Here is a 57,024-nt window from a genome sequence, read left to right on the forward strand (position 1 = left end):
TGCACCACGAGCTGAGCTACCCGCTCCAGGTGCCCGGTCTGCTGCTGCTGGCGTGCCTGACCGCACCCGAGGACGGCGGGGCGACGGCGGTGGCCGACGCCGCCGAGGTCCTCGACGCCCTGCCCGCCGAGCTGACGGAACGCTTCGAGCGGGAGGGCTGGCTGCTGACCCGCACCTACAACGACGAGATAGGGGCCTCCCTGGCGGAGTCCTTCGGCACCGACGACCGGGACGCGATCGAGCGCTACTGCCGCGCGAACGCCATCGACGTCCGCTGGCAGGACGACGGCTCCCTGCACACCGAGCAGCGCCGCTGCGCCGTCGTACGGCACCCCCTCACCGGCCGGCGGTGCTGGTTCAACCAGATCGCCTTCCTCAACGAGTGGACGCTCGCCCCGGAGGTGCGCGAGTACCTGGTGGACGAGTACGGCGCCGACGCGCTGCCGTTCAACACCCGGTACGGCGACGGCAGTCCGATCCCGGAGGACGTCGTCCAGCGGATCAACACCGTCTACGAGGAGCACACCCGGCGCGAACCCTGGCAGGCCGGTGACCTGATGCTGGTGGACAACATCGGCACCGCGCACAGCAGGGAGCCCTTCACCGGGGAGCGGCGGATCCTGGTCGGCCTGGCCGAGCCGCGGCGCCTGGCCGACTCCTGCCCGGCGGGGGAGGCGAGCGGGCGATGACCGATCTGCTGTCGACCAGCCCCGAGCCGGCCACGCCCCACCCCGCCTCGCCGCCCACCTTCGCGGTGATCTCCGGCAAGCAGGTGCGGCAGGCGCTCGGCGGGCGGGAGAAGGAACTGGTGGAGCTGGTCGAGGCCACCTACCGGCTGCACGGCGCCGGGGACTCGGTCAACCCGCCCTCGTACTTCCTGCGCTTCCCCGACCGGCCGTCCTCGCGGATCATCGCGCTGCCCGCCTCCCTCGGCGGCACCACGCGGGTGGACGGCCTGAAGTGGATCTCGAGTTTCCCGGACAACGTGCGCGCCGGCCTCCCCCGGGCCTCCGCCGTGCTGATCCTCAACGACCACGAGACCGGCTACCCCTTCGCCTGCCTGGAGAGTTCCGTCATCAGCGCGACCAGGACGGCGGCCTCCGCCGCGCTGGCCGCCGACTGGCTCAGCCGCACCCGGACCCGCCCCCGCCGGGTCGGGTTCTTCGGCACGGGCCTGATCGCCCGGTACATCCACACCTTCCTCGCCGGCACGGGCTGGACCTTCGACACGATCGGCCTGCACGACCTGTCCGCCGAGAGCACCGACGGCTTCCGCGGCTATCTGCGCCAGGCCGGTGCCCCCGGGCAGGTCACCGTGCACGACAGCGCCGAGGACCTGATCCGCTCCAGCGACCTGGTGGTCTTCGCCACCATCGCCGGCCGGCCGCACGTCACGGCCCCGGGCTGGTTCGAGCACAACCCCCTCGTGCTGCACGTGTCGCTGCGCGACCTCGCCCCCGAGATCCTGCTGGGCGCGGCCAACTTCGTGGACGACGTCGACCACTGCCTCCAGGCGGACACCTCCCCGCACCTGGTCGAGCAGCGCACCGGGAACCGTGACTTCCTCAACGGCACCCTCTGCGACGTGATGCTCGGCCGGGCCGCCCCGCCCCCCGACCAACCAGTGGTCTTCTCCCCCTTCGGCCTCGGCGTCCTCGACCTGGCCGTCGGCAAGTACATCTACGACCAAGTGGCCCGGGCGGGAGAACTCCGCCTCATCGACGACTTCTTCCACGACCTGCGCCGGTACGGCTGAGGCCGTTGCCCCCGGCCCTGGCACCAGGAGGCTGCCGTGCCCGTCATCTCCGCCCCCCACGCCTTCAACGAGGGAAGTCTCTTCGTCGATCTGGAACCGGTCTTCGGACAGCGCCTCTACCTCAAGTGCGAGGGCTTCAACTTCGCCGGCTCCATCAAGTTGAAGGCCGCGAACGAGATGGTCGAGAGCGCCGAACGGGACGGCAGCCTGACGCCGGACTCCATCCTCGTGGAGTCCTCGTCCGGCAATCTCGGCGTCGCGCTCAGCATGATCGCGGCCAGCAAGGGCTACCGGTTCCTGTGCGTGACGGACTCCCGGTGCAACCTGTCGACCAAGCTGCTGATGGAAGCCCTGGGCAGCCATGTGCACGTGGTGACGGACCTGGACGCCAACGGGGGTTTCCTCGGCACGCGGCTGGAGTACGTCCGCGCGCTGTGCGCGTCCGACGACCGGTACGTGTGGCTGAGCCAGTACACCAACGCGGGGAACTGGCGGGCCCACTTCCGTACGACCGCTCCGGAGATCGCCGGCCAGTTCCCGCGCCTGGACGTGCTGTTCGTCGGGACCGGAACCGCCGGCACGCTGATGGGCTGCGCCCGCTACTTCCGCGAGTGGCGGCGGCCGGTGCGGATCGTCGCCGTGGACAGCGTGGGCTCGGTCGCCTTCGGCGGCACGCCCGGCCGCCGGATGATTCCCGGCCTGGGCATGAGCATGCGTCCGCCGCTGCTCGACGAGTCGTACGTGGACGAGGTGGTCCGGGTGGAGGAGGCGGACACCATCCGCACCTGTCACCGCATGGCCCGACACGGCTTCCTGTTCGGCGGCTCCACGGGCACGGTGGTCAGTGCCGCGACGGACTGGCTGTCCCGGCACGGCACCAGCGGCCTCACCGCGGTGGCCATCGCCCCCGACCTCGGCGAGCGCTACCTCGACACCATCTACCAGACCAACTGGCTGCAGGACCTCTACGGCGAGAACCTGCTGGACGCGGCCGAGGCGGACAGCCCGTGGCAGGAGGACTCCGCGTCCCGCGGCCAGGGACACCGCGGCAGTCCGTGACGGCACCGGCCAGGCTCACCCCACCGGTTCCGGGGTGCGGGCCGGCCACGGGATGCGGAACGCGGTCGCCGTGACGACCAGGGCCGAGGCCGCCACCGTGGCCATGCCCGCGGTCAGATCGGCCGCACCGGCCACGAAGCCGATCAGGGCGGGGCCGGCCAGCAGGCCCGTGGTGCCCGTGGCCGCGACCAGCGCCAGCGCGTCCGGGCCACGGCCGGCCGCCGCCACGTACACGCACGGGGTGACGGCCGCCGCGCCGAGGCCGACGCAGGCGAAGCCGAGCAGCGTGGGGACCACTCCCCCGGTGAGGAGGGCGAGGGCCAGGCCGACGGCGGCCACCGCGCTGCCGGCGCGCACCACCCGCCCGTCGCCCCAGCGGGTGCGCCAGCGGTCCGCGCACAGCCGGGCCAGCAGCATCATCACGGAGACGACCGCGATGCCGAGCGGGGCGACGGTCGCGGACGCCCTGACCACGTCCTTCAGATAGAGCGTCGACCAGTCGTTCATGGCGCCCTCGGTGATCGTGCCGAAGACCATCGCACAGCCCAGCAGGAGGGTCGCTGCGGACGGCGGGCCGCGCCGGGCGCGCCGTCTCGGACCGCCCTCGCGGGCGGGGTCCGCCTCCTCGTGCGGGAGCAGGCCGGGGCGGGCGCCGGTGAGCAGGAGCAGCAACAGGGCGCCGGCGGCGGCGAAGTGGGCGGGCACGGACCCGGTCAGGGTGGTGACGCCCGAGGCCAGCAGGGCGGCGGCGAGCAGCCCGCCGCTGAAGGTGGCGTGCAGTTGCGCCATGGCCGTACGCCCGTGGAGGCTCTCCAGCGCGGCCCCCTGCGCGTTCATGGCGACGTTGAGGCAGCCGACGGCGATGCCGTCGGCGCACACCGCGAGCAGCGCCAGAGGGTAGTCGGGTACGACGGACAGCGCGGCCAGGACGGCGATCAGGGCGGCGGCGGAGGCGAGGGACAGCAGCCGGGAGCCGAGGCGCCGCATCAGGGCGGCGACCAGCGGGAAGGAGGCCGCCGCTCCGGCCCCGCAGGCCATCAGCAGCAGGCCCACCTCGCCGGCGCCCAGGTCCAGCCGGGCCTTCAGGGCGGGCAGCCGGGAGACCCAGGTGCCGTACTGGAAGCCGAGGAAGCAGAACAGCGCGGCGATCGACCACTTGGCGCGCCGGAAGGAGGGTGCGGTCATCAGCTCGCCCTCCGCGGGGCGGCGACCGGCGCCGACATGTACACCGCGCCGCTGCCGTAGCCGGCCGGCACCCGCGCGTCGGGGTGGGGGCGGTAGCCGTTGGCCCGCCAGAACGGCTCCCGGCCGGCGAGGGCGACCAGCGACAGGGTCGCGAAACCGCGGGCGCGGGCCGCGTCCCTGAGGTGCCGGGCCAGGCGGGTGCCCAGGCCCCGGCGCCGCAGGGGCGCGCTGACGACCAGGTCGTGCAGGTGGAGGTTGGCGGCGTGGTCGGTGGCCGGGTGGGCGGCCTGGTCCGGGCGGCCCGGGTCGGGGCAGTGGAACCGCCGGTAGGGCAGGGCGAGGACGTAGCCCGCGATGCGGCCGTCGAGGTCCAGGACGAAGCTGGTGCCCGCCGAGGCACGGGAGCGCAGGCCCGCCTCCCCCTCGGTCAGCGGGGTGTCCGCGTACGCCCCGGCCTCCAGGGCCGCGACCTGGGGCCAGTCGGCCTCGGTGATGCCCCGTATGAGGCCTGTCATGTCAGTGCAGTCCTTCCGGGCGTCCTTCCCCGCCACGCGTGCACACGCACGGCAGCGGGTGGATGCCGTTGAATCCCTGGGTCGTGTAACTGGCGGCGTAGGCACCGGCGGAGAGGATCCGCACCGGGTCGCCGGAGCGGACGGACCGGGGCACCCGCACCGGGTACCGGCCGCCGCCGTAGGCGTCGTCGCTGTCGCAGGTGGGGCCGGCGACGACCGCGGGGACGTGCTCCTCCGTCTCCCTGCCGGGGAAGGCCAGCGGGTGGGTCACCTGGTCCATCTCGTACAGGCCGTTGAACTTGCCCACGCTCAGGTACAGCCAGCGGGCCCGCCCGCCGCCCGGCTGCGCGCGTTCGGTCAGCCGGACCACGCGGGCGCGGATCACCCCGTGGTCGGCGACCAGGTGGCGCCCCGGTTCCAGCACGAAGTCCAGCGGCGCCGCGGCCTGTGCGCTCAGGCGTTCCATGCCCTCGCGGAGCACGGTGAAGATCTTGTCGAGGGGGGGTTCCAGGGGGGTGCCGTGCCGGTCCTGGTAACCGAGCGCGGGCAGCCCGCCGCCGAGGTTCACGTGGTCGATGACGATCCCCCGCCCGGCCAGCGCCGTCAGCGTCCCGGCGAGCGTGTCGAGGGCCTGATGCCAGGCCTCGCCGGTCATCTGCTGCGAGCCGACGTGCACGGACAGGCCCGCCGGGACGAGGCCGGCCGCGCGGGCCGTGTCCAGCACCCGGACGGCGTCGTCCGGCGCGCAGCCGAACTTGCGGTTCAGGCCCCACAGGGCGCCCTCCCCGCTGGTGGCGAGGCGGCAGAACACCCGGGCGCGTGGCGCGTGCGCGGCGATGGCGGTGACGTCCTCGACGCTGTCGGTGGCGAAGGTGCGGACACCCAGGCGGTGGGCCTCGGCGATGTCGTGGTCCGACTTGACGGTGTTGCCGTAGTGGATGTGGTCGGGGTGCGCACCGGCCCGCAGGGCCTGCGCGATCTCGGCGGGGCTCGCCGCGTCGAAGCCGGCGCCGCGCTCGGCCAGGCAGCGCAGGACCCCGTCCACGGGGCAGGCCTTGAGGGCGAAGCGGATGCGGGTTCCGGGCAGCTCGCCGAGGAGGGTGTCGTACTGGTGCCCTATGCCGGTGAGGTCGTAGACGATGCGGTCGGTGCTCCGCCCCTCCGGGGCGCTCATGGCCGGACCGCCTCGACGAGTGCCGGCCAGGACTCGGTCAGGTGGGCGAAGTCCTCGATGTCCTTCTCCGCCTGGTCCAGCAACCCGGCTCTTTCGGAGGCGAGTCGCTCCGCGAACCGCGCGTACCGGCCGCCGAGTTTGCGGTACGCCGTGTCGACCCGGTCCAGACGCCAGACGTTCTCCGCGCGGTCCAGGCCCGTGCTCTCCCGGAGGAACTCCACGATCCGTTCGGGCCGGACCCGTTGCCGGGGGTCCAGCAGCCCGTCGCCCTCGGCGGCCATCCGGTCGTAGACGTGGTGGAAGTACGTCATCGACAGCAGGAACTTCACGAACCGCCGCTGGTAGGCCGGGAAGCCGGTGTCGGTGCGGCGTTCGGGGGTGTGGAAGTTCTCGATGTGGCGGTTGTGGAGGATGCCGGGCAGGCCCGCGTCGTGGACGAGGTGGAGGAGGAAGTAGTCGCTGCCGATGGTGTCGGTGGCGGGCGGGAGCGGGATCCGTTCGTACACGGCGCGGTCGAAGGCGATGTTGCACATGTCGACGCGCATGGGGTCGACCACGGTGAGGGTCGAGTGGTCCCCGGTGAAGGGGGCGGTGCCCGCGCCGGTGAAGGACTCCTCGGCCAGGGCCCGCTTGCGGTCCTCGGGCCAGTCGACGGGGGCCCAGAGGCCGACCACGTCGTGGTAGACGGTCTCGTCCAGACGCCGTATCTCCCCGATGTCCACGGAGAGTTCGCCGATGAAGGAGGCTCCGGCGAGCGAGACCGGGCGGTGGGCCAGTGCGGGGGCGAGGTCGGTGTGGGTGACGGCGGCCGAGGCCTCGGCGGCGGGGCGGCCCAGCCAGGGCAGCTCGTGGTGGACGGGGAACACCGGGCGCCCGGCGTGGACTTGGTAGGTGCTGTCGGAGTCGCGGCGGTGCACCGAGTCGCAGCCGAGGGCGGCGGCCAGCAGGAAGGCGCGGTTGGTGCAGGCGCCGTAGGAGACGGCGGGCGGGAGCAGGAGGTGCAGCAGGCGCTCGGGGTCGGGCGGCCCTGCCTTCCGCAGGGCCCCGCGCAGGACGTCCCGCTGGGCGTGCTCGTCGAGATGGTGGACGGTCACGCCGGGGTGTAACGGCAGGGCGGCGACCGTGCGGGTGTGTCCGGCGCGGGTGGCGGCGTCGGCGGAGTCCAGGATCAGCAACTGGACGTCGACGCCGAAGTGCCGGGCGGCGTAGGCGGCTTCGGCGTGCAGGGCGGTGATGGTGGCGGAGCAGGCCCGGTTGGTGGGCAGGGTGAGGCAGACGCGGTTCACCGGGCACCGTCCGCGGCGGCCCAGGAGTCGAGGCCGAGCAGCCTGCGCCCCAGGTCGTCCAGTTCGGCGGGGCCGTAGCGGAGGGCTTCGGGCGTGCGGGCGTCGCCGAGGAGGGTGGCGTTCCAGTCGGGGGTGGCGAGGGTGCGCCAGGAGTGCACACGGGAGTCGCGCAGGGCCGTGTGCTCCTCCAGCGCGGGCATCATCGACAGGTACTGGACGGCTCGGACAGCGTTGTCGGAGAGGTTGGGTGCCACGCCGTGGGCGAGGAGTCCGTTGAAGATCAGCAGGTCGCCGGCCTGGAGGTCGGGGCGGATCACCGGGAACTCGGCGCGGTCGGCGGCGGGCCGGACCGGGTCGCGGCCGGGCGGCTGGGCGAGGCGCCACTGCTCGAAGCGGCGGAAGAGCTCGGGCGCGCACTGGAAGCCGCCGAGTGCGGGGCGGGTGTCGGTGAGCGCGATGATGCCCTGGACGCGCTGCGGCAGCACGGCGAGGGTGGTGTCGACGTCCCAGTGCAGCTCGATGTCGAAGCCCTCGTCGGTGGGTTCGATCAGGGAGCGGGAGCGGGTGCGGACGTTCGGCGGGTTGAGGTTGAGGCGGTCCAGGGTGACCCACAGTTCGGGGCTGTCCCAGACGTCCACGAAGGCGTCATAGACGCGCTGTGTCTGCCGGCTGTCCCACAGCAGCTGGTGGTGGTAGGCCTCGACGAAGCCGTAGATGTACAGGTGGCGGTCGAGTTCGGAGCGGAACTCCGGCTCCTCGTACCAGGTGTCGGGACGGTCGGGGTCGAGCCCCTGGAACTCCCAGGCGAAGTCCAGCAGGGCCTTGGCCTCGCCGGGGGTGACGGCCTCGCGTACGACGACGTAGCCGTACGTCTGCCAGAAGGCGAAGTCCGCTTCGGAGAGGACCCGGAGCGGCTGGGTCTTCACGAGGTCGCGCAGGGGGGTCGGGGCGAGGTAGGTCTCGCCGTCGGCGCTGAAGTAGGGGCGGCCGGTCGCCGCGCGGTGCAGGTGGGGGTGGGGCGTGTGCATGCGATTCCTCGGGAACTGGAACACGGGGTGCGGTTGAGATCCGGGAGAAGAGCACGGTCGAGCGGGCCGCCCGCGAGCGCGGGCGGCCGGTGAACCCCGTGGGGTCAGCCCGCGGCGACGGCCTCGGCCGCCGCCACCCCGCACACGCGGGCGGCGCCGTAGGTGGCGATGTGCAGGGCGCCGCGCGGCGGGGCCTGCGGCAGGCCCATCTCGACCACGACGGTGTCGGGCCGGGCGGCGAGCAGGGCGGTGAGCGCGGAGCGCATCCAGTCGTGCCGGTGCTCGTCGCGGACCACGGCGACGATCCGGCGTTGGCCGGCCGCGGCGAGCACGGCGTCGCCGGCGCCCTCGCCGGTGAAGGAGCCCGAGGCGCTGCCGGGCAGCAGCCGCTCCAGCTCGGCGGCGACGCCCCAGGGGGTCTGGTCGCCGACGGCGATGTTCGGGGCGGGGTTGAACTGGGCGACGTAGACGGGCCCGGTGACCGGTGCGGCGGCGTCCGCGCGGGTCACGGTCAGCGCGCGGCGGGCCGCGACCAGGCCGATCTCCGGGTCGGCCGGGGTCCGCTCCGCGTCTCCGCGGGCCGCGACGGTCCACGCGGCCAGGTCACGCACCCGGGCCGCCGCGTCGGCGAGCCGTTCCTCGGGAAGTTCCCCGGAGCGTACGGCGGCCACGAGCGCGTCGCGCAGCTTCAGCACGGTGCCCTCGTCGCACAGCCCGCCGCCCACGCAGATGGCGTCGGCGCCGGCCGCGATCGCGAGGACCACGCCGTGCTCCAGACCGTAGGTGCCGGAGATCGCGCGCATCTCCATGCCGTCGGTGACGATCAGGCCCTGGTAGCCGAGTTCGCCGCGCAGCAGCTCGGTGAGGACGCGCCGGGACAGGGTGCCGGGGCGGTCGGGGTCGAGGGCCGGGACGAGGATGTGCGCGCTCATGATCGCCCGGGTGCCGGCGGCGATCGCCGCGCGGAACGGGGGCAGTTCGCGCTGGTACAGGGTGTCGGCGTCGACGTCGATACGGGGTACGGCGTGGTGGGAGTCGACGTTGGTGTCGCCGTGGCCGGGGAAGTGCTTGGTGCAGGCGGCGACGCCGGTGGACTGCAGTCCCTCGACCCAGGCGGCGGTGTGCCGGGCCACCAGGTCGGGGCTCGCGCCGAAGGAGCGGACGCCGATGACGGGGTTGTCCGGGTTGGCGTTGACGTCGGCGGAGGGCGCCCAGTCGAAGGTGACGCCGCAGTTGGCCAGGCGCCGGCCCAGTTCGCGGGAGACGGCCCGGGTGAGACCGGGGTCGTCGACGGCGCCGAGGGCGTGGTTGCCGGGGAAGGAGGAGCCGGTGCGCACGTCGAGGCGGGTGACGTCGCCGCTCTCCTCGTCGATGGCGACCAGCAGGTCCTCGCGCTCGGCGCGCAGTTGCGCGGTGAGCGCGGTGACCTGGTCCTCGCTGACGACGTTGCGGCCGAACAGGGCGACGGAGGCGAGGCCCTCGCCGAGGCGGCGGCGCACCCAGTCGGGCGCGGTGGTGCCGTCGAACCCCGGTTGCAGCACCGCGAGGGCGTCCCGGGCCAGGGTGTCGCCCGCGGCCGGGCCGCTGCCGGAGGCGGTGGTGGCGATGGTGGTCATCGGGGCGTCATCCCTTCACGGCGCCGTCGGTCAGACCGCTGACAGCCTTGCGTTGCAGGAAGATGAAGAGGATCAGGATGGGCAGCGCGAACAGGGACGAGGCGGCCATGGTGGCGCCCCAGTCGTCGCCGAAGGCGGTCTGGAACTGGGACAGCCACAGCGGCAGGGTCTGCTTCTCGACGTCCTTGTTGAGGATCAGGACGAGCGGGAACTCGTTCCACGCGGTGATGAAGCCGAACAGCGAGGTCGCCATCAGGCCGGGCGCGAGCAGCGGGAAGATCACCTTGACGAAGGCCTGGACGCGGGTGCACCCGTCGACCATCGCCGACTCCTCCAGCTCCTTGGGCACGGCGGCGACGTAGCCGCGCAGGGTCAGGATGGTCAGCGGGAGCACCATCATCGTGTAGAAGACGGTGAGCGGGACCAGGCTGTCCAGCATGTCGTTGTCGCGGACGATCATGTAGATGGCGATGATCATGACCTCCCAGGGGGCCATCTGCGCCAGCATGAACGTCACGATGAGTCCGCGCCGCCCCTTGAACCGCATCCGCGCGAGGGCGAAGGCCGCGAGCAGGGCGATGACGAGGGAGAAGAGGACCGACAGGGTCGTGACGGTGACGGAGTTGAGGACCAGGGTCCAGAAGTGGTCCGCGTCGACGGCCTTCTTGAAGTGCGCGAGGGTGGCGTCGGTGGGGAACCACACCGGGTCGTCGGCGATGATGTCGCCGGTCGGCTTGAAGGCCGTGGCGAACATCCAGTAGACGGGGAACACGAAGCCGACGAAGAGGACGACGGCGGTCGCGTTGGGCCAGATACGGCCGAAGAGCGAGCGCTTCACAGCTCGTCCTCCTCTTGCTTGAGCACCATGCGCAGGTAGTACGAGGTGATGGCGAGCAGGACCAGGATGGTCAGGAAGGAGATCGCCGCGCCGACCCCGAAGTGCTGGTTGCCGACGCCCTCGACGTAGGCGTAGATGGGCAGGGTCTCGGTGAGGTGGTCGGGGCCGCCCTCGTTCATCGCGAAGATCTGCGCGAACGCCTTGAACACCCAGATGACTTCGAGGAACGTCGTGGCGTACAGGAACGGCCGCAGGAACGGCAGGGTCACCGAGGTGAAGCCCTTCCAGGCGCCGGCGCCGTCCAGGGAGGCGGCCTCGTACAGCTCCCGGGGGATCGTGGTGGTGGCCGCGTAGAGGTTGATCGCCACGAAGGGTATGGACTGCCAGACGATCAGCAGGGTGACCACGGCGAAGGTGGAGAACTGGGTCTCCAGCCAGTTGTGGTCGGCCATCGAGTGCCAGCCGAGCTTGTCCAGCACCCAGTTGACGACGCCGAAGCGCTGGGCGAACAGCCACTGGTAGACGGTGGTGGCCGCGATGACCGGCATGGCCCAGGCGAGGACCAGCCCCACCAGGAGCAGCAGCCGCATCTTCTTGCCGAGGCGGGCCAGCAGCAGCCCGGTCAGCGTGCCGATCGTCATGATCAGTACGACGTTGGCGGCGGTGAAGAGGACGGAGCGCTCGACGACGTGCCAGAAGTCCCCGCCGCTGAGCACCTCCTGGTAGTTGTCGAAGCCGTTCCACTCGGTGAGGTGCTGGATGAGCTGGCGCGGGTTGAGGTTCTGGAACGACAGCATGCCGTTCTTGACCAGGGGCCAGCCGAGCAGCACCACGGTGGCCAGCAGCGCGGGCAGCAGGAGCAGGTAGGGGGTGGCGGCGCGGCGCCGGGACGGGGTGCCGGGGTCACGGCTGTCACCGCGCGGCGGGGCCGGCACCCGGGCCTTGCGGACAGCGGGCTCCCCGGCCGTGTCCGTGCCTTCGGTCTGCACTGACATGAGTTGCCATCTCTTCCGTGGCCGTACGGACGACACAGGTGAGCCGGGGGCGCGAGCGTGGCGCCCCCGGCGCGGTCATCAGTTCTGCTGGGCCAGGCGCTTGTTGATCTCGTCCTCGACCTGCTGGGCGGCGTCCGCCGGGGACTTGCCGTTCAGCACGGCCGTCATGTACGACTTGATCGGGTTGGGGGTGTTCTCCACCGCGCCCCACTCGGGGATCAGCGGGGTGGTGCCGCCGACCGCCGCACCCGGGGCGATGGCCTCGGCGACGACGTTGCCCTTGAGGTTGGTCTCCAGGGACTTCTTGTTCGGGATGACACCGTTGAGCTTGGCGAGTTCGCCCTCGTACTGGTCGGACAGGGCGATCTTGAGGAACTCCTTGGCCAGGGCCTGCTTCTTGCTGCCCTGGGCGACGGCGAGGTTGGAGCCGCCGAGGAAGACGCTCTCGGGCTTGGCCGCGGTCTCGCCGGGGATGGGGAAGTAACCGAGGTCCTTCTCGATGGCCTTGTTGGCGGTGACGGCGGTGCCGGCCTCCCAGCCCATGCCGATGAACGCGCCGGTCTTGCCCTTGGCGAAGACCTCGGCCTGCTGCGGGGTGGCCTCGTCCTTGTCCTTGGGGGCCTTGGAGTAGGAGGCGTACTTCTTGTAGATCTCCATGGCCTTGGCGACCTTGGCGTCACCGAGGTTGGAGACGTACTTGTCGCCCTGCTTCTTCACCAGGTCGGCGCCCTGCCCGATGGTCAGGCCGTCGAAGAAGTACCAGTTCTGGCCGGGCAGGTAGAGCGGCTCGGCGTCGGTCTTCCTGCCGATGGTCTCCAGGTCCTTGAAGAACTCGTCCCGGGTCTTCGGGGTGTCCTTGATACCGGCCTTGGCCCAGATCTTCTTGTTGTAGATGACCACGCGGCTGGTGAAGTACCAGGGCGCGGCGTACTGCTTGCCGTCGTAGACGGACGACTGCGAGACCGACGGCGTCCAGTCGGCGCCGATCTCCTCCTTCAGGTCGCCCAGGTCGGCGAGGCCGCCGGTGGCCGCGTAGGCCGGGGTCTGGGTGTTGCCGACCTCCAGCACGTCCGGCGGGGTCGACTCGGAGAGAGCGGTGGTGATCTTCTGCTGGATCCCGTCCCACTTCTGCGTCTCGAACTTCAGCTTCGCGCCGGTCTTCTTCTCGAAGGCGGCCGTGACGTCCTTGACCCACTGGTCCGGCGTGGAGCCGTCCATCGCCCAGACCGTCAGGGTCTGGCCCTTGAAGCTGTCCGGCCCCGCGTTCTTGCCGCTGTCGTCGTCGTCCCCGCCGCACGCCGACACGGAGACCATCATGCCCGCGATCACGATCGCGGCCGCAAGCTTGCGCTTCACGCCACCCTCCTCAGGGATGCCACTAACCCCCCACGCCCTCGGCGGTGACCTGCGTACGACGCTGTTGCACGTAGGGCTCGGGACCTGGCCACTAATGGTGTAGACCAGTACGGTGGAGCTTGGCCTAGACCTTTTGGAGTGTCAAGGGTGGTTCGGGAAGCCGGTCGCGGCCGTTACGAGAAAGTCACCGGAGTGCGTCCGTCCGCATTCCGTCCCTTTCGCCCGGACCGTTCAGTTGGACTAGACCATACGGGAGTTGGTCGCTATAACGGGAGCCCATCGACACAGCCGGGAAGGCAGGCATGACCACCGACGTCAGCAGCGCCCAGCCGCACAGGGGGACGCCCGGCCGCACCGCGCGCGTGCCGAAGTACTACCGGATCAAACAGCAGCTGCTCAGCATGGCCGAGGCGCTGCAGCCCGGTTCGGCCATGCCCGCGGAACGTCTGCTCGCCGTCCGGTTCGACACCTCGCGGACCACCGTCCGGCAGGCACTCCAGGAACTCGTCGGCGAGGGCCGGCTCGACCGGATCCAGGGCAAGGGCACCTTCGTCGCCCAGCCCAAGCTGTACCGCACCCTCCAGCTCACCTCGCACACCGAGGACATGCGCGCCCAGGGGCTCACCCCGGCCTCGCAGGTGCTGGACATCGGGGAGGTGCCCGCGGACGAGAAGCTGGCGGGCCTGCTCGGCATCGGGATCGGCGAGAAGGTGCTGCGCATCGAGCGGCTGCGGCTGGCCAGCGGCGACCCCATGGCGATCGAGACGACCCACCTGTCCGTGCGGCGCTTCCCCGGCCTGCGCCGCTCCCTCGCCGTCCACCCCTCGCTCTACACCGCGCTCGCCGAGGTGTACGGCGTCCATCTCGCCGAGGCCGACGAGACCATCGAGACCTCGCTGTCGACCCCGCGCGAGGCCCAGTTGCTCGCCACCGACGTGGGCCTGCCGATGCTGCTGCTGTCCCGGCACTCACGGGACGCGCAGGGCTCCCCGGTGGAGTGGGTCCGCTCGGTGTACCGGGGTTCCCGCTACAAGTTCGTGGCCGCCCTGCGCCGTCCGGGCGGCACGGTGGTCCGGCGGAGAGCGGCCCCGCCGGACCGGGACGGGCTCGGCGTCACCCCTGCGTGAGCGTGATGTCCTGGTTGCTCACCGCGTGGAAGGCGGGCAGCAGGATGATGCCCGAGGGGCGCAGCTCGGTGAGGGTGGCCTCCACGTGCGCCGCCCCCGCCCTCACCGTCTCCCCCGAGACCTTGCCGGAGTTCTCCCAGCGGTGCTCGGCGCCGTCGCAGCGGGCGGTGCCGCCGCCGATGCCGTGCTTGAGACGGGCGTCGCCCTGGCTGAGCGAGGAGCTGACGAACACCGGTCCGCTGCCGGCGGTGCAGCGGTAGGTGCCGGAGAGCGTCACCGTGCCGTCCGGCGCGATCCGGCCGACCGGGTCGACGGTGACCAGCTCGGTGGGGTCGGCGCAGGCCGGGGCGACGGCGGCGCACAGCAGGGCCGCGGCGCCGAGGGCCGAGGCGACGACGGGGTGCAGGGACATGGGGGTACCTCCCGGTTCCAGGGGTGCGAGGGTTTCCACTGGTACCGGGCGGCCGGGGCGGCGGGCGTGACCGTCACCCCATCGGTGGCGCGTCATGAAACCGAACGGGCCAGGTCACGCGGGCTGCGGCGGCGGGAGACGGCGGAGGGTCACGGCAGTACGGCGAACCCGTCCAGCTCCACCAGCGCCCGCTCGTCCCACAGCCGTACGACCTCCACGACGGCCATCGCCGGGTAGTCGCGGCCCGCCGACTCCCGCCAGATCCGGCCCAGTCGCGGTGCGTGGGCGCGGTACGCGGCGACGTCGGTGGCGTAGACGGTGACCCGGGCGAGGTCCGCGGGGGTGCCGCCGGCCGCGCGCAGGGCGGCGAGGAGGTTGCCGAGGGCCTTCTCGAACTGCTCGGGCAGGGTCTCGCCGGTGATCTTGCCGTCGGTGTCGAGGGCGGTCTGGCCCGCGAGGAACACCACACGGGAGCCGGCCGCGACGACGGCGTGCGAGAAGCCCGTGGGCGGGGACAGCTCGGGCGGGTTGACGCGCTCGGTCGTCACCGGTCCTCCTTCCGGGCGGCGGCGTACAGCTCCTTGGCGATGATGCTCCGCTGGACCTCGCTGGCGCCCTCGTAGATGCGCGGTGCGCGCACCTCGCGGTAGAGGTGTTCGAGGAGGTGGCCGCGGCGCAGGGCGCGGGCCCCGTGCAGCTGGACGGCGGTGTCGACGACGTACTGCGCGGTCTCGGTGGCCAGCAGCTTGGCCATCGCGGCGCGCCGGGGGACGTCGGCGGCTCCCGCGTCGTGGGCCGCGGCCGCCGCGTACACCATGAGCCGGGCCGCCTCGGTGCGCAGGGCCATCTCGGCGACCTGGTGGGACACCGCCTGAAGGTCCATCAGGTGGCCGTGGAAGGCCTCGCGGCCGCGGGTGTGGCCGACGGTGGCGTCCAGCGCGGCCTGCGCCATGCCGACCGCGAAGGCGCCGACGCTGGGGCGGAAGAGGTTGAGGGTGCCCATGGCGACGGCGAAGCCGCGGCCGGGCTCGCCGAGGAGGTCGGCGGGGCCGACGGGCACGGCGTCGAAGTCGAGGGTGCCGATGGGGTGCGGGGAGATCATCTCCAGCGGGCTGCCGGTGAGTCCGGGCCGGTCGGCGGGGACCAGGAAGGCGGTCACGCCGCGGGCGCCGGCGCCGGGGGTGGTGCGGGCGAAGACGGTGTAGAAGTCGGCCTCGGGGGCGTTGGAGATCCAGCACTTGGCGCCGGTGAGCCGCCAGCCGTCGCCGTCGGGCTCGGCGGCGAGGGACAGCGCCGCCGCGTCCGACCCGGCGCCGGGCTCGCTCAGCGCGAAGGCGGCGACCGCGCTGCCGTCGGCGACCCGGGGCAGCCAGCGCCCGCGCTGTGCCGGGGTGCCGTGGGCGTGCACCGGATGGGCGCCCAGACCCTGCAGGGCGAGGGCGGTCTCGGCCTCGGTGCAGGCCTGGGCGAGGGACTCCCGCATCAGGCACAGGTCCAGCGCGCCGGAGCCGAACAGCCGGGCGAGCAGGCCCAGTCGGCCGAGTTCGGCGAGGAGAGGCCGGTTGACGCGGCCGGGTTCGCCGCGGTCGGCGAGCGGGCGCAGGCGTGCGGCGGCCAGCTCGCGCAGCTCGGCACACCAGGCGGTCTGCTCCGGTCCGAGTGAGAATGCGGACACAGCCGGTCCTCCCTCCGGGGCACCTCCGGGACGGGTCCCCCTGCCTTCCCTGTCCACCCCGACGTTATCGCGCACAGTTGACTGCCGTCACCAACACGATACGCTGGGGGTGCCCCCTCTGGGGGAGCGCGAGCCCACCAGGAAGCCCGTTCGGACGTCCGTCCCGGACGTCCCGGACCTCTGTCACGGCAAGGGGGCGGACCGCCATGCACCTCTCGGCCCACGTGGACACGTTCGCGCGCGACCATCTCCCCCCGCCCCACGAGTGGCCCGAGCTGCGGTTCGACCTGCCGGAGCTGCGGTACCCCGATCGGCTGAACTGCGCCGCCGAGCTCCTCGACCACGCCGACCCGGCCCGCCCGGCGTTCCGCACCCCGGACGGCCCCGCCTGGACGTACGGGGAACTGCGCGCCCGGGTCGACCGGATCGCGCACGTGCTCACCGGCTCCCTGGGCGTGGTCCCGGGCAACCGGGTGCTGCTGCGCGGCACCACCACCCCCTGGCTCGCCGCGTGCTGGCTGGCGGTGCTGAAGGCGGGAGCGGTCGCGGTCACCGTGCTCGCCCAGCAGCGCCCGCACGAGCTGGCGACGCTGTGCGAGATCGCCCGGGTGGGGCACGCGCTGTGCGACATCCGGGCGGTGGACGACCTGGCGAAGGCCGCGATACCCGGGCTGCGCATCACCACGTACGGCGGTGACACACCCGACGACCTGCTGCGCCGCCCGGCCCCCGCCGGCCCCTACCCGGCGGTGGACACCGCGTCCGACGACGTCGCCCTGATCGCGTTCACCTCCGGCACCACGGGCCGCCCGAAAGGGTGCATGCACTTCCACCGGGATGTGCTCGCAACGGCCGACACCTTCTCACGGCATGTGTTGCGCCCCCATGAGGACGATGTGTTCACCGGCAGTCCCCCGCTCGGCTTCACCTTCGGCCTGGGCGGGCTGGTGATCTTCCCGCTGCGGGCCGGGGCCAGCACGCTCCTCCTCGAACACGCGGGCCCCCGGCAGCTGCTCCCCGCCATCGCCGAGCACCGCGTCTCGGTCCTCTTCACCGCGCCCACCGCCTACCGCGCCATGCTGGACGACCTGGACGGACACGACGTCTCGTCCCTCAGACGCTGCGTGTCGGCCGGCGAGAACCTGCCCGCGGCCACCTGGCGGGCCTGGCACGACCGCACCGGCCTCGGCATCATCAACGGCATCGGCGCGACCGAACTGCTGCACATCTTCATCTCCGCGTCCGCCGCGCACATACGCCCAGGCAGCACGGGCCTGCCGGTGCCGGGCTGGCAGGCCCGGATCCAGGACGCCGACGGCAAGCCGGTGCCCGACGGCGAACCCGGCCTGCTCGCCGTGCGCGGCCCGGTCGGCTGCCGCTACCTCGCCGACCCGCGGCAGCGGGAGTACGTCCGGGGCGGCTGGAACATCACCGGCGACACCTACGTCCGCGACGCCGACGGGTACTTCCGCTATGTGGCCCGCGCCGACGACATGATCATCTCCGCCGGGTACAACATCGCAGGCCCGGAGGTGGAGGAGGCGCTGCTGCGCCACCCGGACGTGGCCGAGACGGCGGTCGTCGGCCGCCCCGACGAGGTCCGCGGCCAGATCGCGGTGGCCTACACGGTGCTGCGCGCCGGGGCCCGGCCCGACCCGGAGGCGCTGCGCGCGTACCTCACCCGTGAGCTGGCCCCGTACAAGTGCCCGCGCTCGTTCGTCTTCCTCGACGCGCTGCCCCGCACCGCCACCGGCAAGCTTCAGCGGTTCCGGCTGCGCACCGAAGGTGACCAGCAGTGATGCCGACGACCTAAAATGATCAACGTGTCCGAGCAGCACGCCCCCAGGTCCCTCATCGTCACGCTCTACGGGGCGTACGGCCGCTTCATGCCCGGCCCGGTGCCCGTCGCCGAACTGATCCGGCTGCTGGCCGCGGTCGGGGTGGACGCGCCCTCCGTGCGTTCCTCGGTGTCCCGGCTCAAACGGCGCGGGCTGCTGCTGCCGGCCCGCACGGAGTCGGGCGCCGCCGGGTACGAACTCTCGGCCGAGGCCCGCCAGTTGTTGGACGACGGCGACCGGCGCATCTACGCGGGCACGCCGGTGGCCGACGAGGGCTGGGTGCTCGCGGTGTTCTCGGTCCCCGAGTCGGAGCGGCAGAAGCGGCACGTGCTGCGCTCCCGGCTGGCCGGTCTGGGCTTCGGCACGGCGGCCCCGGGGGTGTGGATCGCCCCGGCCCGGCTGCACGAGGAGACGGAGCACACCCTGCGCCGGCTACGCCTCGACCCGTACGTCGACTTCTTCCGCGGCGAGCACCTGGGCTTCGCGGCCACGGCCGAGGCGGTGGCCCGCTGGTGGGACCTGGCCGCGATCGCCAAGGAGCACGAGCGCTTCCTGGACGTGCACGCGCCGGTCCTGCGCGCCTGGGAGCGGCGCGCCGACACCCCGCCCGAGGAGGCCTACCACGACTACCTCCTCGCCCTCGACTCCTGGCGCCACCTCCCCTACACCGACCCCGGCCTGCCCACCCGCCTCCTGCCCGCCGGCTGGCCCGGTGTCCGCTCGGCGGAGGTCTTCCGGGGGCTGCACGAACGGCTGCGGGACGCGGGCGCCCGGTTCGCCGGGCCGTGACACCCCCGGCCACCGGTCCCACGGGTCTCAGCCGCCGAGGGCGAGCCGGGGCTTGGGGGCGTCGGTGCGGCCGGTCCGCGGGGGCCGGCTGCCGGCCCGGTAGGGGGCGGGCCAGGTGACGCCCGGGCCCTCGTAGCCCTGCTCGGCCGCCGCGTGCAGGGTCCAGTGCGGGTCGTACAGGTGCGGCCGGGCCAGCGCGCACAGGTCCGTACGGCCCGCGAGGATCAGGGAGTTGACGTCGTCCCAGGAGGAGATCGCGCCGACCGCGATCACCGGGACGCGGACCTCGTGCCGGATCCGGTCGGCGAACGGCGTCTGGTACGACCGCCCGAACTCCGGTCGCTCCTCGGCGACCACCTGGCCGGTGGAGACGTCGATGGCGTCGGCGCCGTGCGCGGCGAAGGCGCGGGCGATCCCGACGGCGTCCTCGGCGCTCGTCCCGCCCTCCGCCCAGTCGGTGGCCGAGATCCGCACGGTCATCGGCCGCTCGGCCGGCCAGACCACGCGTACGGCGTCGAAGACCTCCAGCGGGAAACGCAGGCGCCGCTCCAGCGAGCCGCCGTAGGCGTCGGTGCGCCGGTTGGTGAGCGGGGAGAGGAATCCGGAGAGCAGGTAGCCGTGGGCGCAGTGCAGTTCGAGCAGGTCGAAGCCGGCCCGGGCGGCCCGCCAGGCGGCGGCCGCGAACTGCTCGCGGATGTCGGTGAGCTGGGCACGGGAGAGTTCGCGCGGGGTCTGGCCGCCCGGCCTGTACGGCAGCGGGGAGGCGGCGACGAGGGGCCAGTTTCCGGCGGGCAGGGGTTCGTCCATGCCCTCCCACATCAGCCTGGTGGAACCCTTGCGGCCGGAGTGCCCGAGCTGGACGCCGATGGCGGTGCCCGGGGCCTGGCGGTGCACGAAGTCGGTGACGCGCCGCCACGCCTCGGCCTGGCGGCCGGTGTAGAGGCCGGCGCAGCCGGGGGTGATCCGGCCCTGCTCGCTGACGCAGACCATCTCGGTCATCACCAGGCCCGCACCGCCGAGGGCGCGGGCGCCCAGGTGGACGAGGTGGAAGTCGCCGGGGACACCGTCGGTGGCGGAGTACATGTCCATCGGCGACACCACGACCCGGTTGCGCAGGGTCAGTCCGCGCAGCCGGAACGGCGTGAACATGGGAGGCGTGCCGGGCGGGCAGCCGAACTCGCGCTCCACGGCCTCGGTGAAGCGGGGGTCGCGCAGCCGCAGGTTGTCGTGGGTGACGCGGCGGCTGCGGGTGAGCAGGTTGAAGGCGAACTGCCGGGGCGGCTGGCGCAGGTACAGCCGGAGGTTCTCGAACCACTCCAGGCTGGCCCGGGCGGCCCGCTGGGTGGAGGCGACGACGGGTCTGCGTTCCTCCTCGTAGGCCGCGAGCGCGCCGGGTACGTCCGGCTGTTCGCGCAGGCAGGCGGCGAGGGCGAGGGCGTCCTCCACGGCGAGCTTGGTGCCGGAGCCGATGGAGAAGTGGGCGGTGTGGGCGGCGTCGCCGAGGAGGACGGTGTTGCCGTGCGCCCAGCGGTCGTTCACCACCGTGCGGAAGGTGGTCCAGGCGGAGTTGTTGGAGCGCAGGGGGCGTCCGCGGAGGGTCTCCGCGAAGACCTTGGCGCAGCGTTCGACGGACTCCTGCGGAGGGAGTTCGTCGTGCCCGGCCGCCTGCCAGACCTCCTCGCGCATCTCGATGATGACCGTGGAGGCGCCGACCGCATACGGGTAGCCGTGCAGCTGCACCACGCCGTGTTCGGTCTCGGCGATCTCGAAGCGGAAGGCGTCGAAGGCGAAGTCGGCGGCGAGCCAGATGTAGCGGCAGTGGTGTTCGGTCACATGGGGGCGGAACACATGGGAGTACGTCTCACGGGTGGTGCTGTGCACACCGTCGGCGGCGATGACGAGGTCGTACTCGGCGGCGAGGACGTCCGGGTGGGGGGCCTCGGTACGGAAGAGGAGCCGCACGCCGAGTGCGCGGCAGCGTTCGTGCAGGATGGCCAGGAGCCGGTGCCGGCCCAGTGCGGCGAAACCGTGGCCGCCGGAGCGGTGGCGTATGCCCCGGTGTGCGATGTCGATGTCGTCCCAGCGGACGAAGTCCTGCCGGAGCGCCTCGTAGACGACGGGGTCGGCGTGTTCGATACCGCCGAGGGTCTCGTCGGAGAGGACCACGCCGAAGCCGAAGGTCTCGTCGGGGGCGTTGCGTTCCCAGACGGTGACGTCACGGGCGGGGTCGAGCCTTTTGAGCAGGGCCGCGGCGTAGAGCCCGCCGGGGCCGCCGCCGACGATCGCCACGCGCATGGCCCCTCACCTTCCCTGCCACTTCGGCGGGCGCTTCTCCGTGAAGGCCGCGTGGAACTCCGCGTAGTCCTCGCCGTTCATCAGCAACGCCTGCGTCGAGGCGTCGAGCTCGACCGCGGCCGCCAGCGGCATGTCCAGTTCGGCCGTGAGCAGCGCCTTCGTCTGGGCGTGGGCCAGGGCGGGGCCGTCGGCCAGGCGGCGGGCCAGGCCGGCGGCCGCCTCGTCCGCGCGGCCCTCGTCCACCAGCTCGCTGATCAGGCCGATGCGCTCGGCCTCGGGGGCCCGGACCGGGTCGCCGAGCATGAGCAGGCGGGTGGCGTGTCCGAGGCCGACGACCCGGGGCAGCAGGTAGGCCGCGCCCATGTCACCGCCGGACAGGCCGACCCGGGTGAAGAGGAAGGCGAAGCGGGCCGAGGGGTCCGCGATCCGGAAGTCGGCCGCGAGGGCGAGGACGGCCCCGGCGCCCGCGGCCACCCCGTGCACCGCGGCGACCACCGGGAACGGGCACTCCCGGATCGCCCGGACGACCTGGCCCGTCATCCGGTTGAAGTCGAGCAGCCGGGCGGTGTCCATGGCCAGCGTGGCACCGATGATCTCGTCCACGTCGCCGCCGGAGCAGAAGCCGCGGCCCTCGCCGGCCAGCACCAGGGCGCGTACCGCGCGTTCCCGGGACAGTTCGGCGAGCAGGTCCCGCAGGTCGGCGTAGGCACCGAAGGTGAGGGCGTTGAGTTTGTCGGGCCGGGCGAGGGTGACCGTGGCCACCCCGTCGGCGATCCGGACCCGCAGGTGCTCCCAGTCGGCGGTGCGGGCGGCGGAACCGGTGAAGGGACTCATGACGTGCGGCCTCCTTGCGCGGCGGTGCCGTACGTTGCGCTGTCCCATGAAGTTATCACTTGTTTGTGACTGTCGTCACGGGGGCGCGACAGATGGGCCGGGACCGGCAGGGTTCCCGTCACCTCGGTCACCGGTTGTCGACAGCGCGGTAACAGTGAGGGCGCGCAGGCGAGGCGGGGCGCCCGGCCGGGTAGGCCGCCGGTACCGGGACGGGGGTCCCGGGCGAAGCCCGCCGCCGGTCCGCGGTGGCCGGGCCCGTACCATTTCCTACAGTCGAAAGCAGGACAGCCTGCTCCATGAACGGACTCGCCTTGCACGAACGCCCAGCCGCATCGGCCTCCTGGCGCATCGCGCTGCCGCACACCACCGCGGCGGTGCCCGTGGCGCGTGCCCTGGTGCGCACGGCCCTCACCGAGGTGGAGCACCCGGCCGACTGCGACACGGCGGAGCTGCTGACCGCCGAGCTGGTGGCCAACGCGGTGGAGCACACCGCCGGGCGCGGCCCGATCGAGCTGGTGGTGGAGCTGGCGCCGCACGGCTGCCAGGTCGAGGTGCACGACCCGGACCCGGCGCCGCCCGGCCATCTGACCCGGCCGGTGATCGAGGAGCCCGACGTCTGGCAGGAGGGCGGGCGCGGGCTGCTGCTGATCCGCGCCCTCAGCTCCTCCTGCGGTCACCGCCCCACCCCGTCGGGCAAGGCGGTGTGGTTCACACTGCCTGCGGTTCCCGCTCAGCGCCGGCCGGTGTGACCTCGTCCGGCGCGGCCGTGGCGAGCGTGGAGTGCCGGCGGCCGTAGGCGACGTAGACCAGCAGGCCCACCGCGAGGAACACGGCGAACTGCAGCCAGGTACGCCAGCCGGTCTCGTACATCAGGTACAGGCAGAAGGCGACGCCGAGCAGCGGGGCCACGGGGTAGAGCGGCACCCGGAAGCTGCGGTCGAGGCCCGGTTCGCGGCGGCGCAGGGCGATCACCGCGATGTTGACGACGGCCATGATGGCGAGCGTGCCGATGGTGCACAGGTTCATCACGGCGTCGAGGGAGGCGAAGGCCGCCGGGACCGCGAAGACGACCGCCACGATCAGCGTGCCGGCGACCGGCGTGGACGTCCGCGGGGAGACCTTCTCGAAGACGCGCGGGATCAGGCCGTCCCGGGACATCGACATCAGGATGCGGGTCTGGCCGTACATGACCGCGAGGACGACCGAGGCGATGGCGACGACCGCGCCGAAGGCGATGACACCGCCGCCGACGGCCGAGCCGGTGACCTCGTTGACGACGTAGGACAGGGCGGCGGGGCGGCCGGCGACCTGGTCGCCGCCGATGGCGCCGATCGCGGCGAGCGCGACCGCGCAGTACAGCAGGGTGACCAGGCCCATGCAGACGAGGATGGCGACCGGGATGTCCCGGCGCGGGTTCTTCGCCTCCTCGCCGGCGGTGGTGATCGCGTCGAAGCCGATGTAGGAGAAGAACGCGGCGGTGGTGCCCGCGCCGATGCCGCCGAGGCCGGCCGGGGAGAACGGGGTGAGGTTGCCGTCCTTGAAGGCGCTGTAGCCGATGGCGCAGAAGGCGAGCAGGATCGCCAGCTTCACGGCGGCCATGGCGGCCGTGGCCCGGGCACTCTCCCGCACCCCGCGCACCAGCAGCACCGAGGCCAGGGCGATGACGATCACGGCCGGAAGGTTGACGATGCCGCCGTCGCCGGGACCGGCGGAGAGCGCGGCCGGGAGCTGGAGGCCGGTGAGGCTGTGCAGCAGCTCGTTGACGTACTGGCTCCAGCCGACCGCGACGGCCGAGATGGAGACGCCGTACTCCAGCAGCAGGCACCAGCCGACGAGGAAGGCGGTGGACTCGCCGAGGCCGGCGTAGGCGAAGGAGTACGAGGAACCGGAGACCGGGATCGCGCCGCCCAGCTCGGCGAAGGAGAGGGCGGTGAAGACGCAGGTGATCGCGGCGAGGACAAAGGAGACGACGACGGCCGGGCCGGCCTGGGCGACGGAGTCGGAGAGGCCGACGAAGATGCCGGTGCCGACGATGGCGCCGACGCCGAAGCAGATGAGCTGGAAGAGGCCCATGGTGCGCTTCAGGCCGTGTCCCTCGCGGTCGGCTCCGGATTCGGCGACGAGCAGGTGCGGGGACTTGATACGGGGAGCGGGCATGCGGGTGGTGCTCGTTTCTGGTGGTGCGGGCGCCGGTCGTAGCGGCGCGGCGACGGTCGCGGAAGGGGTGGTTCCGGGCCGCCGGTCAGGATAAGGCCTGGTGAGGCGGGTCAGGCAAGGCTTTCCCGGGCGAGTGTGGCCACCAGCACCGCCTTGATGGTGTGCAGGCGGTTCTCGGCCTCGTCGAAGACGACGGAGTGCGCGGACTCGAAGACCTCGTCCGTCACCTCCAGCGACGTGAGGCCGTGGGTGGCGTGGATCTGTCGGCCCACCGTGGTGCCGAGGTCGTGGAAGGCCGGCAGGCAGTGCAGGAATCTCACGTCGGGGTTGCCGGTGGCGCGGAGTACGTCCATGGTCACGGCGTAGGGGGCCAGGGCCGTGATCCGCTCGTCCCACACCTCCGTCGGCTCGCCCATGGAGACCCAGACGTCGGTGGCGACGAAGTCGGCTCCGGCGACGCCCTCGGCGACGTCGTCGGTGAGCGTGACGCGGGCGCCGCTGGAGGCCGCGAGCGCCTGGGCGCGGTCGACGATCTCCGGGGCCGGCCAGTAGGTCTTCGGGGCGACTATCCGGACGTCCATGCCGAGCAGGGCGCCGGTGACCAGGTAGGAGTTGCCCATGTTGAAGCGGGCGTCGCCCAGGTAGGCGAAGGAGATCTTCCGCAGCGGCTTGGTGCTGTGCTCGGTCATGGTGAGCACGTCGGCGAGCATCTGGGTGGGGTGCCAGTCGTCGGTGAGGCCGTTGTAGACGGGCACGCCGGCGTGCGCGGCCAGCTCCTCGACCTTGGCCTGGCTGTCGCCGCGGTATTCGATCGCGTCGAACATCCGGCCGAGCACCCGGGCGGTGTCCCTGATCGACTCCTTGTGCCCGATCTGTGAGCCGACGGGGTCGAGGTAGGTGGTGTGGGCGCCCTGGTCGGCCGCGGCGACCTCGAACGCGCAGCGGGTGCGCGTCGAGGTCTTCTCGAAGATCAGGGCGATGTTCCTGCCCCGCAGGTACCGTGTCTCGGCCCCGGCCTTCTTGGCGGCCTTCAGCTCGGCGGCCAGCTCGACCAGGCCGCGGAACTCCTCCTCGGTGAAGTCCAGCTCCTTGAGGAAGTGGCGGCCGGCGAGGGCGGTCGGGACTGTCGCCATGGCGGGACGCTCCAGGGGTACGGCTACGGGGGACGATGGAAGTCTATACGATCCTTCACATTTCTATACGGCGTCTCGCTGGACGGGACAGCTCATGCACCGGGGTCCGCCCCGGCCCCGGCCCAGCTCGCTGCCGGGGATCTCTATCACCTCGATGCCCTCCTTGCGCAGATGCGTGTTGGTGGTGGAGTTGCGCTCGTAGGCCACGACGACTCCGGGTTCGACCGCGAGCACGTTGCAGCCGTCGTCCCACTGCTCGCGCTCGGCCGCGTGCACGTCCTGCGTGGCGGTCAGCACCCGGATCTCCCCGAGGCCGAGCGCGGCGGCGATCGCACGGTGCATGTGCTCCGGCGGGTGGTCGGTGACCTTCAGCTCGCGTTCGCCGACCCCCGGCTCGATGGTGTACGAGCGGAGCATGCCGAGGCCCGCGTACTGGGTGAAGGTGTCGCCGTCGACCATCGTCATCACCGTGTCGAGATGCATGAAGGCACGCCGCTTGGGCATGTCGAGCGCGACGATGGTGCGCGCCGACCCGGCCGCGAACAGCTTGTGCGCCAGCATCTCCACCGCCTGCGGGGTGGTGCGCTCGCTCATGCCGATCAGCACGGCGCCGTTGCCGATCACCAGGACGTCACCGCCCTCGATGGTGGAGGGGAAGTCGGCCTGCCCCCGGGACCACACGTGGAACGTTTCGTCACGGAACAGCGGGTGGTGCCGGTAGATCGCCTCGAAGTGGACGGTCTCGCGCTGCCGGGCGGGCCGGCGCATGGCGTTGATGGAGACGCCGTCGTAGATCCACGCCGAGGTGTCCCGGGTGAACAGGTGGTTGGGCAACGGGGGGAGCAGGAAGTCGTCCAGCTCCATGACGTGGAAGCGGACCGAGGTCGGTTCCGCGTGCTCCGCCAGGAACTCCCGCTTGGTCATGCCGCCGACCAGGGCCTCGGCCAGCTCCCCCGGGGTCATCCGGTCGAAGGTGGCGCGCAGGTGGTCGGTGGCGAGGGGACCGTACTCCTTCTCGTCGAAGACACGGTCCAGGACGAGGGTGCGGGCCTGCGGGAGCGCCAGGGTCTCGGCGAGCAGGTCCCCGAAGAGGTGGACCTCGACCCCGCGGTCGCGCAGTACGTCGGCGAACCCGTCGTGCTCGGCGCGCGCCCGGCGCACCCAGAGCACGTCGTCGAAGAGCAAGGCGTCCTTGTTGCTGGGGGTGAGCCTTTTGAGCTCAAGATCCGGCCGGTGCAGGATGACGCGGCGCAGCCGCCCGGCCTCGGAGTCGACATGGAATCCCATGTCTCCATCCTGACCACCGGGGCCGCGCTTCACCCGCCGCTCGGTGGTTTCCGCGCCACGGTTTCTCGTGCTCCTACGGCGGCCACCCGGGACGCGGGCGGGCCGGAAGCGCTCCGGAAGCGGGCGGAGGCTGTCGGCGGAAGCGCCCGCCGGGCTTTGCTGGGGGCGTGAACAGATCAGCCGATGCCGGTCGGCGGGAGCACCGGTCCCCGCTCGTCCACCCGCCGCAGGAAGTCCTCGACCGCCGACAGGTCGGTCCGCTCCAGCTCGTCGGCGCGGATGACGACGCGCAGCTCGGGACAGACGGCGGGATCATCGCCGAGGCTGCGGGTGAAGGTCTCCACGATCAGCAGCAGCAGCTGGGTGCGGTCGAGTTCGACCAGGCGGGACAGGCCGGCGCCGATCAGCGGTGTCGCCACCGGTTTGAACAGGCCGTACCGGGCGACCGCCGGCCACAGTCGCTCCAGGCTCAGCCGCAGCTCGGCCGGGGCGGAGCGGGCCCGCAGGTCGTTGCCCAGCCGGGAGTAGGCGAGGGCGAAGACCCGGCGCTTGCCGACCGGGACCGCCACCGCCGTACCGATGGGATAGCGCGTACGACGGCCGCGCCGCTTGGCCCGGACGCTCTCCGTGGCCAGCGGGGTGACGTCCTTCAGCCCCCGGCGCAGGGCGGCGTCCAGCAGCCGGTGCCGGCCCTCGAAGAGACGGTCGACGAGCTGTCCCTGCACGCTCTCGCGGCTGATCACGACATCGTCGGTGAAGGTGTCGAAGGTGTCGGAGAAGCCCACGACCAGGTTGGCGTCCTCCTGGTCGAACAGGTCGCCGCGCAGCACGACGACGTCCACCCGCAGCCCGCGCAGGGTGTGGCGCAGCAGCTCGTCGCCGTGCCGCTCGCGCAGCCGGACGTTCAGCCGGGCCAGGGTGGCGGCGGCCTCGGGGTCGTCGGGCCGTTCCCGGACCGTCTCCTCGGCCACCGGCAGGGCGAGGTCGTAGCGGCCCAGCGCGGTGTGGCCGGCGACCAGTTCGCGCAGCGCGGTCTCCCTGAGCCGGTTCAGCCGCCGCACGGTGGCGTCCGCGAACTCCTCGTCCTGCGCCTCGGCCAGCGGCCGGCCGCGCCAGAGCCCCAGGGCGTCCGTGAGCAGCCGGACGGCCGAGGCCGGTGCCGCGTGCAGCGCGTCGCCCACCAGACGGGTGAACTCGGCGCTGTCCAGTTCCTCGTCGGACAGGTCCAGCCGGTAGGTGCTCTCCGCGCCGCGCGCGGTCGGCAGCTGTCCGGTGCGGACGATCCGGGTGCCGTGGCCCGGCCCGGCCCGGTCGAAGGCGCGCCGCAGCTCCAGGATCCGCTTCTGCACCTCGTTGCGGTTGCGCAGGTCCTGGTGGGGCAGTTCCACGGTCTGCTGCCAGACGTCCCGGTACAGCCGGCGCGCGGTCACGGTCTCGCCCCCGGCGGCGACCAGCCGGACCAGCAGACGTGCCGTGAGCGGGGTGAGGTGTACCGGAGTGCCGTTCACGGCCAGCCGGACCGGACCCAGGACGCTCACGCGGACGCGCGGTGGCCGGGTATGCACGCGCCTCGCCCCCTCCGCCGCGTGACGTCCCGTCATCTGTGCGGTCAGCGTACCAAGGCACCCTGGAGGGAAGCATGCGGTTGACCGGCCCCCGTCCGCCGTCCCGTTCCGCCCGGCGCCGGCTCCCGCGGTCGTGGCGCGGGCGGCGGGTGTTCACGGGCAGTGTGCTGGCCGCCTTCGGCGGGGTCTCGGCCGTCGTGCAGTTCGCCGGCCAGCTGTTCCCGGACGTCGTCTCCCGGCCCGGGCCGGTGCTGGCCGCCTCGGTGGCCCTGTGCCTGGCGTGGGGGGTGGTCCGGGCACGTCCGCAGGCCGCCGTGCGGCAGGAGTTCGGGCGTCCCGGGATGACGGTGGTGGTCGAGGAGGGCGACCTGTTCGACCAGCCCGGGCATCTGGTGGTGGGGTTCACCGACACCTTCGACACCCTCGTGGACGGTGGTGTCGTCATCAACGACGGCAGTGTGCAGGGGCAGTTGCTGGCCCGCCGGTACGCGGGGGACGCCGGCCGGCTGGACGCGGAGCTGGCCGCCGCGCTGGCGGGGGTGGCCCCGGTGGCGTGGGAGAGCCCGCGGGACAAGCCGCGGGGCAAGCGGGCGCGGTATCCGATCGGCACGGTCGCCGTCCTCGGCACCCGGCCCGACCTGGTCTTCGGCGTCGCCTACAGCAGGATGGGCAACGACTGCGTCGCCTCGTCCGGCGTCGAGGACCTGTGGCTGGGCCTCGGCCGGCTGTGGGACGCGGTCCGCCGGCACGGCCAGCTGGAGAGCCTGACCATGCCGCTGACCGGCGCGGGGCTCGCCCGGCTGCACGACCTGGACGAGGACAGCCTGCTGCGGCTGATCCTGCTGTCGTTCGTCGTGCACTCCTGGGAGCGGCGGGTCTGCCGCGAGCTGCGGGTGGTGATCCGCCCCGGTGAGCTGGGGCGGATCGACCTGCCGGAGACCGGCGCGTTCCTGGCCGGCCTGGCGGCGGGCGCCCGGCGCCACACCTGACGGCGCCGGCGGTGCACCGCTGGGCGGTACGGGCCCCTCCCCCGGCCGTGGACGACCACCGGGCCCGTACCGCGGTCCAGCGGGGCGGTTCAGCGGGCCGGGGGGATGCCCCGTCCGCTGCGGCCGTACGCCGACAGATGGCGGTACGGCCAGGTCTGGAGCCAGTCGGAGCGGGTGTCGTCCACGGTGCAGCCCGCCAGCCTCAGCCGCTGGGCGATCTTGCGCAGGGCGGCCTCCGAGCCGTCGAACCTGATGACGTTGCGGCCCGCGATGTCGGCGATCGGGCGCAGCGAGCCGACCTCGACCATCAGCGTGCGCTCCGGATAGGCCATCAGCACCATGCCCAGCTCGATCAGCACGTTCGGCCGGGGCTGCCCGGTGGGCTCGGTCTCGTACGGCGGCTCGGTCGCGCCCCGCAGTTCCGGGTGCAGCTCGGCGAGGTCGTCCGGGGTGAGCAGCACGAGGGCCGCCTGGGCCTGCTCGGGGGCCTCGGCGACGACCTCGCCGAGGAAGGGCGCCGTCTTGCCGGTGGCCCGGACCAGGTCCTCCCACTCCAGCGGACGCAGGTCGAGCAGGCGCAGCAGGTCGAACATCTTCACCCGCACCTCCTCGTCCCGCCCGTGGACGACGAAGACGTTGCGGCGGCGGTCCGGGGAGGGCCGGGAGGGGTCCTGGTCCTGGTGGGTGCGGCCGGCGGGGGCGGGCGCGGGAGGGGTGCCGTGGAAGTACTGCGTGCCCGAGTTGGTGGTGTTGCCGTTGCCGGTGACGAAGCTGTTGCGGCTGCCGAAGTCGTTCCGGCTGCCGTAGTCGCTGCTGTTGCCGCCCGTGGGTGTGTGCGTCATGCGGATCCCGTCCCCTTGGCGCCCTCGGAGCCGCCGAAGTGGTTCTGCGTACCCGAGTTGGTGGTGTTGTTGCTGCCGTTCACGAAGCTGTTGTTGTGCCCGTAGTTGTTGAGGATGTTCATCTGGCGGGCCTCGTGCTCCGTGAGGTCCACGTTGTGCTCGTACAGGAAGTCCCGCACGATCTGCAGCAGTTGGCGCTCCACGATCTGGGTGTACTTGATCGTGTCCGTCTCCTGGAAGAAGTGGTGGAAGGTGGCGCTGGTCGCCATCTCCCGCACGCTGGTGACGGCACCGCGGTTCAGCATGGCGTCCGCGTAGCGGCCGAGGCCGAACTCGCTGCTGTCGGCGGGCTGCGGCACCCGGATCCGGTTCCTGCGCCAGGGCAGCAGCTCGGACAGCTGGGTGCCGGCCTTGCCGCGCAGGGGCCGCATCGCGGACCCGGACGCGCCCCTCAGGGTGTGCCAGGCGAGCTTGAGCAGCAGCCCGCCGTCCAGGGCGGCCGGCAGCCGGTCCACGAGCCGGAAGCTCTTCTTGATCGGCCCCAGCACGTACGAGTAGAACTCGGTGTGCAGCGTGTTGCCCTTGAGGTCGAAGCCCACGAACGCCGTGGTGACCAGCTCCTGGTCCCAGGACCCGACCCGGATGCACAGGTACGCCCGTCCCGCGTCGTAGGCGTCGTCCCTGGGGCCGTCGAGCTGGTCCAGGGTGGGCTCCGTCACCCCGCGGAGCGTCGTGACGGCCGTGGTGAAGGTGCTCTCCTCGACGGCGAGCCCGTCGATGCCCTCCCCCGGCCGGGTCCGGTCGCGCAACCGGGCGGCCATGTGGCCGGCGACGTAGTCGGTCATCTCCTCGACGGTGAAGGGGATGACCTCCTTCCGCGTCGGCTCCAGGCCGTTCGCGCCGGGGGCCGTGTGCGCGCCCGGCGCACGCTGTCCGTCGAACACGGTGAGCGGCGCACCGAGCAGCAGTTCGGCGTTGGCCCAGCGGCGCACCTGCCCGCCCGCGCCCACGAAGGGCTTGTAGCCGCCGTAGCGGACCAGGGTGCCGTCGGAGGCCTGCTCGCGCTTGATCTTGCTCACGAGGTCGGGCGTCAGCTGGGGGTGCTCGGGGTACGCGCCGTCGAACCCGCTCCTCCCGCCCGGGCCGCCGGTGCCCGGCCGGAGCCGGCCGACCAGCAGCTGGAGGGTGACGAGGCGCCGGAAGTACGCGGTGGCCCACAGCAGCCACAGCAGCACGAGCACCGCCGTGAACCCGTTCAGGAAGCCGACGGCCATGAGCACCCAGGTGAGGACGGCGCCCGCCGCGAGGACGGCCAGCCGTACGCGCTGCAGCCGGCGCGCCGCCAGGGCGTGCGCGAGCACGGGGACCGCGTCGTACCCGTACGACGGCGCGACCACCCGGTACCGGCGGGTCAGCAGCTCACGGATGACGGCGGCGCGGTACACCGGGTCGAAGTAGGTGCCGGCGCACAGCAGCCGGGTGGCGTCGCTCGTGGCGTTCGGCGGAGCGGTGACGGTGACGGTGTCGGTCGACATGGTGGGTGCTCCGCTCTGCTCAGTCGGCCGAGGCCATCGAGGCCCGGGTGATGGTTCCGTCGACCACGGTGTACTGACCGCTGTACGACTTCTGCGTGCCGTCGGTCTGCCGGGCGAGGAGGTTCACCGAGACCGTGTCGCCGTCGACCGAGGTGATGGTGACGTCGTCCCGCTCGGTGGTGGTGAAGCCCGCCACGAACGAGCCGTAGGACGCGTCGATGTTCTTGCCGCCCAGTTCCCAGGCCTTGTCGTAGTCGCGCCGGTTGATCGCGTCGAAGAACGCGGTCACCGTGTCGGCGGGACCGGCCGTGCCGTACGTCGTCTCCGCGGTGGTCTCGGTGCCGTACGACGGGTACGCGTCCGTGGTCTCCGTGCCGTACGACGGGTACGTGTCCGACGTCTCCGTGCCGTAGGACGGGTAGGTGTCCGACGTCTCCGTGCCGTACGACGGGTACTCCTGCGGCGTCTGGGTCGAGTACGTGCCGTACCCCGGCGAGCCGCCGTCGCCGTCGTCCGAGGACAGGTGGGACACGACGGCTATGAGAAGGATCAGCAGAAGGGGGACGCCGGCGATGAGCAGGGCGTGCGTGCGCTCCTGTCCGCCGGCGGGTAACAGACTCGGCGGCTCGTAGGTGCCGTTCATGGTTCCTCGCAACTCCCGGCGGAGCGCCGGGGTCTCGCTTGTACCGTCGGTATGACGACAGTCACTCTGCCCGACATCCGTCGGCCGGGCGCTGGTTTCGCGCTTCCGATGCGCTTCCGATCCCGCCGGGGCCCCGGCCGTGCCCGCCGGGCGGTTCAGATCGCGGTGCAGGGCACGGGCCAGCGCCGGATGCGCGGGGGCAGCGCCACCGCCCAGCCGCCGCAGTCCAGCACCAGCCGCTCGGCCGTGAGCAGCGCGAACGCCTCCCGTCCGACCGGGTCCAGCGCGGCCACACGGGTCGGCTCCAGGAGGCGGAGGAACGTGCCGTGCAGACCGGGGTGGTCCAGGGTGAGCCGGACCGCCGTGCCCCGCTGCCTGCGGTCCAGCACGGTGACGAAGTCCGGGCCGCGCCGGTGGTAGAGGACACCGTGGGCGTGGTCGGCCCGCCAGGCCCCCAACGTGTCGGGGTCTGCGGGGAGTTCGTCGGGTGGCGGCAGGTGACGCAGCACGGCGAGGTCGTACGACGGGGTGCCGGTCGCCCGCCAGCGCACGCTCAGGCCGTGGCCCTGGCACTCGCGCAGGAACCGCACCGCCTCCGCCGTCGCGCGCCCCGCCCCGCTCAGGTCCAGGGGTGCGTCCGCCTCGACCCGGCGCCCGGTGCGCCGGTGCGGCACACCGCCGGGCAGCCCGCTCATCCCGCTCCCTCCGGCAGCCGGACCGGTTCGCCCCAGGTCGGCAGGGACAGGCAGGTGGCACCGTCGCGGAACACCAGGCCCAGGCCGACGGCGTGCCGGACCCAGGCCTCCAGGGTCCCGTCCGGCACCTCGTGGCCGTCGGCGGTCAGCAGCCGGTGCAGCGCGGGTACCGTCCGGCCGTCCTCCAAATGGCGCAGGGCCGCGGCCTGCCAGCCGGTGAAGCGGTGGGTGGCGGGGGGCCGGCCGTGCCGGCGGTCGTGCACCAGCAGCCCGGCGCCGTCCTCCTCGAACAGCAGCCGGGAGTCCGCGTGTCCGGCCCGCCAGTCGGCCACCGCCTCCCGCAGCCGTCGCTCCACCGCGCCGCCGATCCCCGCCGGCTCGGTGTCGAACAGGTAGACCAGGTCGGCGAGTTCCTCCTCGGGCAGGTCGTAGACGTGCTGGTACATCGCGGCCGGGCGGCGCTTGCCGAAGCCGAGGCCCGGGTCGGTGAAGTGAGGGCTGAACCGCTCCAGCTGGATGCGGTGGGCGCCGCTCGGCGGCTGGAGGTGGACCAGCGCCGGGAGCTGGTCGATGACCGGCGTGTAGTCGTCGTCGCGCTCGCCGGGGAAGCCGTAGAGCAGGTTCCACGAGCAGGTCAGGGCGTGGTTCTCGCACTCGCGCAGGGTGCGCACGTTGCGGGCGCCGGTGACGCCCTTGTCCATGAGGTCCAGGACGCGGCTGCCGAGGCTCTCGATGCCGGGCTGGATGTGCACGGTGCCGGAGTCGCCGAGGAGCCGGAGCTGGGCGGGGGTGAGGTTGGACTTGACCTCGTAGTGCAGTCGCAGGTCCCAGCCGCTGGCCGCGACGCGGGGCAGGAAGTCGCGGAAGTAGGCCATGTCGATGATGTTGTCGACGGTGACCACGTCGAGGATGCGGTGGCGGCGCACCAGCCGGTCGATCTCCGCCCACAGCCGCTCCCCCGGCTTGGCACGGAAGGCCATGGCGGAACCGTTGAGCCCGCAGAAGGTGCAGTGGTGCTTCTCGCCCCACCAGCAGCCCCGGGCGCCCTCCACGACGAGTTTCGGGTGGAGGTACTCCTGGACCGGGGAGGCGTCCAGGGCGGCCTGCCACTGGTCGTAGTCGGGCGAGGGTATGTCGGCCGGGGCCACTGTCCGCCGGTTTTCCGCGGTGGCCCGTGACACCGGGCCGTCCCACCAGCACAGGCCGGGCACGTCCACGGGGTCGGTGCCGGCGTCGAGGTGGCGCAGCAGGGCCGGGAAGGCGTACTCGGCCTCGCCGCGGACCACGTGGTCCACGAAGGGGTGGTTGCGGTGCAGGGCGTGCCCCATGGGGCCGTCGCAGTTGCTGCCGCCGAGGACGACCGTCAGCTCCGGGCGCCGCCGTTTGAGCGCGCGGGCCAGGGCGAGGGAGGGGACGTTCTGCATGAAGGTGCTGGTGAACCCGACCACGTCCGGTTCGGCCGCCAGGATCTCGGTGGCGCAGGCGTCGACGAAGGGGGCCGCGTACGGGCGCATCGCCAGCGCGGTGTCGATGAAGACGCCCCGGTCGGCCGCGTACTCCCGCAGCCGGGCCGTGCCCCAGCGGGGGTCGTCGTAGAGGGCGCCGGAGAAGACCCAGTCGCCGAGGCCGTGGAAGATCGCGTCGCTGCCGACCTCCACGCAGTCGCCGGGCGTCAGCCGGCCGCCGGAGCGCTCCAGCAGGAACTCCGCCCAGCGCAGGGAGCCGTGGAACTCGGTGACCTCGTCGCCGGGGCGGGCCCGCCGCACGATCCGGTTGAGCAAACCCAGTTGCAACGAGGGCAGGTCGAGGGGGTGCCACGGCATCGTGACCAGGTGGACGCGCATGCTCAGCGGGTCGGCCGCTTCTCCAGGATCGCCGGCCGACGGGTGGTGCTCCGCCGGTCCTCGCGGACCACGACCTTCTTGATCTCCACGCCCACCACTCTCCTCACGGCGTGCCAACACCCTTGTGCCGCACGGCTGTCCACACTATGGACAGTGTGTGTGCGGCACAAGGGCGTGTCGTGACGGCCCGGTGGGGGCGCGGTCACAGACGCGGGTCGACCGGCTCCGACTCCAGCGCCAGCACCCCGAACACCGCCTCGTGCACCCGCCACAGCGGCTCCCCGTCGGCGAGCCGGTCCAGGGCCTCCAGGCCGAGGGCGTACTCGCGCAGCGCCAGGGACCGCTTGTGGTTCAGGAACCGCCGGCGCAGCCGGTCGAGGTTGTCCGGCCGGGTGTACTCGGGGCCGTAGACGATCCGCAGGTACTCGCGGCCCCGGCACTTGACGCCGGGCTGCACCAGCCGGCCGTCCGGGCCCCGGACCAGCGCGCCGAGCGGCTTGACGACCATGCCCTCGCCGCCCCGGCCGGTCATCTCCAGCCACCAGTCGACGCCCGCGCGGACCGACTCGGGGTCGCCGGTGTCGACGTACAGCCGCCGGGTGGTCTGCAGCAGACCGGTGCCGTCGTGCTCCACCATCCGGTCGATCAGGGCCAGTTGCTCGTCGTGCGGGAGCGCGGCGAGGCTGCGGCCCTGGACCGCCAGCAGCTGGAAGGGGGCCAGCCGGACCCCGTCCAGGCCCTCGGTGGTCCAGCAGTAGCGGCGGTAGGCGTCCGTGAACGCGGCGGCGTCGGCGGCGCGTTCCCGCTGCCGGTCGAGCAGGCCGCGGACGTCCGCGCCCCGGGCGGCGGCGGCCTCCAGGGCGGCCAGCGCGCCCGGGAACACCGCGCCGGCGGCGGCGCCGACGGCCGCGTACTGGCCGCGCAGCAACCCCGAGGCCTTCAGCGACCACGGCATCAGTTCGGCGTCCAGCAGCAGCCAGTCCGTGCCGAGTTCCTCCCACAGCCCGGCGTCGGCGACCGCCGAGCGAAGCCGGCCGAGGATCTCCTCGGTCACCTGCGGGTCGTCGAAGAACGGCCGCCCGGTACGGGTGTAGAGGGACCCGGTGGGCCCTCCCCCGGCCCCGAAGCGCCTCCGGGCCGTCTCCGCGTCCCGGCACACCAGGGCCACCGCCCGCGAGCCCATGTGCTTCTCCTCGCACACGACCCGCGCGACCGCGTCCCGCGCGTACTGCGCGAAGACCTCCTCCGGGTGCTCCAGGTAGCCACCGGTCGCGGAGGTCGCCGTGGGGGCCATGGTCGGCGGCAGGTACGGCAGCAGGCGCGGGTCGGTCGCGAAGCGGCTCATGACCTCCAGGGCCGCCGCCGCGTTCTCCTCGCGGACCGCCACCATGCCCGCGTGCCGGGTCTCCACGGCCCGCCGGCCGTGCACGTCCGCCAGGTCCAGCGGCCGGCCGTCCTGCCCGCCGGGCGCCTCGGTGCGCAGCGGCCGCGCCGGCTCGTACCAGACCCGCTCGGCCGGTACGTCGACCAGCTCGCGCTCGGGCCAGCGCAGCGCGGTCAGCTTGCCGCCGAAGACGGCACCGGTGTCCAGGCAGATGGTGTTGTTGAGCCAGGTGGCCTCGGGCACCGGGGTGTGGCCGTACACCACGGCCGCGCGGCCCCGGTAGTCCTCCGCCCACGGGTAGCGCACCGGCAGCCCGAACTCGTCGGTCTCGCCGGTGGTGTCGCCGTACAGGGCGTGCGAGCGGACCCGGCCGGAGGTGCGGCCGTGGTACTTCTCGGGCAGGCCGGCGTGGCAGACCACGAGCCGGCCGCCGTCCAGGACGTAGTGGCTGACCAGTCCGTCCAGGAACTGGCGGACCTCCGCCTTGAACTCCTCGCTCTCGCCGTCCATCTGCGCGATGGTCTCGGCGAGCCCGTGGGTGTGCTGGACCTTGCGGCCCTTGAGGTACCGGCCGTACTTGTTCTCGTGGTTGCCGGGCACGCACAGGGCGTTGCCGGACTTCACCATCGACATCACGCGGCGCAGCACGCCGGGGCTGTCCGGGCCGCGGTCGACCAGGTCGCCGACGAACACGGCGGTACGGCCCTCCGGGTGCACCCCGTCGGTGTAGCCCAGCTCGGCCAGCAGCGCCTCCAGTTCGGCGGAGCAGCCGTGGATGTCGCCGACGATGTCGAAGGGGCCGGTGAGGTGGGTCAGGTCGTTGTACCGCTTCTCGGTGACGACGGTGGCGCGTTCGGCCTCCTCGACCCCGCGCAGCACGTGCACCTTCCGGAAGCCCTCGCGCTCCAGCTGGCGCAGCGAGCGGCGCAGTTCGCGGATGTGCCGCTGGATGACCCGGCGGGGCATGTCCGCCCGGTCGGTGCGGGCCGCGTTCCGCTCGGCGCAGACCTCCTCCGGGACGTCCAGCACGATGGCGATGGGCAGCACGTCGTACTTCCTGGCCAGCTCGACCAGTTGGCGTCGGCTGTCCTGCTGCACGCTGGTGGCGTCCACGACGGTACGGCGGCCGGCGGCCAGCCGCTTGCCGGCGATGTAGTGCAGGACGTCGAAGGCGTCCCGGGTCGCGCTCTGGTCGTTCTCGTCGTCGCTGACCAGGCCGCGGCAGAAGTCGGAGGAGATCACCTCGGTGGGCTTGAAGTGGCGCCGGGCGAAGGTGGACTTGCCGGAGCCGGAGGCGCCGACGAGGACGACGAGGGAGAGGTCGGTGACGGGGAGCACCCGTCCCTCGGGCTGGGTCTCGGTCATGCCGCCTTCGCCTCCTTCTCGGTGCTGATCGTGAAGGTCGCCATCTGGGTGGGCGGGCCCACCTCGGGGTCGTCCGGGCCGACGGGGGTGAAGCCGACCTCGTACCCGTGCCGTTCGGCGACGGTCGTGGCCCAGGTGCGGAACTCCTCGCGGGTCCACTCGAAGCGGTGGTCGCCGTGCCGGACATGGCCGGCGGGCAGGCTCTCCCAGCGGACGTTGTACTCGACGTTCGGCGTGGTCACGACGACCGTGCGCGGGCGTGCGTGCCCGAAGACGGCGTACTCCAGGGCGGGCAGCCGGGGCAGGTCGAGGTGCTCGACGACCTCGCTGAGCACGGCGGCGTCGTAGCCCTTGAGCCGGTTGTCGGTGTAGGCGAGGGAGCCCTGCACGAGCCGGACGCGGGCGGCCTGCCGTTCGCCCATGCGGTCCAGCTTCAGCCGCCGGGCGGCGATGGTCAGGGCCCGCATGGACACGTCGACACCGACGATCTCGGTGAACCGCACGTCCTTGAGCAGCTCCTGCACCAGCCGGCCCTGTCCGCAGCCGAGGTCGAGGACCCGTGCGGCGCCCGCGGCCCGCAGCGCCTCGGTGACGGCCTCCCGGCGCTGCACGGCCAGCGGGGCGGGCTTCTCCTCCGTCCCGGCCTCGTCCTCGGCCGCGTTGTCGATGTCCTCGGCCGCGCTGTCGATGTCCTCGACCGCGTTGTCGATGTCCTCGACCTCGCTGTCGTCGGCCTCGGCGAGCCGCACCAGCTCCAGCCGCTCCCTCGCCTGCCGGGTCAGCGACCAGCGGCGCGAGAGGTAACGGCGGGTGATCAGCTCCTGCTCCGGGTGCTCGGGCAGCCAGCCTTCGCCGGCCCGCAGCAGCTTGTCGACCTCGTCGGCGGCGACCCAGTAGTGCTTGGCGTCGTCCAGCACCGGCAGCAGCACGTACAGGTGGCGCAGCGCTTCGGCGAGGGTCAGCCGGTCCGAGTCCAGCAGGAGCCGGACGTACCGGGAGTCGCCCCACTCCGGGAAGGCGGTGTCGAGCGGGACGGGGTCGGCGGTGACCGTCCAGCCGAGCGGTGCGAAGAGCCGGCGTACGAGGTCCGGGCCGCCGCGTGCGGGCAGGGCGGGGACCTCGACGCGCAGCGGCAGCGGGGCGGCGGCCCGTTCCGGGCGGGCGGTGCACACCCCGCGCAGGGCGCTGGAGAACACACCGCTGAGCGCGACCGCGAGGAGCGAGGAGGCCGCGTAGGGGCGGTCGTTGACGTACTGCGCGAGGGCCGCGTCCGGGGCGCCGCCGCGGCCCTTGCCCTTCCCGCGGCGGACCAGCGCGACCGGATCGATCTCCAGCAGCAGGGCGGCCGTGCACCGCTCGGCGTCCGCCTCCGGGTAGAAGACGTGCGCCGTGCCGTACGAGGTGGAGAACGCCTGTGCTTTCCCGGGGTGCTTGTGCAGCAGGTACCCCAGGTCGGTGGCCGGGTTGGCGGCCGTACCGGTGGTGGAGATCGTCAGGAACATGCTGTCGAGTCTGCTGGGTCCCGAACCCCCTGACCACCGGTTTTCCGCGGGCCCCCGGATGCTCCGCGGGCCACCGGCTTCTTGCGGGACTCGCCGCTCGGGACCGGTCGCTCGGGACCGCCCGCTCAGGACCGCCCGCTCAGGACTGGTCGTCGGCGATCTTCCGGGCGTTCGCCATGGCCCGCTCGTCGGCGGCCCGCCGTGCGTCCAGCGCCTTCTTGTTCTTGGTGACGGCCCTCTTCTGCGCGCGGCTCTCCACGGCGTGCACGGTCTGGATGTAGCGGGTGTCGAGTTTGCACCGCGCGTCCGCGGCGGCGGTCTTCTTCTCCTTCGCCGACGGCCGCTCACCGCGGTACCAGTCGCTGTCGCTCGACGCCTCGTCCGGGTCGGAGTAGCGGAGGCCCTTCTCCTTCATGCAGTCCGACCACGCGCGGTCGGCCTTCTTCCATGCGTGGTCCTTCCGCGCCTCCTTGTGCGCCTGGTACCAGTACTGGGCGGCGAGCGAGTAGTAGCCGCTGAGCCGTATGCCGCCCACCTTCGTGGGCTCGGGCTCCGGGCCGTGGATCTTGCGGAGCGCCTCGCCCATGCAGCCCTGTTTCGGGACGGGGTTGCCGTGCGCCCGGTGGCTCTCACCGGGCCGGAAGGAGCCGGTGAGGGCCGCGTACTGGTCGGCCGGCCACTCCATCGGCTGGATGTCGGACTCCTCCCGCCGCGTGTTGTGGTAGCCGTGCTCGGCCGCCAGGTCCGGATCGTCCACCCCGTACGGGCTGTCGTCGCCGACCTTGCTGCTGCCCACGAGGCTGCCCTGCCGGACCGGGTAGGTCGACTCCACGCTCCTGATGCTGAGCGTCTTGAACCCGGTGAATCCCAGCCGGACCATGCACCGCCTGGCGAGGATCCACTGCGCGGTGTCGGCGGCCTTCGCGTCAGGGGACTTCGCGTCCGGCAGGTAGGCGCTCAGTGGGAACGACTTCATGGTGTTGAGGCGGCGGGCCTCGTCGTCGGGGTCGTCGCCGCCGGCGAACTGGCACGCGGACACGGCGAGCAGGCCGGTCAGAACGAGGGGGAGGATTTTACGCACGCGGTCATAGGACCAGCCGGAGATCATGTGCGCTGTGATGGAAGCCACAGTTCCGCCACAAGGTGTGCACAGGAGGCCCCTGTGATCTCCGTTACGGCCCCGCACGCCCGGACCTGATGGAGTGAGCCCCCGTCAACTGACCACTGACTGAAGGGGGAACCATGACCAACCGTCAGGGCTTCCGGGTCCGCAGAACCGCCGCCGCCGCGACGGCGGCCGGAGCCGTGCTCGGCGCGGGCGTCCTCGCGACCGCTCCCGCCCAGGCGGCCGCGGCACCGTCCGCGGTCTCCGCCCCGCGCTCCGCCGCGGCGGCGCCGCAGGTGCCGGCCCAGGGCGCGTTCGCCCTGAACGCGGCCACCGGCAAGCAGCTGTTCGGCAAGGCGCCGGACGTACGGCTGCGGACCGGCTCCACCACGAAGATCATGACGGCGCTGGTGGTGCTGTCGCAGCGCAACGTGGACCTGAAGAAGAAGGTCAAGATCAAGAAGGCGTACACCGACTACGTCATCGACCCGGTGACGCACGTCCAGCGGTACTCCAGCGCCAACCTGATCCTCGGCGACTCGATGCCGGTGGGCGACCTGCTGTACGGGCTGATGCTCCCGTCCGGCTGCGACGCGGCCTACGCGCTGGCGGACACCTACGGCACGGGCTCGACGACAGCCCAGCGGACCAAGTCGTTCATCGGCAAGATGAACAGCAAGGCACGGGAACTCGGCCTGAACAACACCCACTTCGATTCCTTCGACGGGGTGTCCAACGGGAAGAACCACTCCTCGCCCCGGGACCTGGCCAAGCTGGCCCGGACCGCCCTGAAGGACAAGACGTTCAAGAAGATCGTCGGCACCAAGGTCTACGACGACATGAAGTCGTACCAGCCCGGTGGCGGCACGCACGCCATGAAGCCGTGGAACAACTCCAACAAGCTCCTCACCTCCTACCGGGGTGCGATCGGCGTGAAGACCGGCTCCGGGCCGGAGGCGAAGTTCTGCCTGGTGTTCGCCGCGACGCGTGGCTCCAAGACGGTCGTCGGGACCCTCCTCGCGGACACCTCGCCGGACCAGCGCTTCAAGGACGCGGCGAAGATCCTCGACTACGGCTTCAGCCGGCGCGGCTGACCGGGCCGGCACCGGCCGCCGTGCCGCGGAGGCGCTCCGGCCGTCACGCCTGACAGCACGGCGGCCAGGGCCAGGCGTCCCTCCATCGGGCGGTCCGGCGAGGCCGCCCGGCCGGGGCCGTGGTGCAAGCCGCGGTTCCGGTCACAGCCCCGGCACGGCCGGGCGGGGGCCGGTTGACTGTCGGTCGGTCAGGACAGCTGCGACTGGACCTGGGCCGAGATCAGCTCCAGGTGGTCCAGGTCGCCGAGGTCCAGGATCTGGAGGTAGATCCGCCGGGAGCCGATCTCGGCGTACCGGCCGATCTTGTCGACGACCTCGGCCGGGGAGCCGGCCAGCCCGTTGGCCTTCAGCTCGTCCACCTCACGGCCGATCGCGGCGGCACGGCGGGCCACCTCCCGGTCGTCCTTGCCGACGCAGACGACGAGCGCGTTCGAGTACGTCAGCTCGTCCGCGTCCCGGCCCGCCCGCACCGCGGCGTCCCGGACCCGGCCGAACTGCCGCGCGCTGTCCTCGACCGAGGCGAACGGGATGTTGAACTCGTCGGCGTACCGGGCGGCCAGCCGAGGGGTGCGGGTCGCGCCGTGGCCGCCGATGAGCACCGGGACCTTCTTCTGGGCGGGCTTGGGCAGCGCCGGCGAGTCGGTGAGGTCGTAGTAGGCGCCGTGGAAGTCGAAGGTCTTGCCGACCTCGGTCGCCCACAGGCCGGTGACGATCGCGAGCTGCTCCTCCAGCCGCGCGAACTTCTCCTTCGGGAACGGGATGCCGTACGCCTTGTGCTCCTCCTCGAACCAGCCCGCGCCGAGGCCGAGTTCGACCCGGCCGCCGGACATCTGGTCGACCTGGGCCACCTGGATGGCGAGCACGCCGGGCAGGCGGAAGGTGCCGGCGGTCATCAGGGTGCCGAGACGGATGCGCCGGGTCTCGCGGGCCAGGCCCGCCAGGGTGATCCAGGCGTCCGTGGGGCCGGGCAGCCCGTCCACGCTGCCCATGCGGAGGTAGTGGTCCGAGCGGAAGAAGGCGTCGAAGCCGAGGTCCTCGGTGGCCTTCGCCACGGTGAGCAGGGTGTCGTAGGAAGCCCCCTGCTGGGGCTCGGTGAAGATTCGAAGGTCCATACACCTATCCTGCACGGCGCCGGCCGCGGGCGGCACGACGGTACGGCCCGGCGCGGCCCGCCCGGTCGGGTTGGTCGGGTTGGTCGGGTGAGATGCGTCCATCCCGCGCACGGGCCTCGCCGGGCCGGTGACCGGCCCCGGTGATGATCGTCGGGCCGTCGGAGCCGGGCCGTCCGGCGCCCACGCCGGACGGTGTCCCCGTCGCGCGTCACCGCGCCGGCCCGGCCGGGCCGGGGGCCGAGGAGGCCGCCGTGTCCGAAGAGTCCGTTCCCCGGCAGGGAGCCGCCGCAGGCCGGCCCAAGGGGTTCCGTCCCCACACTCGGACATCAGCCCACCCACCCCCACACTCGGCCGTCGACCCGGCTGGCCCTGCCACTCGGGGCCCTCCCCGGCCGTCCCCACACCCGGACCTCAGCCCGGCCACCCGCACGCTCGTACACCCGGCTGTCCACCACACTCAGGCATCAGCCCCGCCCACCCCACACCCGGCCGGCAACCCGGCTGGCCTGCCGCTCGGATGTCCCCCCGTGCCCCCGCGCACTCGGCCCCTGCCGAGGACGCCCTCGGCAGGCGTCGCGGCTCGGCCGGCCGCTCCGCCTTTCGTTCCGGTCGCCGGTCCCCCTCCCCGACGGCCGGTCCGGGAACCCCCCTCCCCCTCCCCCGCGCTCACACGCCGGAGGGGCTGTCCTGGGCGTCCTCCGGTAACACCTCCTCGCGGGCCGCCAGTTTGCGCAGCATCTCCAGGACGCGGTCGCGGGACTCGTCGGCCGCGTCGATGGCCTCCATGCACTGCCAGTACGTCGTCTCGTCGGCCGCGGCGCTGGCCATGCCGACCAGTGCTATGCCGACCTCGCCGAGCAGGCCGCCGAGGCAGAGCAGGGTCTCCCGGGCGTCGTCCAGCCGGGTGAGCTGGGCGGCGCGCAGGTCGCCGGGGTCGAGTTCGGGCGGGTCCAGGACGCCGCAGCCGCGGCCCGCCAGCTCGGTCAGCCCCAGCGCCTCGCCCCGCAGCTCCGGCGGGCCGGAGACCGCGAGCCGGCTCCCGATCGCCTGCGCCAGGGCCGAGGCCTGCCATACCTCCCCCATCATCTCCGCCGTGTCGGCGCCGCCCGCGAGGGCTCTCCTGCTCGTGAGGATCAGCCGTACCGCATCCATGTGGTGCCCCCGTCCCTCCGCCGCGCCGTCCGCACGACCGCCGGCTGCCTGCACTCGATTGTTCACTACCCAGAGTGAGGGGTGGTGGGACGAAAAGCCAGAGGTAGCCCGAAATCTGTGGACAACAATTCGGATTCGACGGCGAATTCAGACACGGAGAGTAATAACGGAATTCAGGAGTCCGGCTGTTGAACCCCGCCCGCCCCCTCGGCGCCCGGCAGCGGGAACCGCCGTTCGTTGCGGTCGATCTTGGCGGCCAGGGCGGCCAGCGGGTCGATGCCGAGGACCTCGCAGAACTGGAGCAGGTAGGCGAGGACGTCGGCGACCTCGTCCGTGACCCGGTGCGCGGTGCCGGGGTCGTCCATCACCCGGGCGGACTCCTCCGGCGTCAGCCACTGGAAGATCTCGACCAGTTCGGAGGCCTCCACCGAGAGGGCGGCGACGAGGTTCTTGGGGGTGTGGTAGGGCTGCCAGTTCCGCGCGGCGGCGAAGTCGGCCAGCCGGCGCTGGAGTCGGGCCAGGTCGGGGTGTTCCGTCACGGGTCCAGGTGTACCACCGTGACGCCCGGTGTCCCGGCGGCCCACGAGGCGTCCTGCACCGCGGCCACACAGCGGATGTGTCCCCGCTCGCCCATACGCCCGGCCGTCAGCAGCAGCTCCCGGCGCTGACGGGGGTCGAGGCCGCGGTCGAAGCCGTCGGCGAGGACGGTGAGGGTGCGCAGGGCGTCGGGCACCTCCCCCGGGGCGTCCAGGTGCAGCACGCCCGGACCCGTCAGCAACACCAGGGTCAGCGCGAGATAGCGCAGTTCGCCGTCGCCGAGCCGGGCGAGTTCGGTGCGCAAGCCGTCGCCGCGGTCGAGCAGCGCCCGTACCGTGCCGTCGGCCAGCGGCTCGGCGACCAGGTCGGTCACCGGGCCGGCGCAACCCTCGTGCAGCGCCTCGACGAGCTTGCCGTGCCGCCGGGCGCACTCGGCGCGCGTGCGCCACAGGACGTCGGCGAGGTTGTCGCAGCCGGGCAGCAGCCGACCGGAGCCGGTGGGCACGGGGACACGCATGTGCTCGGGGCGGGGGTCGCAGGTGAAGACGGAGCGCAGGGCGACGACCATCTGCTCGGCCGCGGCGAGCACATGGCGCTGGCCGTCCGTCTTGCCGGCCACCCGCAGCGGGAGCAGGGCCGTACCGAGGCGGTCGTCCGGGAGCGGGGCGCGGGTCACCGGGGCGGAGCCCGCGGTGTGCCAGGCGGCCTGGACGGTACGGCGGCCGGGGTCGCGCAGTGCGCTCTCCAGCAGCACGACCCCGCGCGCGGTCAGTCGCTCGCCCACGATCCGCAGCTCCGGTTCGGCCTGTACGGCGAGGTCGAGGCGGACCGGCCCCTCGGCGCCGTCGGCCGTACAACCGATCCGGAAGCCCCGCCGCCGCTCGGCGTCGGGACGGGCGCGCTCCGGCACGCGGGCGGCGGGGTCCGGGAACGCCTCGGCGAGACAGGCTCCGCCGCCGAGCCGGGCCAGCGCCTCGTACGCGGCGAACGCGGTCGTCTTGCCGGATCCGCTGGGCCCCGCGAACACCGTGACGGGCCCGAGCGGGAACGCGGCCCGCCGGTGCCCGGCGAAGGCCGACAGCCGCAACTCGGTGATCCGGGAGCGGATGTCGAGCGGCGGACGGGGCCGCGCGGGGACGGGGGCGACGGACGCGTCGGCCGCCGGCGGCTCAGCGGAGACGGAGGGCACGGCCATACCCGGACCGTAGGCCCGCGCCCGCACGCCGAACCGTTTCACTGCGGGCGCGTTCGCACGATCGGGGGACTCTCGGCACCCCGTGGACCGACGACCGCGCAGGTCCGGCACGGCGAGGCGCCCGGAGGGCCGAAGGAAGCGGAGGTGAGCCCCGGGAGCCGGTGACAGGGGGCGCCGGCCGTGTGTCGGGCTCGCCACTCCAGCCGGGCCCGCTCGGCTCGCGACCGCACCCGACGGCCGCGAGCCGACAGCGACGCCGACCACGCCGGAGCGCGGCCGGCAGCAACGCCCTGGCCCCGCGACGCAGCCGACGGCAAGGCCACCCTCTGCCGGAGCCCGGAAGCGGGGCCGCGTCCGTCGCGCCCCGGGGTCGCCCCGGAGGCGGCCGTAGCCCTTCTCCTGTCGCCCCCCGTCAGCCCCCCGAGATCCCCGCCCCCTCCATCAGGCCGCTGACCTCCGTGCCGGGCGGGGTCAGGAGGAAGACGTTGCGGTCCACGCGGTGCATCCCGCTGCCCAGGCCGAAGACGACGCCGGTGCTGAAGTCGAGGACGCGCTTGGCCACGTCGCCCTCCGCGCTCGACAGGTCGAGGAGGACCGGCACCCCGGCCATCAGGGTCTCGGCGACCTCGCGGGCGTCCGCGAAGACGTTGACGCGCAGCACCACGAACCGGCGCCGTGTCTCGGTCTCGGCGTCGGGCAGCGAGCGGTGGTCCACCGCGGACGGCCAGGCGTCCCGGCCCCGCAGCGGCACGACCTGGGCGAGCCCTTCCCACTGTTCATCGGTGACGTCGTAGCGGCTCACCGGCTCCCCCCGACCTGACTCGCACTCGTTGCCTGCACCAGCCAATTCTTACGCCAAGTCACCCGTTCGGCCCAACAACGACACGGTGTGCGACCGGGGGGGATGGTCCTGCTCGGGATGCTTCCTGTGAAGTATGTCCGCTATTCGGGTGGTTCTTACCAGGCTCATACCTTGCTCTTCACCGGCCTCCGTGCCCCGCTCACCCGTCACCGCTAGCGTCCCGTGCCGTGCACTTGGCAGAAACACAGCAGGTGACACCCGGTCGGCGGACATCGTCGGCGGTGTCCGCCGTCCCGGGGGCCCGCGCGGGGGTCCCGGAGGGGCCCGCGCAGTGGCACCGCGTACTGACGCTCCTCGCCGACGTGAGCCTGTTCATCGGCACGCGATCGGTGTGGACCCAGGCGGTCAGACACCAACTGGTCCTCGCGGGGGTCGTCTCGGTCTGCTACGCCTCGGTCCTGGTGACCGGCGTACTGGCCCTGACCGTCCGCCGGACCCGCTCGCTGGCCCGTCTGGACCTGGTGGTGCTGGCGACCGCGGTCACCCTGACCCTGTGCGCCTGGGCGCTTAACCACACCGGCGGCGACGAGGCGGTCCTCACCAGCCAGGCCGCGCGGGAACTCGTCGCCGGCCACCCGGTGTACGGGCAGCCGTGGCCCTGGCTGTTCCACACCAAGGGCGTCGCGCTGACGGCGACCATGGACGGCGGGTACGACCTCACGTACGGCTATCCCCCGCTGGTCCCGCTGCTCACCGCCCCGCTGCTGTGGCTGGGCCACGGCGGCGCCCCGGCGACGGCGGCGGCGACGGGCGCGCTGGTCGTGGGCACGGTGGTGCTGTGGCGGCTGCTGCCGGTGCCGTGGCGCTCGGCGGCGACGATGGTCTGCCTGGGCTTCGGCTTCCTGCCGATGTACGCCCGGCAGGGCTATCCCGCGATCGTCGGCCTGGCCCTGCTGATGCCGGTGGTGGTGCGCTGGCCCCGGCTCGGCGCGCGGGGCCGGCTCGGTGCCGCCGGGGTCGCGCGGGCCGCGTGCCTGGGCGCCGCGTGTGCCGCCCAGCAACTGCCGTGGTTCGTCACACCGTTCCTGCTGGCCGGGATCTACGCGGTGCGGCGCGGCGAGTTGGGCGGGCGGGCGGCGGCGCGGGTGGTCGCGCGGATCGTGGGGGTCGCGGTACTGACCTGGTCGCTGCTCGACGTGTACTCCGCGGCGGCTTCGCCCGGCGCCTGGGTGCGCGGGATCGCCCTGCCGCTGACCCAGGGCGCGGTGCTGCACGGCCAGGGCCTGATGGGCGTCTCGCTGTACTTCACGCACGGCAGCGACCGGCTGGACTGGTACGGCCACGCGAGCATGCTGCTCGCCGCCGGTCTGCTGGCGGTGTTCGTGCTGTTCGTCCGGCGGCTCGGGCCGGCCGCGACCGTGCTGCCCTGGTGCGCCTTCTACCTGGCGACCCGGTCCCAGGACGGCTACTACCTGATGATGACCCCGCTGTGGCTGGCGGCGGCGGTCACCGCGCCGCTGCCGGAGTTCGCCCACGCCTGGCAGCCGCGTCCCCGCCTGCCCGCCGGCCCGCGCCGCCGGGCGGCCCTGGCCGCGACCGCCGTGGCGCTGGTGACGCCCGCGCTGGTGAGCGCGGTCCTGGCGGCGACGGGGACCCCGCCGCTGCGGATGGACGTCACGGCGGCGCGGCACTCCTCGGCACGGACCCTGACCCGGCTGACCCTGCGGGTCGCCAACACGGGCGGTGTCGCGCTGACCCCGCACTACATGCTCGCCACGGGCCAGGGAATGAGCCGGTACTGGTCGCTGGTGCGCGGCCCCGCCACGGTGCCCGCGCACAGCACGGCCACCGTGGAGCTCCGGCCGCCCTCGGGTGCCTTCACGGTGCCGTCGAAGCGGGGCACCCGGCTGCGGCTGCGCGTCTTCACCGCGAGCCCGCAGACGCTGTCCACCCGGGACGTACGACGGGCGGAGCTGGATCTCAGGCCGCCGCGCGGGTGAAGCGGAGCGCGGCCGTGACGGTGACCGGGCCGCGGATCATGCCGAGCCGGTCCCCGCCCCTGCCGAACCGGTCGCGGTCGACGGTGAACGACGAGTTCCTGATCCTGTGCCTGCCGGCCGAGCAGCCGCGCACCGGACTGCGCATGACGCGGGTCGCCGACCTCCTCGGCCGCCCCAAGACCCGCCCGACCTACCGGATCGCCTGCCTCCGGCGGGCCGGTCCCGTCACCCGCACGTCCGTGTGCGGCGACAAGCGGGGCGTGCAGGTCGCCCTCACCGACAAGGCCCGCGACCTGCTGCGCGAGACCTCCGCCCGGCTCGCCGCCACCGTCCGCCGGGCCCTCGCCGACTCCATGGGCCCCGAGCAGCGCGCGGCCGTGTGCGCCCTCGTACCGGACCGGGAGGACGAGACCCGCTGAGCCTCCGGGCGAGCCCCGGGCAACCGGAGCGGCACAGGTCACAACCGCAAGAAGAGAAACCTCACAGCCTCCGTTCCGCCTGGGCTCCACCGGCCTGCCCTAGCATCCGAGCCATGACGGTCCTGCCTGACGACGGGCTCTCACTGGCCGCCGAGTTCCCTGACGCGACACACGAGCAGTGGCAACGCCTGGTCGAGGGCGTACTGCGCAAGTCCGGCGGGGAACGTAGCGGCGCGGCAGCTGAGGACGCCCTGTCCACGACGCTGGAGGACGGGCTGCGCACCCGGCCCCTGTACACCGCGCGCGACAGCGCGCCCGACCCCGGTCTGCCGGGCTTCGCCCCCTTCGTGCGGGGCGGCCGCCCGGAGGGCTCCCTCGCGAGCGGCTGGGACGTACGGCAGCGGCACACGGCACTCGCCGACGGCACGGACGGCGCCGTGCTCGCCGACCTGGAAAACGGCGGCACCTCGCTCTGGCTGGTGCTGGGCGAGGGCGGCATCCCGCTCTCCGAGCTGGGCCGCGCCCTCGACGGCGTCTACCTCGACCTGGCGCCCGTCGTCCTGGACGCCGGCCGCGACACCGGGCAGGCCGCCGAGGCGCTGCTGCGGCTGTACGCCGAGAGGGGCGTGGCGGCGAAGGACGTGCGCGGCAACCTGGGCGGCGACCCGCTCGGGTACGAGGCCCGCACCGGCACCCCGCTCGACTTCGCGCCGTACGCCGCGCTGGCCGCGCGCTGCGCCGAGGAGTACCCGGGGCTGCGCGCGCTGACCGTGGACGCGCTGCCGTACCACGAGGCGGGCGGCTCGGCCGCGCAGGAGCTGGGCGCCGCGCTGGCCACCGGCGTGGCCTACCTGCGGGAGCTGACGGAGGCGGGGCTGACGGCGGAACAGGCCGCCGGACAACTGGAGTTCCGTTACGCGGCCACCGCCGACCAGTTCCTCACCATCGCCAAGCTGCGGGCGGCCCGCCGGCTGTGGGCCCGGGTCACCGAGGTCTGCGGGGCACCCGGCGCGCAGGTGCAGCACGCGGTGACCTCGCCGGTGATGATGAGCCGCCGCGACCCGTGGGTGAACATGCTCCGCACGACGGTCGCGACGCTCGCCGCGGGGGTGGGCGGAGCCGATGCGGTGACCGTGCTGCCGTTCGACCACGCGCTCGGGCTGCCCGACGCGTTCGCCCGGCGGATCGCCCGCAACACCTCGACCATCCTCATCGAGGAGTCCCACCTGGCCCGGGTCATCGACCCGGCGGGCGGCTCCTGGTACGTCGAGCGGCTGACGGACGAACTCGCCGAGGCCGCCTGGCAGTTCTTCCGGTCCATCGAGCGCGACGGCGGTCAGGCCGCCGTCCTGCGCTCCGGCCGGCTGCGCACCGACCTCGCGACGACCTGGGCGGAGCGCTCCAAGCGGCTCGCCAAGCGGCGCGAACCCATCACCGGGGTCAGCGAGTTCCCCCTGCTGTCCGAGAAGCCGGTCGAGCGCCGGGCGGTGCCCGAGCCGCCGTCCGGCGGACTGCCCCGGGTGCGCCGCGACGAGGCGTACGAGGAGCTGCGCGCCCGGTCCGACGCCCATCTGGCGGCGACCGGCGCCCGGCCCCGGGTCTTCCTCGCCACGCTCGGCTCGGCCGCCGAGTACACCGCCCGCGCGACCTTCGCCGCGAACCTCTTCCAGGCGGGCGGCGTCGAACCGGTCACCGAGGGCACCTTCGAGGAGAGCGGCGCGACCGAGGCCGTGCTGTGCTCCAGCGACGCGCTCTACGCCGAACAGGCCGAGGAGACCGCCGCCGCGCTCAGGGCGGCCGGTGCCCGGCACGTGTTCCTGGCGGGCCGGGGCGACTACTCCGGCATCGACAGTTACGTCTTCGCGGGCTGTGACGCCGTGGACGTCCTGTCCGCGACCCTCGACCGCATGGGAGTGTCCTGATGGGAATCCCCGACTTCTCCGGCATCGAGCTGGGGACCCCGGTCGCCGACGCCACCGACGGCGACTGGCGTGACGCCCTGAAGCGGGCCACCGGGGGCGCCGAGCCGGTGTGGGAGACCCCGGAGGGCATCGGGGTCAAGCCGCTGTACACCGGCCGCGACCTGGAGGGCCTGGACTTCCTGGGCACCTACCCGGGCATCGCGCCGTACCTGCGCGGCCCGTACCCGACGATGTACGTCAACCAGCCCTGGACGATCCGCCAGTACGCGGGCTTCTCCACCGCCGAGGAGTCCAACGCGTTCTACCGGCGCAACCTGGCGGCCGGCCAGAAGGGCCTGTCGGTCGCCTTCGACCTGCCCACCCACCGCGGTTACGACAGCGACCACCCGCGCGTGACCGGTGACGTCGGCATGGCGGGCGTGGCCATCGACTCGATCTACGACATGCGCCAGCTGTTCGACGGCATCCCGCTGGACAGGATGACCGTGTCGATGACGATGAACGGTGCCGTGCTGCCGGTGCTGGCGCTGTACATCGTGGCGGCGGAGGAACAGGGCGTACCGCCCGAGAAGCTGGCCGGAACCATTCAGAACGACATTCTGAAGGAGTTCATGGTCCGCAACACCTACATCTACCCGCCGAAGCCGTCGATGCGGATCATCTCCGACATCTTCGCGTACACCTCGCAGCGGATGCCCCGCTACAACTCCATCTCCATCTCCGGCTACCACATCCAGGAGGCCGGCGCCACGGCCGACCTGGAGCTGGCGTACACCCTCGCGGACGGCGTGGAGTACATCCGGGCGGGCCGGGAGGCGGGCCTGGACGTGGACGCGTTCGCGCCCCGGCTGTCGTTCTTCTGGGCGATCGGCATGAACTTCTTCATGGAGATCGCCAAGCTGCGCGCGGCCCGCCTGCTGTGGGCGAAGCTGGTGAGGCAGTTCGACCCGAAGAACGCCAAGTCCCTGTCGCTGCGCACGCATTCGCAGACCTCCGGCTGGTCGCTGACCGCGCAGGACGTCTTCAACAACGTCACGCGCACCTGTGTCGAGGCGATGGCGGCGACCCAGGGCCACACCCAGTCGCTGCACACCAACGCCCTGGACGAGGCCCTGGCGCTGCCGACCGACTTCTCGGCGCGCATCGCCCGCAACACCCAGCTGCTCATCCAGCAGGAGTCGGGCACCACCCGGGTCATCGACCCCTGGGGCGGCAGCGCGTACGTGGAGCGGCTGACGTACGACCTCGCCCGCAAGGCCTGGGCGCACATCCAGGAGGTGGAGCAGGCGGGCGGCATGGCGCAGGCCATCGACGCCGGCATCCCCAAGCTGCGCGTGGAGGAGGCCGCGGCGCGCACCCAGGCGCGCATCGACTCCGGCCGGCAGCCGGTGATCGGCGTGAACAAGTACCGGGTGGAGAGCGACGAGGCGATCGAGGTCCTCAAGGTCGACAACTCCTCCGTACGCGCCCAGCAGATCGAGAAGCTGCGGCGGCTGCGCGAGGAGCGGGACGAGACCGCGTGCCGGGACGCGCTGGACGCGCTGACCCGGGCCGCCGACGGCGACGGCAACCTGCTGGAGCTGGCCGTGCGCGCGGCCCGCGCCAAGGCGACCGTCGGCGAGATCTCCGACGCCCTGGAGAAGGTGTACGGGCGGCACGCGAGCCAGATCCGTACGATTTCCGGCGTGTACCGCAACGAAGCAGGCCAGTCCCCGTCCGTGGACCGCACCCGCGCCCTGGTGGACGCGTTCGAGGAGGCCGAGGGGCGCCGGCCGCGCATCCTGGTCGCGAAGATGGGCCAGGACGGCCACGACCGCGGCCAGAAGGTGATCGCGACCGCCTTCGCCGACCTCGGCTTCGACGTCGACGTCGGCCCGCTGTTCCAGACGCCGGAGGAGGTCGCCCGGCAGGCGGTCGAGGCGGACGTGCACGTGGTCGGGGTGTCCTCGCTGGCCGCCGGTCACCTCACGCTCGTCCCGGCGCTGCGCGAGAAGCTCGCCGAGGAGGGCCGCGAGGACATCATGATCGTGGTCGGCGGTGTCATCCCGCCGCAGGACGTGCCGACGCTGCGGGAGATGGGCGCGGCGGAGGTGTTCCTGCCGGGGACGGTGATCCCGGACGCGGCGTACGACCTGGTGCGGCGCCTGTCGGCCGACCTCGGCCACGACCTGTAGCCCCGCATGGCAGCGATCGATCTCGACACGTATGTGAAGGGTGTGCTGGACGGGAAGCGGGCCCTGGTGGCCCGCGCCATCACACTCGTCGAGTCCACCCGGCCGCAGCACCGGGCGCTGGCGCAGCAGTTGCTCACCGAGCTGCTGCCGCACAGCGGCCGGGCGCGGCGGATCGGCATCAGCGGGGTGCCCGGTGTCGGCAAGTCGACGTTCATCGACGCGTTCGGCACGATGCTGACCTCGCTGGGCCACCGGGTGGCGGTCCTCGCCGTCGACCCCTCCTCCACCCGCACGGGCGGCTCCATCCTGGGCGACAAGACCCGGATGGAGCGCCTGGCGGTCGACCCCGCCGCCTTCGTCCGCCCCTCCCCCAGCGCGGGCACGCTGGGCGGGGTCGCGAAGGCCACCCGGGAGTCGATGGTGGTGATGGAGGCGGCCGGCTACGACGTGGTCCTCGTGGAGACCGTCGGCGTCGGCCAGTCGGAGACGACGGTCGCCGAGATGGTCGACTCCTTCCTGCTGCTCACCCTGGCCCGCACCGGAGACCAGCTCCAGGGCATCAAGAAGGGCGTGCTGGAGCTGGCCGACGTGATCGCCGTCAACAAGGCGGACGGTCCGCACGAGCGCGACGCCCGCGCCGCCGCCCGCGAACTGGCGGGCGCGCTGCGCCTGATGCACGGCAAGGACGCGTTCTGGACCCCGCCGGTGCTGCACTGCAGCGCCCGCGAGTCGACCGGCCTCGACACGGTCTGGGAGCGTCTGGAACACCACCGCACGCTGCTCGACTCCACCGGCCGGCTCGCCACCAAGCGCCGTGACCAGCAGGTCGGCTGGACCTGGGCGATGGTCCGCGACGAACTCCTCGGCCGCCTGCACTCCGACCCCGCGGTCCGCGCCACCGCCCCGGACCTCGAACAGCGGGTCAGGGACGGCCGCCTGACGGCGACGCTGGCGGCGGAACGGATCCTGGCGGCGTTCGAGGGCGGTACGTCCACCTCGCCCGAAGCCTGAGCACGCAACCGGCCCGCCCCGTCGGGGGACGCGGCGGGCCGGTGCCGTCGTGGCTCAGACGTACCGGCGTTCGCCCTCGCCGTCCAGCGGGGACCACCACTGGTCGTAGTGGGTCGAGCCGTCGCCGAAGAAGCCGGCGCGGCCCTCGACGATGCGGCCGTTCTCCCAGCGGAAGACCTGGATGCCGTCGGCGTCCAGGACGTCGTAGGGGGAGGTGCTGCCGTCCGGGGCGCCGGGGCGGACCGCGTGGACCCTGACCACGTCCATGCACTCGTTGCCGCTGATCATGGAGGTGACGAGCTCCACCTCGAACTTCCCGCCCGCCGCGTCCGTCAGCGCGCGCCGGAAGGCGAGGAGGGCGTCGAGGCCGATGTGCCAGCCCGCCTGGGCGTGGCGGCCGGGGACCGAGAAGCGGACGTCCTCCGACCAGTACTTGGCGGCCTCCTCCCGGTCCAGGGAGACGAGGGCGACGTACGCCTTCTCGACCAGTTCGGGGGTGATCTCGGTCATGTCATGCGCTCCTGTGCGTGGTGGTGTCGGACCGGCCGGCCCGGGAGAGCCAGGCGTGGACGGCTTCTGCGGTGGCACCGGCGTGCTCCTCCAGCATCGAGAAGTGGTCGCCGGGGGTCTCCTGCGGCGTGGCGTCGGCGGCCCAGGACGGCTGGGGACCGGACGGGGCCCCGGGGAGGGCTTCGGTGCCGGGCCGTGCCGCTGTGCCGGGAAGTGCTTCGGCGGCGCGCAGGAAGAGGGTGGGGGCGGTGGGGCCGGTGGGTGTCCAGTCGGCGAAGAGCCGGAAGTAGGCGCCCATCGCGGTCAGTGAGCGGGTGTCCGTGGCGGCCTCGGCGCCGTGCCGGGTGAACAGGCCGTCGGTCAGGGCGGTGGCCAGCGTGTCGCTCGTCTCGCTCTGGAGGTACGTGTCGAGGAGCACCAGGGCCGCCGGGGCCGCCCCGTCCGCCGCGAGGCGCGCGGCCACCGCGTGGGCGGTCCAGCCGCCCGACGAGTAGCCGAGCAGCGCGACGGGCCGGCCGGCCGCGTACCGCCGTACCGCCTCGGCCTGTGCCTCGACCACCGCCCCCCGGGTGCCGGGGAGGAGTTCGCCGGGCAGGAATCCGGGCTGGGGCACCGCGACCACCTCGCGCCGGCCGCGCAGCGCGCCCGCGAACCGGGCGAACTGGTGGGGGCCGGACATGGCGACCACCGCCGGGAAGCAGACCAGCGCGGGCTCTTCCGTGCCGTCGCCGCTCGCCAGCCGGACCGGCTCGGACCGCTCCCCCAGGTCGGCGAGGGTGGTGAAGGAGGGGAGGAACCGGGAAGCCACGCGGAGCAGTTCGATGCCCTCCAGGGTGCGGCCGGCGTCCCGGGCCCGCCGGAACAGTGCGCCGACGCCGTCGTCCTCGGGCGGCACCTCGGTCGCGGCGGTGCTGGTGGCGAGTTCGGTGCTCAGGTGACGGACGAGGGCGGGGAGGGTGGCGTGGTCGAAGACCACGGTCGCCGCCAGGCGCAGGCCGGTGGTCCGTTCCAGCCGGTTGCGCAGTTCCACCGCGGTGAGCGAGTCCAGGCCGAGCTCGGGCAGTGACCTGTCCTCGTCCACGTCGTCGGGCGAGGAGAAGCCGAGGACGGCCGCCGCCTCCGTGCGGACGGCCGTGCGCAGCGCGTCCTCCAGGGCGGCCCCGCGCAGTCCGGCCGGGAGCGCAGCCGGCCCGGTGGTGGGGGCGGGAGGTGCGGTGGCCGGTGCTGCCCCGGCGGGGTGCCGGGCCGGCAGGCGTAGCGGTTCGGGCAGGCCGGGGTCGTCGGCCAGGGCGCTCAAGCGCTCCGGGACCGTGGCGAGCGGGGCCAGAATCGGGTCGGGGGCGTCCGCGCCGACGGCCGCGTCGAACAGCGCGAGTCCCCGCTCGGGCGTCAGCGCCTCGATGCCCGCGCGGGCCGTACGGCGCAGTTCGGGCGCGCCCGCCATGCCTTCGCCGCCCTGGTCCCACGGCCCCCACGCGAGGGACAGCGCGGGCAGACCGTGCGCCCTGCGGTGCTGGGCGAGGGCGTCGAGGAAGGTGTTGGCGGCGGCGTAGTTGGCCTGGCCGGGGGCGCCGAGCAGGCCGGCCGCCGAGGAGAACAGCACGAAGGCGGACAGGTCCGTGTCCCGGGTCAGCTCGTGCAGGTGCCAGGCCGAGGCCGCCTTCGCGCGCAGCACGCGTTCCAGGTGCCGCGGGGTCAGGGACGCCACGACCGTGTCGTCCAGGACGCCCGCGCAGTGGACGACCGCGCCGACCGGACGGTCCCCCGGGACGCCGGCCAGCACCGCGGCCAGGGCGTCCCGGTCGCCGACGTCACAGCCGGCGACCGTCGCCGTGCCGCCGAGCCCCTCGATCTCGGCGGCCAGCGCGGCCAGTCGGGGATCGTCGGCACGCCGGCCGACGAGCAGGACGTGCCGTACCCCGTGGGCGGCGACCAGGTGACGGGCCGTCGAGCGGCCCAGGGCTCCCGCGGCGCCGGTGACCACGGTCGTGCCGTCGGGTGTGAAGGCGGCGGCGCCGCGGGCCACGGCCGAGGGCACGAGGTGGGGCGTGCGCGGCTCTCCCCCGCGGATCGCCACCTGTGCCGCCCCCGAGGCCACGGCGGCCGGCAGGGCGTCCCAGGACTCCCGCGCGCCGTCCACGTCCACCACGGCGAACCGGCCGGGGTGCTCGGAGGCCGCGGAGCGCAGCAGCCCCCACAGGGGGGCGTGGGCCAGGTCCGGTACGTCCTCCTCCGGCCCCGCCGCCACCGCGCGGCGCGTGACGGCCACGAGCCGGGACCGTGTCCGGCGGGCGTCGGACAGCCAGGCCCGGATCAGTTCCAGCGCCCGGTGCAGGGGCTCCGGGTCGAGCGGGGCGTGCGGGGCGTGCGGGTCCTGGGTGGCGTGCGCGTCCAGGGGGGCGTGCGGGTCGTGTGCCGTGAGGAACGGGACGAGGACGGTGTCGGTGCCGTCCGGGACCCGGGTCAGGTCGTCCACCCGGGGCAGGGAGCCGATCGGGGTGGAGCCGAGGACGGTCCACGTGCGCGGGTCGGGTGTCGGCGCCGGGGCGTCCGGGCGGGTCCAGTCGACGCGCAACAGGGACCGGTCGGGGCGGGGGGAAGCGGAGACCGGGCGCAGGGACAGGGCGGTGACGGAGGCGACCGGAGCGCCGGCGGGGTCGGTCAGCTCCACGGCCACGGTGCCCGGGGCACCGGCCGGGGTCACGCGCACCCGCAGCGCCCGGGCCCCGGTGGCGTGGAGCCGGACCCCCCGCCAGGAGAACGGCAGGACGGGCGGGGCGGGCCGGTCGCCGTCCCCGAGGCCCAGGACGTGCAACGCCGCGTCCAGCAGGGCGGGGTGCACTCCGAAGGCGTCCGGGTCCGTGCCGTCGGGGAGCGCGACCTCGGCGAGGAGCACGACACCGTCGCGCCACGCGGCCCGGAGGCCCTGGAAGGCGGGGCCGTGCGACAGGCCTGCGCCGGCCATCCTCTCGTAGCCGCCGGTGAGGTCGACGGGGGACGCTCCCGCGGGCGGCCATGTCCCGGGAGGAGTGGGCGGGTTCTGGCCGGCGGCGGACAGGGTGCCGGTGGCGTGCCGGGTCCAGGTGTCGCCGGTGAGTGCGTGGACGCCGAACGACCGCCGGCCGTCGGTGTCCGGTTCCTGCACGGACAGCCTCAGGGGCACGGGGCCGTGGTCGGGGACGGCCAGCGGGGCCTCCAGGACGAGGTCCTCGACCGTCGGGCAGCCCAGCTCGGCGCCCGCGCGCAGGGCCAGTTCCGCGAGGGCCGCGCCG

The 57,024-nt window shown here is 73.2% G+C and carries 47 protein-coding genes (2 of these 47 running past the window's edge); 14 read left to right on the top strand and 33 right to left on the bottom strand.

The annotated features are described in order from the left end of the window. The 3 genes in view from ACZ7N4_RS16405 to sbnA are tightly spaced (at most 36 nt apart) and all read left to right on the top strand, a layout consistent with a single transcriptional unit that may run on beyond the window. On the top strand, positions 1–689 hold the 3' portion of the coding sequence (locus ACZ7N4_RS16405; RefSeq protein ID WP_471358917.1) for a TauD/TfdA family dioxygenase. 316 nt of this gene lie to the left of the window's left edge; 689 of the gene's 1,005 nt are visible here — the last part of the coding sequence; the start codon falls outside the window, past its left edge; it ends in the stop codon at positions 687–689. Next, a complete protein-coding gene (gene sbnB, locus ACZ7N4_RS16410; RefSeq protein ID WP_471358919.1) occupies positions 686–1,756 on the top strand; it encodes a 2,3-diaminopropionate biosynthesis protein SbnB in 1,071 nt (356 codons plus the stop codon). The genes ACZ7N4_RS16405 and sbnB overlap by 4 nt, the downstream gene beginning before the upstream one ends. A 36-nt stretch (positions 1,757–1,792) precedes the next feature. Next, positions 1,793–2,815 carry a 2,3-diaminopropionate biosynthesis protein SbnA gene (gene sbnA / locus ACZ7N4_RS16415; protein WP_471358921.1) on the top strand — a complete coding sequence of 341 codons (1,023 nt, stop codon included), beginning with the start codon at positions 1,793–1,795 and terminating at the stop codon, positions 2,813–2,815. 15 nt (positions 2,816–2,830) lie between these two features. On the opposite strand, the gene ACZ7N4_RS16420 is transcribed toward sbnA, so the two are convergent. The 9 genes from ACZ7N4_RS16420 to ACZ7N4_RS16460 all read right to left on the bottom strand — a co-directional run bounded on the left by ACZ7N4_RS16420 (position 2,831) and on the right by ACZ7N4_RS16460 (position 12,808). After that, positions 2,831–4,000, bottom strand: coding sequence for an MFS transporter (locus ACZ7N4_RS16420; protein WP_471358923.1), 1,170 nt, complete (start codon positions 3,998–4,000; stop codon positions 2,831–2,833). Further along, positions 4,000–4,515: a GNAT family N-acetyltransferase gene (locus ACZ7N4_RS16425; RefSeq protein ID WP_471358925.1), complete on the bottom strand. Its 516-nt coding sequence runs from the start codon at positions 4,513–4,515 to the stop codon at positions 4,000–4,002. Before ACZ7N4_RS16425 ends, ACZ7N4_RS16420 begins: the two co-directional genes overlap by 1 nt. A 1-nt stretch (position 4,516) precedes the next feature. Further along, entirely contained in the window at positions 4,517–5,689 is a 1,173-nt protein-coding gene (locus ACZ7N4_RS16430; protein WP_471358927.1) for a type III PLP-dependent enzyme, read from the bottom strand. Then, on the bottom strand, positions 5,686–6,975 hold the full coding sequence (locus ACZ7N4_RS16435; protein ID WP_471358929.1) for a DUF6271 family protein: 1,290 nt from the start codon (positions 6,973–6,975) through the stop codon (positions 5,686–5,688). Before ACZ7N4_RS16435 ends, ACZ7N4_RS16430 begins: the two co-directional genes overlap by 4 nt. Further along, positions 6,972–8,003 (bottom strand): phytanoyl-CoA dioxygenase family protein, encoded by a 1,032-nt coding sequence (locus ACZ7N4_RS16440; protein ID WP_471358931.1) that lies wholly within the window; start codon positions 8,001–8,003, stop codon positions 6,972–6,974. Before ACZ7N4_RS16440 ends, ACZ7N4_RS16435 begins: the two co-directional genes overlap by 4 nt. A 104-nt stretch (positions 8,004–8,107) precedes the next feature. Then, positions 8,108–9,619, bottom strand: a complete 1,512-nt coding sequence (locus ACZ7N4_RS16445) for a glycoside hydrolase family 3 protein (protein ID WP_471358933.1) — start codon at positions 9,617–9,619, stop codon at positions 8,108–8,110. A 7-nt stretch (positions 9,620–9,626) separates the two neighbouring features. Beyond that, positions 9,627–10,457, bottom strand: coding sequence for a carbohydrate ABC transporter permease (locus ACZ7N4_RS16450; RefSeq protein WP_471358935.1), 831 nt, complete (start codon positions 10,455–10,457; stop codon positions 9,627–9,629). Further along, the gene (locus ACZ7N4_RS16455) at positions 10,454–11,452 is read right to left on the bottom strand and encodes a carbohydrate ABC transporter permease (protein ID WP_471358936.1); all 999 of its coding nucleotides are present in this window, start codon (positions 11,450–11,452) and stop codon (positions 10,454–10,456) included. Before ACZ7N4_RS16455 ends, ACZ7N4_RS16450 begins: the two co-directional genes overlap by 4 nt. Before the next feature lie 78 nt (positions 11,453–11,530). Continuing rightward, the gene (locus tag ACZ7N4_RS16460; protein WP_471358938.1) at positions 11,531–12,808 is read right to left on the bottom strand and encodes an extracellular solute-binding protein; all 1,278 of its coding nucleotides are present in this window, start codon (positions 12,806–12,808) and stop codon (positions 11,531–11,533) included. Positions 12,809–13,110: 302 nt separating this feature from the next. Here ACZ7N4_RS16460 and ACZ7N4_RS16465 point away from each other — a divergent pair, with 302 nt between their 5' ends. Further along, a complete protein-coding gene (locus tag ACZ7N4_RS16465; RefSeq protein WP_471358940.1) occupies positions 13,111–13,935 on the top strand; it encodes a GntR family transcriptional regulator in 825 nt (274 codons plus the stop codon). Here ACZ7N4_RS16465 and ACZ7N4_RS16470 read toward each other — a convergent pair. The 3 genes from ACZ7N4_RS16470 to ACZ7N4_RS16480 form a co-directional block, all read right to left on the bottom strand. Continuing rightward, complete coding sequence (locus ACZ7N4_RS16470; protein WP_471358942.1) at positions 13,922–14,347, bottom strand: DUF6299 family protein; 426 nt, start codon at positions 14,345–14,347, stop codon at positions 13,922–13,924. The genes ACZ7N4_RS16465 and ACZ7N4_RS16470 overlap by 14 nt on opposite strands. 149 nt (positions 14,348–14,496) lie before the next feature. Continuing rightward, a complete protein-coding gene (locus tag ACZ7N4_RS16475; RefSeq protein WP_471358943.1) occupies positions 14,497–14,895 on the bottom strand; it encodes a RidA family protein in 399 nt (132 codons plus the stop codon). Continuing rightward, complete coding sequence (locus ACZ7N4_RS16480) at positions 14,892–16,022, bottom strand: acyl-CoA dehydrogenase family protein (RefSeq protein ID WP_471358944.1); 1,131 nt, start codon at positions 16,020–16,022, stop codon at positions 14,892–14,894. The genes ACZ7N4_RS16475 and ACZ7N4_RS16480 overlap by 4 nt, the downstream gene beginning before the upstream one ends. Positions 16,023–16,228: 206 nt before the next feature. Between ACZ7N4_RS16480 and ACZ7N4_RS16485 the strand changes: the two genes are divergently transcribed. Further along, a complete protein-coding gene (locus tag ACZ7N4_RS16485; protein ID WP_471358946.1) occupies positions 16,229–17,821 on the top strand; it encodes an AMP-binding protein in 1,593 nt (530 codons plus the stop codon). A 15-nt stretch (positions 17,822–17,836) separates the two neighbouring features. Further along, the gene (locus ACZ7N4_RS16490) at positions 17,837–18,649 is read left to right on the top strand and encodes a PaaX family transcriptional regulator (RefSeq protein ID WP_471358947.1); all 813 of its coding nucleotides are present in this window, start codon (positions 17,837–17,839) and stop codon (positions 18,647–18,649) included. 27 nt (positions 18,650–18,676) lie between these two features. Here ACZ7N4_RS16490 and ACZ7N4_RS16495 read toward each other — a convergent pair whose 3' ends face one another. Further along, positions 18,677–20,944, bottom strand: coding sequence for a bifunctional salicylyl-CoA 5-hydroxylase/oxidoreductase (locus tag ACZ7N4_RS16495; RefSeq protein ID WP_471358948.1), 2,268 nt, complete (start codon positions 20,942–20,944; stop codon positions 18,677–18,679). A gap of 6 nt (positions 20,945–20,950) precedes the next feature. Further along, positions 20,951–21,778, bottom strand: coding sequence for an enoyl-CoA hydratase family protein (locus ACZ7N4_RS16500; RefSeq protein ID WP_471358949.1), 828 nt, complete (start codon positions 21,776–21,778; stop codon positions 20,951–20,953). Positions 21,779–22,074: 296 nt separating this feature from the next. On the opposite strand from ACZ7N4_RS16500, the gene ACZ7N4_RS16505 reads away from it, so the two are divergent. Next, positions 22,075–22,527: an ATP-binding protein gene (locus ACZ7N4_RS16505; RefSeq protein WP_471358951.1), complete on the top strand. Its 453-nt coding sequence runs from the start codon at positions 22,075–22,077 to the stop codon at positions 22,525–22,527. Here the strand turns inward: ACZ7N4_RS16505 and ACZ7N4_RS16510 are convergent. The 4 genes from ACZ7N4_RS16510 to ACZ7N4_RS16525 form a co-directional block, all read right to left on the bottom strand. Then, a complete protein-coding gene (locus ACZ7N4_RS16510) occupies positions 22,487–23,935 on the bottom strand; it encodes an amino acid permease (RefSeq protein ID WP_471358953.1) in 1,449 nt (482 codons plus the stop codon). The two genes, ACZ7N4_RS16505 and ACZ7N4_RS16510, sit on opposite strands and share 41 nt — an antisense overlap. Positions 23,936–24,045: 110 nt before the next feature. Then, complete coding sequence (gene argF / locus ACZ7N4_RS16515; RefSeq protein WP_471358955.1) at positions 24,046–25,068, bottom strand: ornithine carbamoyltransferase; 1,023 nt, start codon at positions 25,066–25,068, stop codon at positions 24,046–24,048. 63 nt (positions 25,069–25,131) lie between these two features. Next, positions 25,132–26,355 carry an arginine deiminase gene (locus ACZ7N4_RS16520; protein ID WP_471358957.1) on the bottom strand — a complete coding sequence of 408 codons (1,224 nt, stop codon included), beginning with the start codon at positions 26,353–26,355 and terminating at the stop codon, positions 25,132–25,134. A 176-nt stretch (positions 26,356–26,531) separates the two neighbouring features. Further along, entirely contained in the window at positions 26,532–27,893 is a 1,362-nt protein-coding gene (locus tag ACZ7N4_RS16525) for a macro domain-containing protein (protein WP_471358959.1), read from the bottom strand. A gap of 101 nt (positions 27,894–27,994) precedes the next feature. On the opposite strand from ACZ7N4_RS16525, the gene ACZ7N4_RS16530 reads away from it, so the two are divergent. After that, on the top strand, positions 27,995–28,909 hold the full coding sequence (locus tag ACZ7N4_RS16530; RefSeq protein WP_471358961.1) for a macro domain-containing protein: 915 nt from the start codon (positions 27,995–27,997) through the stop codon (positions 28,907–28,909). 89 nt (positions 28,910–28,998) lie between these two features. On the opposite strand, the gene ACZ7N4_RS16535 is transcribed toward ACZ7N4_RS16530, so the two are convergent. The 8 genes from ACZ7N4_RS16535 to ACZ7N4_RS16570 form a co-directional block, all read right to left on the bottom strand. Further along, complete coding sequence (locus ACZ7N4_RS16535; RefSeq protein WP_471358963.1) at positions 28,999–29,751, bottom strand: TIR domain-containing protein; 753 nt, start codon at positions 29,749–29,751, stop codon at positions 28,999–29,001. After that, positions 29,748–31,286 carry a hypothetical protein gene (locus ACZ7N4_RS16540; RefSeq protein ID WP_471358964.1) on the bottom strand — a complete coding sequence of 513 codons (1,539 nt, stop codon included), beginning with the start codon at positions 31,284–31,286 and terminating at the stop codon, positions 29,748–29,750. Before ACZ7N4_RS16540 ends, ACZ7N4_RS16535 begins: the two co-directional genes overlap by 4 nt. A 19-nt stretch (positions 31,287–31,305) precedes the next feature. Further along, complete coding sequence (locus tag ACZ7N4_RS16545; protein WP_471358965.1) at positions 31,306–31,929, bottom strand: nuclear transport factor 2-like protein; 624 nt, start codon at positions 31,927–31,929, stop codon at positions 31,306–31,308. A gap of 155 nt (positions 31,930–32,084) precedes the next feature. Then, entirely contained in the window at positions 32,085–32,624 is a 540-nt protein-coding gene (locus ACZ7N4_RS16550) for a DUF5825 family protein (RefSeq protein WP_471358967.1), read from the bottom strand. Further along, a complete protein-coding gene (locus ACZ7N4_RS16555; RefSeq protein ID WP_471358968.1) occupies positions 32,621–34,468 on the bottom strand; it encodes a RiPP maturation radical SAM C-methyltransferase in 1,848 nt (615 codons plus the stop codon). The genes ACZ7N4_RS16550 and ACZ7N4_RS16555 overlap by 4 nt, the downstream gene beginning before the upstream one ends. Before the next feature lie 202 nt (positions 34,469–34,670). After that, complete coding sequence (locus ACZ7N4_RS16560; protein ID WP_471358970.1) at positions 34,671–37,217, bottom strand: polynucleotide kinase-phosphatase; 2,547 nt, start codon at positions 37,215–37,217, stop codon at positions 34,671–34,673. After that, positions 37,214–38,719, bottom strand: coding sequence for a 3' terminal RNA ribose 2'-O-methyltransferase Hen1 (locus tag ACZ7N4_RS16565; RefSeq protein WP_471358972.1), 1,506 nt, complete (start codon positions 38,717–38,719; stop codon positions 37,214–37,216). The genes ACZ7N4_RS16560 and ACZ7N4_RS16565 overlap by 4 nt, the downstream gene beginning before the upstream one ends. A gap of 139 nt (positions 38,720–38,858) precedes the next feature. Continuing rightward, positions 38,859–39,800: a hypothetical protein gene (locus ACZ7N4_RS16570; RefSeq protein WP_471358973.1), complete on the bottom strand. Its 942-nt coding sequence runs from the start codon at positions 39,798–39,800 to the stop codon at positions 38,859–38,861. 161 nt (positions 39,801–39,961) lie between these two features. On the opposite strand from ACZ7N4_RS16570, the gene ACZ7N4_RS16575 reads away from it, so the two are divergent. Beyond that, positions 39,962–40,918 carry a D-alanyl-D-alanine carboxypeptidase family protein gene (locus tag ACZ7N4_RS16575; RefSeq protein ID WP_471358975.1) on the top strand — a complete coding sequence of 319 codons (957 nt, stop codon included), beginning with the start codon at positions 39,962–39,964 and terminating at the stop codon, positions 40,916–40,918. A gap of 188 nt (positions 40,919–41,106) precedes the next feature. Here the strand turns inward: ACZ7N4_RS16575 and ACZ7N4_RS16580 are convergent, their stop codons facing one another. The 5 genes from ACZ7N4_RS16580 to ACZ7N4_RS16600 form a co-directional block, all read right to left on the bottom strand. Continuing rightward, entirely contained in the window at positions 41,107–42,030 is a 924-nt protein-coding gene (locus ACZ7N4_RS16580; protein ID WP_471358976.1) for an LLM class F420-dependent oxidoreductase, read from the bottom strand. A gap of 666 nt (positions 42,031–42,696) precedes the next feature. Further along, positions 42,697–43,182, bottom strand: coding sequence for a DUF6099 family protein (locus ACZ7N4_RS16585; RefSeq protein ID WP_471358978.1), 486 nt, complete (start codon positions 43,180–43,182; stop codon positions 42,697–42,699). 173 nt (positions 43,183–43,355) lie between these two features. Then, entirely contained in the window at positions 43,356–43,721 is a 366-nt protein-coding gene (locus ACZ7N4_RS16590) for a nucleotide pyrophosphohydrolase (RefSeq protein WP_471358980.1), read from the bottom strand. Further along, positions 43,718–44,914 (bottom strand): AAA family ATPase, encoded by a 1,197-nt coding sequence (locus ACZ7N4_RS16595; protein ID WP_471358981.1) that lies wholly within the window; start codon positions 44,912–44,914, stop codon positions 43,718–43,720. Before ACZ7N4_RS16595 ends, ACZ7N4_RS16590 begins: the two co-directional genes overlap by 4 nt. Positions 44,915–45,326: 412 nt before the next feature. Further along, complete coding sequence (locus ACZ7N4_RS16600) at positions 45,327–45,716, bottom strand: cell division protein SepF (protein ID WP_471358983.1); 390 nt, start codon at positions 45,714–45,716, stop codon at positions 45,327–45,329. Between the two features lie 281 nt (positions 45,717–45,997). Between ACZ7N4_RS16600 and ACZ7N4_RS16605 the strand changes: the two genes are divergently transcribed. From ACZ7N4_RS16605 to meaB, 5 genes are all read left to right on the top strand, one after another. Then, entirely contained in the window at positions 45,998–47,716 is a 1,719-nt protein-coding gene (locus ACZ7N4_RS16605; protein WP_471358985.1) for a hypothetical protein, read from the top strand. 38 nt (positions 47,717–47,754) lie between these two features. Then, positions 47,755–48,135: a MarR family transcriptional regulator gene (locus ACZ7N4_RS16610; protein ID WP_471359167.1), complete on the top strand. Its 381-nt coding sequence runs from the start codon at positions 47,755–47,757 to the stop codon at positions 48,133–48,135. Positions 48,136–48,248: 113 nt separating this feature from the next. Next, on the top strand, positions 48,249–50,057 hold the full coding sequence (locus ACZ7N4_RS16615) for a methylmalonyl-CoA mutase family protein (RefSeq protein ID WP_471358987.1): 1,809 nt from the start codon (positions 48,249–48,251) through the stop codon (positions 50,055–50,057). Then, on the top strand, positions 50,057–52,231 hold the full coding sequence (scpA, locus tag ACZ7N4_RS16620) for a methylmalonyl-CoA mutase (protein ID WP_471358988.1): 2,175 nt from the start codon (positions 50,057–50,059) through the stop codon (positions 52,229–52,231). Before ACZ7N4_RS16615 ends, scpA begins: the two co-directional genes overlap by 1 nt. A 6-nt stretch (positions 52,232–52,237) precedes the next feature. Beyond that, a complete protein-coding gene (gene meaB / locus ACZ7N4_RS16625; RefSeq protein WP_471358990.1) occupies positions 52,238–53,242 on the top strand; it encodes a methylmalonyl Co-A mutase-associated GTPase MeaB in 1,005 nt (334 codons plus the stop codon). 54 nt (positions 53,243–53,296) lie between these two features. Here meaB and ACZ7N4_RS16630 read toward each other — a convergent pair whose 3' ends face one another. Beyond that, a complete protein-coding gene (locus ACZ7N4_RS16630) occupies positions 53,297–53,752 on the bottom strand; it encodes a nuclear transport factor 2 family protein (protein ID WP_471358992.1) in 456 nt (151 codons plus the stop codon). Position 53,753: 1 nt separating this feature from the next. Then, positions 53,754–57,024: the 3' end of an SDR family NAD(P)-dependent oxidoreductase gene (locus tag ACZ7N4_RS16635; RefSeq protein ID WP_471358994.1), read on the bottom strand. The gene runs 8,372 nt beyond the window's last position; 3,271 of the gene's 11,643 nt are visible here — the last part of the coding sequence; its start codon lies off the right edge, out of view; its stop codon occupies positions 53,754–53,756.

Source organism: Streptomyces sp. NPDC107654, from assembly GCF_055639035.1.

Coding starts and splice junctions, on each gene's coding strand:
- ACZ7N4_RS16530 (WP_471358961.1), top strand. CDS start 27,995: ATGCGGTTGACCGGCCCCCGTCCGCCGTCCCGTTCCGCCCGGCGCCGG.
- meaB (WP_471358990.1), top strand. CDS start 52,238: ATGGCAGCGATCGATCTCGACACGTATGTGAAGGGTGTGCTGGACGGG.
- ACZ7N4_RS16610 (WP_471359167.1), top strand. CDS start 47,755: ATGCCGAGCCGGTCCCCGCCCCTGCCGAACCGGTCGCGGTCGACGGTG.
- ACZ7N4_RS16540 (WP_471358964.1), bottom strand. CDS start 31,286: ATGTCGACCGACACCGTCACCGTCACCGCTCCGCCGAACGCCACGAGC.
- ACZ7N4_RS16470 (WP_471358942.1), bottom strand. CDS start 14,347: ATGTCCCTGCACCCCGTCGTCGCCTCGGCCCTCGGCGCCGCGGCCCTG.
- ACZ7N4_RS16630 (WP_471358992.1), bottom strand. CDS start 53,752: ATGACCGAGATCACCCCCGAACTGGTCGAGAAGGCGTACGTCGCCCTC.
- ACZ7N4_RS16465 (WP_471358940.1), top strand. CDS start 13,111: ATGACCACCGACGTCAGCAGCGCCCAGCCGCACAGGGGGACGCCCGGC.
- ACZ7N4_RS16535 (WP_471358963.1), bottom strand. CDS start 29,751: ATGACGCACACACCCACGGGCGGCAACAGCAGCGACTACGGCAGCCGG.
- ACZ7N4_RS16555 (WP_471358968.1), bottom strand. CDS start 34,468: ATGCGCGTCCACCTGGTCACGATGCCGTGGCACCCCCTCGACCTGCCC.
- ACZ7N4_RS16485 (WP_471358946.1), top strand. CDS start 16,229: ATGCACCTCTCGGCCCACGTGGACACGTTCGCGCGCGACCATCTCCCC.
- scpA (WP_471358988.1), top strand. CDS start 50,057: ATGGGAATCCCCGACTTCTCCGGCATCGAGCTGGGGACCCCGGTCGCC.
- ACZ7N4_RS16510 (WP_471358953.1), bottom strand. CDS start 23,935: ATGCCCGCTCCCCGTATCAAGTCCCCGCACCTGCTCGTCGCCGAATCC.
- ACZ7N4_RS16615 (WP_471358987.1), top strand. CDS start 48,249: ATGACGGTCCTGCCTGACGACGGGCTCTCACTGGCCGCCGAGTTCCCT.
- ACZ7N4_RS16545 (WP_471358965.1), bottom strand. CDS start 31,929: ATGAACGGCACCTACGAGCCGCCGAGTCTGTTACCCGCCGGCGGACAG.
- ACZ7N4_RS16420 (WP_471358923.1), bottom strand. CDS start 4,000: ATGACCGCACCCTCCTTCCGGCGCGCCAAGTGGTCGATCGCCGCGCTG.
- ACZ7N4_RS16520 (WP_471358957.1), bottom strand. CDS start 26,355: ATGGGATTCCATGTCGACTCCGAGGCCGGGCGGCTGCGCCGCGTCATC.
- ACZ7N4_RS16490 (WP_471358947.1), top strand. CDS start 17,837: ATGATCAACGTGTCCGAGCAGCACGCCCCCAGGTCCCTCATCGTCACG.
- ACZ7N4_RS16425 (WP_471358925.1), bottom strand. CDS start 4,515: ATGACAGGCCTCATACGGGGCATCACCGAGGCCGACTGGCCCCAGGTC.
- ACZ7N4_RS16575 (WP_471358975.1), top strand. CDS start 39,962: ATGACCAACCGTCAGGGCTTCCGGGTCCGCAGAACCGCCGCCGCCGCG.
- ACZ7N4_RS16565 (WP_471358972.1), bottom strand. CDS start 38,719: ATGTTCCTGACGATCTCCACCACCGGTACGGCCGCCAACCCGGCCACC.
- ACZ7N4_RS16560 (WP_471358970.1), bottom strand. CDS start 37,217: ATGACCGAGACCCAGCCCGAGGGACGGGTGCTCCCCGTCACCGACCTC.
- ACZ7N4_RS16595 (WP_471358981.1), bottom strand. CDS start 44,914: ATGGCCGTGCCCTCCGTCTCCGCTGAGCCGCCGGCGGCCGACGCGTCC.
- sbnB (WP_471358919.1), top strand. CDS start 686: ATGACCGATCTGCTGTCGACCAGCCCCGAGCCGGCCACGCCCCACCCC.
- ACZ7N4_RS16550 (WP_471358967.1), bottom strand. CDS start 32,624: ATGAGCGGGCTGCCCGGCGGTGTGCCGCACCGGCGCACCGGGCGCCGG.
- ACZ7N4_RS16505 (WP_471358951.1), top strand. CDS start 22,075: ATGAACGGACTCGCCTTGCACGAACGCCCAGCCGCATCGGCCTCCTGG.
- ACZ7N4_RS16580 (WP_471358976.1), bottom strand. CDS start 42,030: ATGGACCTTCGAATCTTCACCGAGCCCCAGCAGGGGGCTTCCTACGAC.
- ACZ7N4_RS16585 (WP_471358978.1), bottom strand. CDS start 43,182: ATGGATGCGGTACGGCTGATCCTCACGAGCAGGAGAGCCCTCGCGGGC.
- ACZ7N4_RS16495 (WP_471358948.1), bottom strand. CDS start 20,944: ATGCGCGTGGCGATCGTCGGCGGCGGCCCCGGCGGGCTCTACGCCGCG.
- ACZ7N4_RS16500 (WP_471358949.1), bottom strand. CDS start 21,778: ATGAGTCCCTTCACCGGTTCCGCCGCCCGCACCGCCGACTGGGAGCAC.
- ACZ7N4_RS16445 (WP_471358933.1), bottom strand. CDS start 9,619: ATGACCACCATCGCCACCACCGCCTCCGGCAGCGGCCCGGCCGCGGGC.
- ACZ7N4_RS16440 (WP_471358931.1), bottom strand. CDS start 8,003: ATGCACACGCCCCACCCCCACCTGCACCGCGCGGCGACCGGCCGCCCC.
- ACZ7N4_RS16430 (WP_471358927.1), bottom strand. CDS start 5,689: ATGAGCGCCCCGGAGGGGCGGAGCACCGACCGCATCGTCTACGACCTC.
- argF (WP_471358955.1), bottom strand. CDS start 25,068: ATGGCGACAGTCCCGACCGCCCTCGCCGGCCGCCACTTCCTCAAGGAG.
- ACZ7N4_RS16455 (WP_471358936.1), bottom strand. CDS start 11,452: ATGTCAGTGCAGACCGAAGGCACGGACACGGCCGGGGAGCCCGCTGTC.